The following is a 57671-nucleotide window of genomic DNA, read 5'->3' as shown; positions in this document are numbered from 1 at the left end:
ACTCGCCCATGGTTTTCATGGACGTGGCCCTGGTGTTCGCGGTGGCCGGGATCGGCTACACGTTCCGCGAGCACCGGCAGCGTCAGACTCTGGCCGAAGCCTCTTCACCGGCCGAATCCCCTTCGCCGGTGGGGCAAAACGAGAACGGGGGCCCGGAGAACCGGACCCCCGCTGCTCAGCGGAACCTGACGGACTGAGGGATCAGCCCTCGACCTCGAACACGAAGCCGGTCTCGCCACCGAGGTCGACCCGGCAGCCCGGGGTGATCGCGGTGGGCACACCCGGCTCGATGGCCTGCGGCGACTCACCCGGCAGGGTCAGCGCCGTGCCGTTCATCGCGCCCAGGTCGGTGAGCAGGACGTCCCAGCCCGAGGGCCGGATCTCGGCGTGGGTGCGGGACACCTGGCCGGTCGAGCTCGCCACGGCGTGCAGGATCGGCGCCTCCGGGTCGGCCGAGTTGGACTGGGCCTTCGGGTCGCGGCCGAGAACGACCGGGCGGTCGAGCTCGATCCGGTCACCGTTGTCGAAGACCAGCACACCCAGCGGCGGGCGGGCGACCAGGATCGGAGCCTGCGGCGGCACCGTGAGGCCACAGACCCGGCACTCCGAGCGGTCGGGCGAGGTGACGTGCCCGGCGTCGCACCAGACACCGAGCAGACGCGGGGGCTCGCGGCCCTCGATGTCCTCGGCGCCGTCCTGCTGGTCGTCGGAGACCTCGTCGATCTCGTCGCCGGCGTGCTCGTTGCCCTCGGTGTCGGGACGGAACGCGTCGGGCATGGCCGGAGCTCCGAAGGCCGACGGCTGGGCGTTGAAGCCACCGCTGTCGAAGCCGGAGTCGGTGCCGTTGAAACCCGAGTCAGCCCCGTTGTACCCGTTGTCGGAGCCGTTGTAGCCCGCATCAGAGTTGTCGTAGCCCTGGTCGTCGTTGAACCCACGCTGCTGCGGGGCCCAGGCGTTGTCCGGACCGCTCTGCCAGCCCGAGTCGTCGGACTGGTCGTCCTGCGGGGCCTCGACCTCGTCGTCCGGCTGGTTACGGGAACCGCGGAAGAAGGCCGGGGGCAGGTCGACCCGGGAGACCTCGGAGTCGGACTCCTCGAGCGGGGCGACCGGCGGCTCGAAGATCGAGCCACCGCCCTGACCGGCGCGGTCGGACTGGTCGCCGAGCATGCGCGAGCCGTTGACCGGGGAGTTCGGGGCCGACGGGGGCACCTGGTGCTCGGGGCGCAGCGACCGGCCACGCACCCGCAGCGGCAGGTCACCGAGCGCGGCGGACGACTGCTCGGCCGCCGGCGCGGGCTCCGGGGAGAACGCGCTCGGGGCCGGGTCGGCACCGAAGGCGCTGGGAGCCGGTTCGGCGCCGAACGGGCTGGGCGAGGGGTCGCCGAAGGGGCTCGGCGAGGAGTCGCCACCGAACGGGCTCGACGACAGGTCGGACGCCGGGGCGCCCCACGGGGCCGAGGAATCCGGCGCCGAGGGCTCGGACCGGAACGCGGTGAACGGCTCCGGCTCGTCGGAGACCGGCGGCCAGCCGGCCGGCACACCACCGGGACGCGGCTTGGGCGGAACCCCCGGGCCGTGGCCGTTGAGGCTGGGGACGTCGCTGCTGCCCGGGTCGCGCTGCGGCAGGGCCGGGAGCTCGGGCTCGGCCGGGGCCTGCGCCGAGTCGTCGGTGAGGAGGTCGTCGAAGTCGAACGAGCGGGCCTGCTCGCCGTCGTTCTCGGACGGCGAGTCGTCGGGACGCTCGTCGGACGAGCCGCCGGCGAGGTCGTCGACGTCGTGCAGCTCGCCCGGGTCGTCGGAACCGGAGCGCGAGTCGAAGAACGACGAGGGCGCCGGGACCGGACCGGAGGAGGACGGCTGCGGGGTGCCGGAGGCCGGGGAGTCGAGCACCGACGGCACGTGGCCGTTGACCTCACGCGGGAAGCCACCGGTGCCGCCCGTGCGGGACGGCAGCGCCGACCAGCCCTCGCGGGCCTCGATGCCGGGGGCACCGGAGTACGCGGGGGTGCGCGACTCGCCCTCGGTGAGGTCGACGACCCGCTCGGCGCCGGGAGCACCGGCGAGACTCAGGGGAGCGGACTCCGGCGTGAGCTCCTCGGCGGCCTCGGGTGCGGCCGGCAGGGCCGCGACGGCGGGGGCCTCGGAGACGACGGCCGGGGTCTCGGCGTCGGATGCGACCGGAGTGCAGTTCAGGGCCAGGCCGGAGACCAGCACGACCCCGGTGGAGACGGTGAACGGCAGCTCGGTGCTGCTCTCCACGTCGCCGACGAGCACCCGGCGGGCGCCCGAGATCAGGCCCTCCAGCCAGGTGGTGGCGCCGGTGGCGTCGAGGCGCACCGGTTCGCCGGCGCGCTCGAAGCACACCGGCACGCTGCCCCGGACGAGGGCGCGAACCGCGTCAACCTCGACCCGGACGATCGCGAAGCTGGGGGCGGTACGGATACCGCGCCGGACCAGCACGTCGAGGATCTCGTCGACGGGTGCGTCGTCGAGGGCCAGCTCCCACAACGGACCGGCCAGAGACCAGTCCGTCGGCGCGTCGACGACGAGCACAGTTCTCGGCGCGACGACAGCAAGGAGTTGCCCTGCGGCATATGCGATCCCGCTTTGCACGATGACTCCTCCCCTTACTAGTAACGACTTGGTCGCGCTGCGTTGCAGATTGCCTCGTACAACGGGTTGCGCCTGATCTCGCCTCAAGTGTCCGAGGCTCCGCCACTCTAGAGTCCAGCGGGCCCGGAGACCAACGGTGATGCCGAAGAAAAACGACCAGGCTTACCCCATCAGGCGTACGGCTCACCCTTTGACGCGCCGCGACACGGCTCAATTGTTGCGAATGAACGCCGCTCTCGCGGAAAACCGCCCGGTGACCAAGAGTGACCGCCGGGCAGCCTCAGCGAGGTCGCCACCCGTTCGGCGTCCACATTCCGGACATTCCCCTGAGTTTCTGGTGTCCATGGTCCCCGACGACCGGCTCGCGCGCCGGGTAACCCGAACACTCAGTACCTAACGATTAGGCCGTTTCGGTGGTTTCGCCGCCCGAAGGGGCGGGTCGTAACCCGTCCGGGTCACCGCCGTCACGCTGGTCACCGACACGAACACCGGGCTGGTCAGCCGCCTGATCGCCGGGCTGGTCAGCTGCGTTCTCCTGCGCCCACCAGGCGATCAGTTCCTCGCGCGCCTCGTCGTAGCCGATCTGCCCGCGGTCGAGCCGCAGCTCCTTCAGGAACTTCCAGGCCCGCCCCACGTCACGCCCGGCCGGGATGCCGAGGATCTCCATGATCTGGTTGCCGTCGAGGTCGGGGCGCACCGCGTCCAGCTCCTCGGCCTCGCGCAGCTGCGCGATCCGCAGCTCGAGGTCGTCGTAGGCCGACGCCAGCCGCGCCGCCTTGCGCTTGTTGCGCGTGGTGCAGTCGGACCGGGTGAGCTTGTGCAGCCGGTCGAGCAGCGGACCGGCGTCGGTGACGTAACGGCGCACCGCCGAGTCGGTCCAGGCCCCGTCGCCGTAACCGTGGAACCGCAGGTGCAGCTGCACCAGCCGGGACACCTGCTGGGTCGTCTCCTTGTCGAAGCGCAGCGCCCGCATCCGCCGGGTGGTGAGCTTGGCGCCCTCCATCTCGTGATGGTGGAAGGAGACGCCGCCGCCCGCCTCGAAACGGCGCGTGGCCGGCTTGCCGATGTCGTGCAGGATCGCGGCCAGGCGCAGCACCAGGTCCGGACCGGGCACCGGGCCGTCCGGACCGTCCTCCAGCGCGATCGCCTGCTCCAGCACGATCAGCGAGTGCTCGTAGACGTCCTTGTGCCGGTGGTGCTCGTCGATCTCGAGCTTCAGCGCGGGCAGCTCGGGCAGCACCCGCTCGGCCAGCCCGGTCGAGACCAGCAGCTCCAGACCCGGGCGGGGGTCGGGTGCGAGCAGCAGCTTCTCCAGCTCCACCCGGATCCGCTCGGCCGAGACGATGGAGATCCGGTCGGCCATGTCCTTCATCGCGGCGACCGCCGCGGGGTCGACCGTGAAGCCGAGCTGGGCGGCGAACCGGGCCGCGCGCATCATCCGCAGCGGGTCGTCACCGAACGAGACCTCGGGCGCGCCGGGGGTCCGCAGAACGCGGGCGGCCAGGTCGGCCAGGCCGCCGTAGGGGTCGACGAACGTCAGCGAGGGAAGTTCCAGGGCCATCGCGTTGACCGTGAAGTCGCGGCGCAGCAGGTCGGCCTCGAGCGTGTCCCCGAAGGCGACCTCGGGCTTGCGCGAGTCCTCGCGGTAGACGTCGGCGCGGTACGTGGTGACCTCCACCACGTGCTCGCCCTTCTTCGCCCCGATCGTCCCGAACACCTTGCCGATGTCCCAGTGCGAGTCGCCCCACTGACGCAGCAGCCGGATCGTCTCGTCCGGGCGCGCGTCGGTGGTGAAGTCGAGGTCGGGACTACGCCTGCCCAGCAGGGCGTCCCGCACCGGACCGCCGACCAGGGCAAGCCTGTGACCTGCGGAGGTGAAGACGGATCCGAGCTCGGTGAGCAGGGGCTGCAGCGGGATCAGACGGGCTGCCGCCGCCCGGCGGGCGTCGGTCAGCTGGTCGGCGGGGGTCTGTGGCACGAGCCCCAAGCGTGCCAGATGGGTGGGCCGGGGTAGTTACAGTGACGGCATGCCCCGACCCTCACGGCCCCCGCACGGGCCGCGCCGGTCGCTGCCGACCGTGGAGGAGACCTCGGCCGGCGGCCTGGTCGTCGACGACTCCGGACCGCAGCCGCGCGGAGCCGTGATCGCCCGCCTGAACCGGGCCGGCCGGGTGGAATGGTGCCTGCCCAAGGGCCATCTCGAGCTGGACGAGACGCCCGAGCAGGCGGCCGTCCGGGAGATCGAGGAGGAGACCGGGATCCAGGGCCGGATTCTTCACGGTCTGGGAACGATCGACTACTGGTTCTCGGTCGAGGGCAAAAGGGTGCACAAGCACGTGCATCATTACCTTCTGCTGGCCACCGGAGGTCAGCTCAGCACCGAGGGCGATCCCGACCACGAGGCCATCGACGTGGCTTGGGTCCCTCTACCTGATCTGGACGAGAAACTGGCGTTCCCCAACGAACGCCGGATAGCGCGCGAGGCGAGTGTGCGACTCCTGGATTCCGCGTGAGGTACCTGGCGAACGTGCGCAAGGGACTCGGCGCCGGAATGTTCACCCTGGCCGTCACCCTGGGGGTGCTCGGCCCCTCGGCCGCGCCCCTCGCGGCGGCCGCCGGCAGACCGGCGCTGCCCGCGAGCGCGACTCCCGACCCGACCACCGCGGTCGTCGGGAGTTCCGCGACCACGGGCACCACCACGTCCAAAAGCACCACGGGCACGGCCGCCAGAACCGGACGGGGGCTGCAGCTGAGCCTCACGAACGTCACCCCGGCCTCGCTGACGGCGCAGGACGACCTGGTGATCACCGGGGTGGCGCGTAATCAGGGTGCCCGGGCGGTGAAGAACGTGACGGTGTCGCTGAGGTTCAGCGGCAACGCGCTGAGCGGCCGGGACGCGGTGGTCGAGTGGGTGGACGACGGCGACGTCGCCACCACGAGCGCCACCCTGGCCACGAAGAAGATGGACATCGGCGCGAACAAGTCGGCGTCGTTCCGGTTCACCGTGCCCGCCGGTGGTCTCGGCCTGACCGCCTACGGCAGCTCGTTCGGGCCGCGTCCGTTCGCCCTGGTCGCGACCTCGGTGACCGGTCAGCAGCTGAACGCGCTGCGCTCGACCGTGGTCTGGGCCCCGCAGGAGGCCGAGTCCAAGCTCGGCCTGACCCTGCTCGCGCCGCTGACCTCGGCCGTTCCGTCGACCACGGCGGGTCTGGCCACCCAGGAGGCGGCCGCCGAGCTGCTGCCGGGCGCGCGGCTCTCTCGCATCCTGACGGCCACCCAGGACACCTCGATCAGCTGGGCCGTCGACCCGGCCCTGCTGGCCGCCGCACAGGCGCTCAAGGAGGGCGGGGTCAGCGAGGAGGCGACCGCCGACGACGCGGAGGCCGAGGGTGAGGAGGAGAGCACCCCGTCCGCCTCGGTCAGTACCCCGCCGGTGTCGCCGAGTGCGCCCGCCACCCCGTCGTCCAAGACCGGCAACGAGCTGACGATCACCGACGAGAACGCCCGCACGCTCGGGTCGAGCCTGCTCACCCGGATCTCGCAGGGCCGCGCGGGCCGCACCGTGCTCGGCCTGCCGTATGCCGACACCGACCTGAACTCGCTGCTCAAGGGCGGTAAGAGTGCAGGGCTGCTGCGTCAGTCGGACAAGCTCGGCGAGACGATCGAGAAGGAGACGCTCGGACGTCCGCTCTCGTCGCGGATCGCCTGGCCGGCCGACGGGCTGATCTCCACCCAGGGCATCGACGGGCTGCTCGACACCGGCTACCGGTCGGTGATCCTCTCGGCCGGTCAGCAGGACCCCGACCCGGCGGTGAGCTACACGCCGAACGGCACGAGCACGGTGCGCAGCAAGAGCGGCTCGCTCACCGGACTGCTGTACGACGACGAGTTGTCCGCCCTGTTCGCCGAGGCGGGCCGCGACCCGGGGGCGCAGACGACGCAGACCATGCTGGCCGTGCTGGCGGCGATCAGTGCCGAGTCCGGCGCCGGCACCGGCCGTCAGGTGATGGCCGTCGCGCCCCGTGACTGGGACCCGCAGCCGGCCGGTGTGCAGCGGCTGACGGCTGCTCTGGACCAGGCCTCGTGGGTCACCGGCGGCGGGCTGAAGAAGCTCGGCGAGTCGGCGGCCGTGGACCGGGAGGCGCACCAGTACGGGCGCCGGGCCGCGCGCAGCGAGCTGCCCAAGGGCAACCTGAGCAAGGCCCAGGCGATGGACCGCGACCTCGACAACATCGCTCCCGCGCTGGTGAACGACCAGGACGTGGTGCAGCGCCTGGAGCAGCGCATCGCCTCGCTGCTGTCGTTCGCCTGGCGGTCCGACCTGGAGGGTCAGGCCGCCGCGCGGCTGGCGGTGGGTGACGACGTGGGTGACCTGACCGGTGGGGTGCAGCTGATCATCGGCTCGACCAGCAAGACGTTCACCGCACAGTCGGCGCTGATCCCGGTCACCGTGGACAACCAGACCGACTACGACGTGCGGGTCTCGGTGACCTTCAGCACGCGTTCGGGGCAGCTGAAGATCGAGGAGCAGCCCGCCCCGGTGACGATCGCGGGTCAGCACCGGCAGTCGTTCCGGGTGGAGGCCCGGGCGATCGCCACCGGCGACGTGATCGTCGACGCCAAGCTCCTGACCGGTGAGGGCACCCGGCAGCGGGTTCTCGGCAGCACCCAGACCTTCGAGGTCAAGGTGCGGCCGAAGTGGGAGAGCTGGGGCATGATCGGCATGGCCGTGCTGCTCGTGCTGCTGCTGCTCATGGGTCTGCTGCGCAGCTTCCGCCGCAACCGCAACCGGCCCAAGGTGCCGCTCAACACGATTCCGGACGTCGACGACGAGGCCACCCGGGCGGCCCGGAAGGCGGCCAAGGAGGCTGCCGCGAAGGAAGCGGCGGCCCGGGCGGCGGCACCGGTGCCCCGGACCGGCCCCGCGAACCCGCCGGGTGTGACGGACGGCGCATCTCACAGTCCCTCAGGTGGCGCAACGGATCGAAGTCCACAAGGCTCGAGTCAGGGGGATGACCAACGTCGCGTGCCCGGCACTGGATCTGCTTCCGGGACTCCGGGGCCGCCCCGGGGTATGCATGAAACGAAGTCGAGTTCGGTGCCGACGCTTGCCGTGACGAAGGGAGCGGAGCGCCGGAGTCCGACGAAGCCGAAGGAGAACAGGTGAGCGGGTGGTCGTCGGACGACGCCACACCTGTGCCCGGCGACGATCCGGACCGGCCGTTACGGCCGCGGCGGGCTGACGGTCAGCAGGCACCGGAGCAGTACACGCACGACCAGTACGCCCCGGCCGACCCGCACCCGCACGACGGCGGGTACCCGAAGCAGGACGAGACCCAGTACGTAGACCCGTACGCGGCACAGAGAGAGGCCGAGTACGTGGCCCAGCACGAGACCCGCCCGCGCCGCGCGCGGGCGGCCCGGCAGTCCCCCGGCGCCCCTGCGGCCCCGCAACCACCGGCACCGCAGCAGCCCGCCGACGCGTGGTGGAACCAACCGCCGGCCGAGCAGCCCCGCCGCCGACGTCGCCCGCGGCCACAGCCGTCCCAGTACGCCCAGGAGATCGTTCAAGACCCGGGCTACGCGCAAGCACCCCACGACGCCGACCAGGCACCCCACGACAGCGCCCAGGCGCCTCACGACGCTGCCCAGGCCCCGGCCGAGCCCACCCGCCCGATGGTGCGGGAGGGCCGCCGCGCCCGTCAGCAGCAGCCCGAGCCCCCGGCCGTGGCGCCGAGCGACCCCACCGTGCGGGTCCGGCCGTACCGCCCCGAGCAGGCGCGTCACCAGGAGGGCCCGCTCCAGGGCACCGGCCGCAACGGGCAGGGCGGCTACGAGTACCTGGCCACCGACGACGGCTACGGCGACCGGCAGTACGACGAGCCCTACGACCAGTCCCAGGACGACTACGCCCAGGGCGGCGGTCACGGTGGTTCGAGCGGTGCTTCGAGCGGCCTGGGTGGCCAGCCCGGCGACGACTACGACGACGACCAGTTCGACGACGGCGAGTACGACGAGGACTACGACCCGGACACCGGCGGGCAGCCGTACTTCCACCCGCTCGACCCGGAGACCCCGGTCCCGCAGAACCGGCGGGGCTGGCGCTCGTCGCCGACGCCCACCCCGGACAGTCCGTACGACCTGTCCGGCATCGACCAGAGCGAGCTCACCGGATCGCTGAGCCTGCTCGGCCTCGAGGGCCCGGCGGGCGCCTCGGACATCACCCGGCCGATCGAGCCGATCCGCGCCCCGATCGCCCGGGCCCCACGCCGGCCGCTGCCGCCGGTCGCGCCCCCGGCCCGGCCCTACGACGACCGCGGCTACGCCGAGCCCGAGTACGACGAGGTCGAGGAGTACCCGGAGTACGACGAGCCGGAGACGGCCAAGGAGAAGGCCGCCTCCTCCCGCGCGTCCCTCCTGGGCAGCAGCGCGCTGATGGCGGCCGGAACCATGGCCTCGCGCCTGCTCGGCTTCGTGCGGGCGTCGGTGCTGGTGGCCGCGGTGACGGCGGGTAGTGACGCGGCGGAGGCCTTCTCGGTCGCCAACATCATGCCCAACGCGCTCTACATCCTCCTGGCCGGTGGTGTGCTGAACGCGGTGCTCGTGCCGCAGATCGCCCGCGCCGCCAAGCAGAAAGACGGTGGCGAGGACTACATCAACCGCCTGCTCACGGCCGCGCTCGCGCTGCTGGCCGTGGTCACCGTGGCGGTCATCGTGGCCTCACCGCTGCTGATCAAGGTCTACGGCTCGAACGACTGGCCGCCCGACCTGGTCACCCTGGCCTCGGCCTTCTCGCTGTACTGCCTGCCCCAGGTCTTCTTCTACGGTCTCTACACCCTGCTCGGCCAGGTGCTGAACGCCCGTGGTCACTTCGGCGCCTTCATGTGGTCGCCGGTGGCCAACAACGTGGTGTCGATCATCGGCCTGGTCGCCTTCATCGCGGTCTTCGGCGGCGGTTCCCAGCCGGTCGGCGAGTGGAGCGCGGGCATGATCATGCTGCTCGCGGGCAGCCAGACCCTGGGTGTCGCGGCCCAGGCCATCGTCCTGATCCCGATCCTCAAGCGGGCCGGCATCCGCTTCCGGCCCAAGTTCGGGCTGCGCGGCGTCGGCCTGGCCTCGGCGAGCCGGGTGGCCGGCTGGACCTTCGCCGCCGTGGTGGTGCAGCAGGTCGCCTTCGTCGTCATCTCGAAGGTCACCACCACCGCCCAGAACCTCACCAACGACCGGCCCGAGGCCCTGATCAAGACCGGTAAGTCGGTCTACGACAACGCGCTGCTGCTGTTCATGCTGCCGCACTCGCTGGTGGCCGTCTCGCTCGTCACCGCGCTGTTCACGAGCATGTCCAACGCGGCGGCGGAGAACCGGATCCGCGACGTCCGCGCCGACCTGTCGCTGGGCCTGCGGCTGACCGGCCTGGCCACGGCGGTGTCCACCGCGGCGATCCTGGCCCTCGGCCCGGACATCGCCCGCTCGATGTTCCCCAGCGCCCGGTCGGTCGAGACGAACGGCATCGCCTACGTGGTCATGGCCATGTCCCTCGGCCTCATCCCGTACAGCGCGCAGTACCTGTTCCAGCGGGTCTTCTACGCCTTCGAGGACGCCAAGACGCCGTTCTTCATCCAGGTCGCCACCAGCGGCACCTGGGCCGTCGGCAACATGATCTCGCTGTTCGTGCTGCGCGACACCAGGCCCGAGTACATCGTCATCGGCGTGGGTGTCTCGATGGCCGCGTCGAACTTCGTCAGTGCCTTCCTGGCCTACACCATCCTGCGGCGGCGCTTCGGTGACCTGGACGGTCACCAGGTGATGCGCACGCACGTCGAGCTGATCCTGGTGGCCGCCGTCGGTGGGGTGGTGGCCTGGCTGCTCGGGCAGTGCATCCACATCTTCCTGGGCGACGCCTGGGCCATCAACATCATCGCCACGGTGGTGGGCGGCCTGGTGCTGATCGCGATCTACATCGCCGGGCTGCGGCAGCTCGGGGTCAAGGAGATTGAGGACGTCGCGGGGCCTCTGCTGCGCCGGTTGCCTTCGTCCCCGGCGACCGTCGCGCGGCACTCCACCCACTGATCCCCCGGGCCCGGCGCCGCACTCACGCTGCGTACGCACAGGTTTCGGCGTGTCACTCCCAAGGGGGCGTACGGCACTCATGGGTCTGTGATGTGCACGACATCTCGTTCCCGGCGACCGGGAGAACTACGATGGAATACGGATCCGTACCGACGATCGTGAACAAGCGGCGTCGATCGGCACCCAGTCACCGCGAAACACCCAGAAGCGACCCGTACGGACCGCCGCCATCGGGCTGGAAGGAAGTGCACGGGCTTGTCCAACGCCACCCGGGGCACGGTCCTGGCCGGCCGCTACCGGCTTGAAGACCGCTACCACGCCGGCACCGACTCGTCGGTCTGGCGAGCCGCCGACCTCACCCTCGATCGGCCGGTCACGGTCCGGGTCATGCGACCCGGTCACCCCTACTCGGCCGACGTGGCCGACGCCGCGCGCCGGGCCGCCCTCATCGACGACCCGAGACTCGTGCGCGTGCTCGACGTGGGCACGCACGACGACATCACGTTCGTGGTCAGCGCCGACATCGACGGCGACTCCGTGGCCACCCTGATCGAGCGAGCGCCGCTCGATCCGCCGGTGGTGCGGCGCATCGTCGGCGAGGTGGCCCAGGGCCTGCGCGGCGCGGCCGCCCGCGGGCTGCACCACCTGCGGCTGACCCCGCGCTCGGTGATCGTCACCTACGACAACACGATCAAGATCTCCGGAGTCGCGGTCGAGGCGGCCGCCGCCGGCATCGAGCCGGCCGGGGCGAGCGAGGCCGGTCGCACCGACGCCGTGGCCCTGATCGCCCTGCTCTACGCCGGTCTCACCGGGCGCTGGCCGCTCGCCGACACCGGGTTCGCCCCGGCGCCACGGGCGAACGACGGCGGCCCGATCGCGCCGACCGAGCTGATTCCCGACATCCCGGGCGACCTGAACCGGCTCTGCCTGCTCACGCTCGGCGCGCTCGACAGCGGTCCGCACTCGCCGGCCGAGGTCGTGGGCATGCTCTCGCCGTGGCCCAGCGCCGAGGAGGCGCCGCTGCGTTCGGCCTCCCGGCCGCGCCCGCCCGTCGCTTCTCCGCCCACGCCGAACCCGGCACTGGTCATGCGCAGCCGCTCACAGCGCGGGCAGACCCCGGCCTCCGGCTTCCGGCCGGGCGGCCCGGTCTCGTCCGGCCCGCTCAGCCCGGCCACCGCGCAGAACCAGGGCTCGATCTGGCCGTCCGGCGGGGGCGAGAACCTGTTCGACCCGCGCCGCCACGACCGCGAGGTCGGCATCCCCGATCCGGACGCCACGATGCCGCCCACCGCGGTGCCCCGCGAACTGCTCGCCCCACCCGGCACGAGCGGCTCGCCCTCGGCCCCGGCGTCGCGCCCCGAGGCTCCCCGGTCCGACGCCGCGCGCCAGCAGCCGGTGCGCCGTACCGCGTCGCTGTTCCCCACGCCCAGCGTCGCGATCACCGGCTCGATGCCGCTGCCTCCGCGGGTGCGGGGCAACGAGCGGAAAGACCGCACCGACGCCATGTTCGGCGGTGGTGCCCCGGCCGGTTCCGAGCCGGCGGGTGATTCCGGTGCCGCGCGTCCCGACGCCGCTCCGGCCCGTCCCCGGCAGCCCGTTCCCTGGACGACCGCCTCGGGCCGGTCCACCTCGAACTCGAACCAGGCCGGTTCTCCCTCGTCCGGTGGCGCACCCGGCGTCCGGCCCCCGGAGAAGCGTCAGGCCGCTCCTCGTCTCGCCCAGCCGCCCGAGGCGCCCCTGCGTCCGCAGTCTCCACAACGTCCTTCATCACCCCCGCCCGCCCCCGAAGCCCACCCCGCCCCGCGAGTGCGGCGCACCGCGTCGATCTTCCCGACCCCCAGCGTCGCGATGACCGGCTCGATGCCGCTGCCACCGCGTCCGAAGGGCAGCAGTGCGCGCACCGACGCGCTCTTCGGCGTGCAGACGGCCGCCAACACCGATCTCACCCCGGCCCCGATGCGCGACGCCCGAAACGCGCTCGCACCAGCGCCGGCCGAGCAGCCTCCGGCCGGGCAACCGGCCCGCCCGGCGCAGTTCGCGCAGCCCCCGCGCACCACGCCGTCGCGCCCGAATCCGCTCGACAGCGGCCCGATCCCGACGGCGGCGGCCGCCCGTACCGCTGCCGGCCTGAGGGCCGGACGCCCCACGTCCCGCCCGATCGGAACCCCCGACCAGCCCCTTGGCCAGGGGTCGGGGCAGGGGTCGGGGCAGGCCGTCGCCCCCGGCTCCCCGCCCTCGCTGTTCGCGTCCGCGAGCGCGCCCACCGGCGACGCGCGCGCCGATGAAGTGGCGCCGGACGACGCCCGGGGCCAGCATTCCGGGATGGGTTCCGAGCGAGAAGCCGGTCCAGGACGACACCGTGGTCCCGCCGCGGGCCGCGGGCCCGCCGCCGCTGCCTCCCGGTTGCCCTGGGAGCAGGGCTGGTCGAACAACCCGCACGCCGGTCAGCCGCCCTCACCGCTGGAGTCCAGCGGCCCGTTCCCCATCGTCATCCCGCCCGAGGCCCCGCCGAAGAACCAGTCCCGCAAGGTGCTGTTCGGCATCGTCGGGGTGTTCCTGGTGCTGCTGCTGGTCGCGGCCTGGCAGCTGCGCGGCCTGGTGACGGGGGGCGACGACGAGCCGGTGGCGTTCCGCGAGTCCGGCCCGAGGATCACCACCCGGGCCGCGAACACCTCCGAGCCGGTCGAGTCCGCGTCCGCGGCAGCTTCTGCCACGCCGGGCAAGTCCGTGCAGGCGGAGCCGGTGAAGGTCGACGACGTCCGCGCGATCGACCCGGAGGGCGACGGTGACGAGAACTCAGCCGACGCGCCGCTCGTTGTCGACGGTAAGAAGGGCACCGTCTGGCAGTCCAACTGGTACGGAAATGCCAAATTTGGGGGCCTGAAGAAAGGCCTGGGGCTGGCGATCGAGTTGAGGCGTTCCGCGGCGGTAAGCTCCGCGGAGATCGATGCCGCCGGAAAGGGTGGCCGGGTGCAACTGCGCTCGTCCGACGAACCCGACTACGACGACTCGAAGCTCATCGGCTCCGGGAAGTTCGAAGGTGGCTCGGTCACGGTCGACGTCAAGGACGATGTCGATCCGGCGAAGTACGTCATTTTGTGGTTCACCGAACTGCCCTACGTTGAGGGTGAGTACCGGCTGGATGTCTCTGAGGTGCGATTGACGTGAGTGACGACGGCGAGGTGGACGACCGTCGTCTGATCGCCGCCCACCTCACCGGCGACCCGGACGCCTTTTCGATGATCGTCCGTCGGCACGCCGATCGGCTCTGGGCCGTCGCGCTGCGCACCACGGGCGACCCCGAAGAGGCAGCCGACGCCGTGCAGGACGCGATGGTCTCGGCGCTGCGGTACGCCGACAACTACCGGGGTGACGCCGCGGTCAGCACCTGGTTGCACCGGATCGTGGTGAACGCCTCCCTCGACCGGCTGCGCCGGCGGGCGGCCCGCCCGAGTGTGCCGCTGGGCGAACGCGACGTGGTCGCGAGCTTCGACGAGCACGGCGCCACCGTGGCCCGTCTCGACGTCCGCGCCGCCCTCGGCAAGTTGCCCGAGGCCCAGCGCGTGGCCCTGGTACTGGTCGACCTGGAAGACATCCCGGTCGCCGACGTGGCGCAGATGCTCGGTGTGGCGGAGGGCACGGTGAAGTCCCGCTGCTCACGCGCCCGGGTCGCCCTGGCCCAGCTGCTGCGCGGTGGCAGCGCCCCGGCCGCCCCAGCTCAGAGCCATGATCGGCGCCCGGCCCCGGCGGGGACGGCGAGCCCCGGATTCATCGGTGACGCCCGCCCCAGCCCCTACCGCAACGACCCCTACGACGACGAACAGGGCCGACGGCCGGGAAGTTCCGGGAACCCCAGGGGCACCGGCCGCGTCAGATCCGACGAACCGCCACGAGGACGCAGCCGAGCAGGAGAGGGGTGGTGAGCGTGCCAGCGCACCCGGAGAACGACCTCCTCGCCGATCTCGCCGCCGATGTGCTCCCGATCGACGTCGCCCGCCAGGTCGAGGCCCACGTGATGGGCTGTGCCCGGTGCTCGGAGGTGCTCTCGAGCGCCGAGGGCATCCGTGGGCTCCTGCGGCAGGCGCCGCCCGAGTCGATGCCGCCGCAGGTGATGGCCCGGCTGGAGCAGGCGATGAGCCTGGCCCGGAATGGCCAGGCCCCCCAGCAACCGCAGCAACACACCGGCCCGCAGCGCACGGGTCCGTTGCGACGTGACGCGCGGGGCGGCGGCACCGGCCCGCAGCAACAGCAGTCCCACCAGCAGCAGCCACAGTCGCGCCAGCAACCGCAGCGCCAGCACGGCGCGGGTCAGCAGCACGGCACCGGCCCGCAGCGTCAGCACACCGGACCGCAGCCGACGCGGCACCCACAGGAGCAGCCCCTGCGCCCGGCCGCGACCGGCCAGGGCCCTCAGAACACCCCAGGCACTCAGGGCAACCAACCCGCCCCGAACACGTCCTCGTCGTACACCGTGCGCCCGCTCAAGCGCACCGGCGGCGACGAGCAGTTCCCGGCCGGCGACGCCACCGTGCTGCAACCCGCGGTCCGGGACGACCACGACCCGGAGCTGACCCAGCCCGTGCGCAAGCGCCGCACCGTGCGCTCGGCGGCCCCCGGGCCCAACACCGGCTCGATGACCACCCAGATGCGCCCGGTGCGCGACCGCGCCCCCGGCAAGCTCACCCGCATGGACTCCACCCAGGCCGTGCGCGTGCGCCGCCAGGCCCTGGAGGAGCAGAAGGCCGACGAACCCTCGCGCTGGCCGACGATCTCGCCGAAGATCGCCGCCGCCGTGGTGTTCGTGATGGCCCTGGCCGGAGGCGGCGGGGTCGCCTGGAAGGTGCTCGGCGGCCAGTCCGACGAAGGCTCCGGCGGCGGCGCGTCCACCTCCGCGAGCGCCCCCCTGGTGGCGTCCGTGCAGGAGAGCGGCACCAAGTACCGCCGTCAGGGTCTCGACCAGCAGATCAGCAGCCTGGTCACCACCCCGGCGTCCGCCTCGGCGGACACGAAGGCCGGGGAAGCGGCGGAAGACGAGGAGTCCGGCACCTTCTCGGCCCAGAGCCAGGGCGAGGACGAGGGCAACACGGCCGCCGCCAGTGGCGGAGACCTGCTGAAAGACCCCGAAGCGCTGTCGCAGTGCCTGGAGGCCATCGACCAGAAGGACGCCCAGCCGGTCGCGGTCGACCTCGCCAGCTACAACGGCCAGGAGGCGGCACTGATCGTGCTGCCGGGTACAAGTGGTGGCTACCAGGTGTGGATCGTCGCGAGAACCTGTCAACCTGGTGACGACGGCACCATCGATGTGATCGACGTGAACTCGTGAGGCGCCTCTGACCAGGGGGTTCGGCTGAGCCTGCGGCCGGGGTGCGCCGGGAACACGACGAGCACCCGAACGGTTCTACAGCGAGCAGGCAATTCCGTGGACTTGGAGAAGACGTGAGCGACGTCAGGAACGTCATCATCATCGGTTCGGGACCGGCGGGTTACACCGCGGCTCTCTACGCGGCTCGCGCCAGCCTGAACCCCTTGGTCTTCGAGGGTTCGGTGACTTCCGGTGGCGCGCTGATGAACACCACCGAGGTGGAGAACTTCCCCGGTTTCCCCGAGGGCATCCAGGGGCCGGAGCTGATGGACAAGCTCCGTGGCCAGGCCGAGAAGTTCGGCGCCGAGTTGATTCCCGACGACGTCACGGAACTCCACGCCACGGGCGACATCAAGACGGTCAAGCTGCACGACGGCACCACCTACCAGGCCAAGGCGATCATCCTGGCCACCGGCTCGGCCTATCGCGAGCTCGGCCTGCCGAAGGAGAAGACGCTCTCGGGCCACGGCGTGAGCTGGTGCGCCACCTGTGACGGGTTCTTCTTCCGCGAGCAGGACATCGCCGTCGTCGGTGGTGGCGACTCCGCGCTCGAAGAGGCCACGTTCCTCACCCGCTTCGCGCGCACCGTCACGGTGGTGCACCGCCGCGACTCGCTCCGCGCGTCCAAGATCATGCAGGAGCGCGCGCTCGCCAACCCGAAGATCCGCTGGGCCTGGAACAGCGAGGTCGTGGACATCCACGGCGACGCGAAGGTCTCCGGCGTGCGGTTGCGCGACACCGTCAACGGTAAGGAGCGCGACCTGGAGATCACCGGCCTGTTCGTGGCGATCGGGCACGACCCGCGCACCGACCTGGTCAAGGGCCAGCTGGAGCTCGACGACGCCGGCTACATCTCGGTCGACGGCCGCTCGTCCCGCACCAGCGTCCCCGGCGTGTTCGCCTGTGGTGACGTGGTCGACCACGAGTACCAGCAGGCCATCACCGCCGCCGCCTCCGGCACCACCGCCGCGATCGACGCCGAGCGTTTCCTCGCCGCCGTCGAGGACGTGACCGCCGGCCTCGACGAGGGTGCGGTCGCGAGCGCCGCTGCGGGCCGCGCCGAGACCGTCGCGCACTGGAGCGCGGTCACCCACTGATCCTCGGTCGGGCCCGCGGGAAACTCGCGGGCCCGACGTCCGTGCCGTGCCCCGCCCGGTCCGGCATCATCGTCCGGGTCTTCCCCGCGACCTTGAGAACCATCTGAATTCGCTTTACTGAACGCCACTTTCGAGGAGAGCTCATGGCTGACACCGCTGGCGCCCCCAAGGCCGTCACCGACGCGACCTTCCAGGCCGAGGTGCTGGAGTCCGACAAGCCCGTGCTGGTCGACTTCTGGGCTCCCTGGTGCGGCCCGTGCCTGCAGGTGGCGCCGGTGCTCGCCGAGATCGCGGCCGCGCACCCCGAGATCACCGTGGTGAAGATCAACACCGACGAGAACCCGCAGGTCTCGGCCAAGGTCGGCATCACCTCGATCCCCACGCTGAACGTCTACCAGGGTGGTGAGCTGGTGAAGTCCCTGATCGGGGCCAAGCCGAAGCCGATCCTGCTGCGTGAGCTGGCCGAGTTCCTGAACTGATCCGGCCCGCCCGATCACGATGGTGAGTTCTTCCCCCCGCCATCTGTCCTCGTCCCCCACCCGCAAACACCAGAACGGAGCGCCGGCCGCCGTGGACATGCCCACCAGCCTGCTTGCTGCGGCCGGGCGCCCGCTCCGCGCCGGTGACACCGACGAGCTCGTGCCCGTGCTGCGGGCGCTGCTCATCCGGGCCGGCGCCCTGCCCCCGGAGTCCCCGCCCGCCGACGAGTCCGGTTTCGACACCGGTCTCGACGCGGCCGTGCGTGGCTTCCAGCAGGATCGTGGGCTGGTCGCCGACGGGGTCGTGGGCCCGCAGACGGCCCTGGCTCTCGACGGCGCCCGCTGGCGTCTGGGCGACCGCACGCTGCTGCTGACCGCCGGGCACTGGATGCGCGGAGACGACGTCTCCGCGCTGCAGGAGCGCATGGTGGTGCTCGGGCTGCACGCGGGTCCGGTCGACGGCATCTTCGGCCCGGCCACCGAGACCTCGCTGCGCGAGCTGCAGCGCGGTCTCGGCCTGCCGGCCGACGGCATCTGCGGCCGTCCCACCTTCACGGCTCTGGGTGCCCTGGGGCGCTCGGTGTCGGGTGGAGACGCGTGGGCGCTGCGGTCGCGTGGTTCGGTCGCCATGGCCGGGGTGAGCCTGAGCGGCAAGACCGTGGTGCTCGACCCGGGTTCCGACCGCACCCCGGGGTCCGGCGGGGTCACCGAAGCGGCCGTCGCCTATGACATCGCCCTGCGGCTGGCCGATCGTCTGTCGGCCGTCGGTGCGCGGGTGAAGCTGACCCGCCGGCCCGACGAAGACATCAGCACCGAAGACCGCGTGGCCCTGGCCGAGTCCGAGAAGGCCGATCTGGTGATCTCCCTGGTCACCGAGCGGCACGCGAACCCGGTGGCATCCGGTGTGGCCACGTTCTACTGGGGTGGCGGCCGGGTCGGTCAGCACTCCGAGGTGGGCCAGCGTCTGGCGGTGCTCCTGCAGCGCGAGATCGTCGCGCGCACCGGCCTGCAAGACGACCGCAGCCATCCGTGCTCCTACGACCCGGTCCGGCTCACGCACATGCCCGCGGTCATCCTGGCCCTCGGCTACCTGAGCAACCCGGGTGACGCCGGTCGCCTCGGCGACGCGGACTTCCGTGCCCTGGTGGCGGAGTCGATGCTCTTCGCGGTGCAGCGGCTCTACCTGGCCGAGAACGACGCCGAGACGGGCACCCTGAAGCTCAGCGACGTGCAGGCGTTCGCCCGCCAGCGCTGACTGTTCCGGTTGCACGAAAAGGCCCCCACCGATGTCGGTGGGGGCCTTTTCGTTCATCTCACCGACGCGTCCCCCATTGATGGTGGACGCGGCGGTCTAGTTCGCGATGCTGGTGCCGCTGAGAGCAGGGAGACGGACGGTGCCGAGAATCTGCTCAAGGGCCAGCTCGACGTCTTCGCGCCAGGAGATGGCGGTCTTGAGCTCGAGCCGCAGGCGAGGGAAGCGATGGTGCTGACGGACGGTCTTGAAACCCACGGCGGTGAGCAGATCGGCCGGCACCAGGCAGGACGCCTTCTCCTTGTCCTCGCCCGTGGGATCGGCGGTCATCCCGCCCCCCGCGGTCAGGCCGAACGCCTCCAGTGCCCGCACACCGCGCCGGCTGAGGTCTTTGGCGGTGGCCTGCAGCAGCATGCGGGCCAGACCGGCTCCGGCGAACTGGGGCAGCACCCGGGCCGTCATCAGGAGCACGGCGTCTCCGCTGACCGGCGACGTCGGGAACTCCAGGGCGCGGGGCACGAGAGCGGGCGGTGCGTACGTCACGAAGCCCGCGGGCTGATCGTCGACGTAGGCGACCCGGCCGCAGGAACCCCACTCCAGCAGGGTCCCGGAGATCCAGGCCTCCTTCTCGAACCCCGTGTCCCCCGCAGCGCTGGCCTGCTTGGCGGCCAGAGGGTCGAGTTCCCAGGTGACACAACGCCGGCACGTACTCGGAAGATCCGAGAGATTGTCCAGCGTGAGCGGTGCGAGCCTCCGGCTCATCCAACAGCTCCTGCGACGTTCGGGTCGAGTGATGCGGGCGGTGCGGGCTTGGTGCGACACTCCTGGTGAGGACAGATCCCATCGCACTGATCCTCGGCAGTCAGCAGGGTACTGACGAGGATGTCAGACGAAAAAGATCGTAGGCCTGTCACGCGGCTTACGTGAATACGTCAGGCAGTTACTTCTCAGTTACCGAACGTTATCCCCTGGACATCGTCGGTAACTCCTGATGGTCTGCTCCCAATTCTGGCATCGCGAGCGGCGGAGGTGGTTCGGCACCATGCAGACCGGTGATGGCGTACGAGGCGACAAGGGTTCCCGGCTGGATCACTGGCTGGGGTCCTACGCAGCACGCACCCAGGGCATGACGGCATCCGAGATCCGAGCTCTCTTCGCCGTGGCCTCCCGCCCCGAGGTGGTGTCGCTCGCCGGCGGCATGCCGAACCTGTCCGCACTGCCGATGGACGTCGTCAGCCGCTCACTGGCCGGCCTCGTCGACACCAAGGGGTCCGTCGCCCTCCAGTACGGCTCCGGCCAGGGCGACCCCGAACTGCGCCGCCGCATCCTCGACGTGATGGCCCCCAACCAGGTCACCGCGCACCCCGACGACATCGTCGTCACCACCGGCTCGCAGCAGGCCCTCGACCTGGTCACCCGCATCTTCGTCGACCCGGGTGACGTGGTGCTCGCCGAGGCCCCCAGCTACGTGGGCGCCCTGGGAGTCTTCCGCTCGTACCAGGCCGACGTCGTGCACGTCGCAATGGACGCGGAAGGCCTGATCCCCGAGGCCCTTTCGGACACGCTGATCGAACTGAAGCGCGCCGGGCGCCGGGTCAAGCTGCTCTACACGGTTCCCAACTACCACAACCCGGCGGGTGTCACCCTGGCCGCCCACCGGCGTCCTCAGATCCTCGAAATCGCCCGCCGCTTCGGCGTTCTCGTGCTCGAAGACGACCCCTACGGGCTGCTCGGCTTCGACGGCGACCCGCTGCCGGCGCTGCGGTCGTTCGACGAGGAGGGCGTGATCTACCTCGGCTCGTTCTCCAAGACCTTCGCCCCCGGCTTCCGCGTCGGCTGGGCCGTGGCCCCGCACGCGGTGCGCGAAAAGCTGGTCCTGGCCAGCGAATCCGCCATCCTGTGCCCGAGCTCGTTCAGTCAGATGGCCGTGTCCACGTACCTCGCCGAGCACGACTGGAAGCACCAGATCGGCTTGTTCCGCGAGCTGTACCGCGAGCGCCGCGACGCGATGCTGCAGGCGCTGCACGACATGCTCCCGACCTCGAGCTGGAACAACCCGCAGGGCGGTTTCTACGTCTGGGTGCACCTGCCCGACGGTCTCGACTCCAAAGCCATGCTGCCGCGCGCGGTCACGGCCCGGGTGGCGTACGCGCCGGGTACCGGGTTCTACACCGACGGTCAGGGTCGCGACTACATGCGGTTGTCGTACTGCTACCCCACGCCCGAGCGTATCCGCGAGGGTATACGGCGGCTGGCCGGGGTCATCGACGAAGAGCTCGAGGTGCAGACCACCTTCGGGCCGGGGCCGCGGTCGCGCCGCGACGGACCCGTGGTCGAGTCTCCGGGCCCGGAAGTGAACTGACGCTTCCTCTTTCCTTTTTCGCTGGCTTTCGGAGGTACGCAAGTCATGTTGTCGCCGCGGGTTCTGATCCTGGCGGGTGGCCTCTCGCACGAACGTGAGGTCTCGCTGCGGTCGGGCCGACGGGTCGCGGAAGTGCTGCGCGAGGCGGGGTGCGAGGTCACGATCACGGACGTCGACGACCGTCTCCTCGAGACGTTGCGGTCGGGGCAGGTGGACGTGGTGTGGCCGTTGCTGCACGGCGTCAGTGGGGAAGACGGTGCGGTTCGGGACGTCCTCGAGCTGGTCGGGGTGCCCTACGTGGGTTCCGACCCGGCGGCGTGCCGGTTGTCGTGGGACAAGTCCGTGGCCAAGAGCGTCGCCACCGAGGCGGGCCTGTCCGCACCCCGCTTCGTCGCGCTGCCCCACGGCATCTTCCGGGAGCTGGGCGCGAACCGCGTGCTGGCGTCCATCGTGGAACGGCTCGGCCTGCCACTGGTGGTGAAGCCGGCCCGGGGCGGATCAGCCCTGGGTGCCTCGGCCGTGCGTCAGGAGGAGTCACTCCCCCGCGCCATGGTCGACTGTTTCGCCTACGGTGACGTCGCCCTGGTCGAGCAGCGCATCAGCGGCACCGAGGTGGCCGTCACCGTCCTCGACACCGGCGACGGGCCGATCGCGCTGCCGCCGGTGGAGATCGTCCCCGACTCCGGGTTCTACGACTTCGACGCCCGCTACATCGCCGGGGCGACCGAGTTCTTCTGCCCGGCGCGGCTGACGCCCGAGGTCTCCGAGGCGGTGAAGGCGGCGGCGCTCGCGGCCCACCGGGCCTTCGGCCTGCGGCACGTGTCCCGTACCGACCTGATCGTCGACCCGTCCGGCCAGCCCTGGTTCCTCGAGGTCAACGTGGCCCCGGGCATGACCGAGACGTCATTGCTCCCGATGTCGATCGAGGCCGCCGGCTTGGCCCCGGCCGAGGTGTACCGGCGACTGGTCGAAAAGGCCCTGTAAACCAATGGTGGACGCCCCGGTCGAGTCGACCGGGGCGTCCACCATTGGTTTGCTGGTTCTACTCGCCGCTCTGGAACGCCTTACGCAGGTCAGGGGCCAGGACGTCGAGAATGCGGTTGAGGTCTTCGACGCTCGCGAACTCGACGCTCAGCTTGCCCTTGGCCTTGCCCAGCGCGATGTTGACGCGGGTGTCGAGCCGGTCGCCGAGGCGGTTGGCCAGCTCGTCGAGCTCCACGTTGCGGCCACCGGCCTTGGGCTTGTTGCGAGCCCGGGGCTTGGACGCGTCGCTGGGCTCGGAGAGCTGGACGACCTCTTCGGTGGCGCGCACCGACAGGCCCTCCTTGACGATGCGCGACGCCAGCTCGTCCATCGCCTCGGCGTTCTCCAGACCGAGCAGAGCCCGGGCGTGGCCGGCCGACAGCACACCCGCGGCAACCCGGCGCTGCACCTGCGGCGGTAGACGCAGGAGGCGGATGGTGTTGCTGATCTGGGGGCGGGAGCGGCCGATGCGCGTGGCCAGCACCTCGTGGGTGCAGCCGAAGTCGTCGAGCAGCTGCTGGTAGGCCGCGGCCTCTTCGAGCGGGTTCAGCTCGCTGCGGTGCAGGTTCTCGAGAAGCGCGTCGCGCAGCAGGTCGTCGTCGTTGGTGTCCCGGACGATCGCCGGGATGGTGGCGAGGCCGGCCTCGGTGGTCGCGCGCCAGCGCCGCTCGCCCATGATGAGCTGGTACGACGCGTCACCGCCGGAGCCCGAGCCGGGCACCGAGCGCACCACGATCGGCTGGAGGACGCCGATCTCCTTGACCGAGTGCACCAGCTCGGCCATCGCCTCCTCGTCGAACACCGACCGCGGCTGGCGGGGATTCGGCACGATGGCGGTGACCGGGAGCTCGGTGAAGTAGGCACCGGGCACCGGAACCAGCTCCGGAGTGCTGGCCTTGGGAGCCGGCGTCTCCTGGCCCTTCTCCGGCTGGTCGGCGGCGGTCTCTTCGACCTTGCCCTCGTCGCTGGCCGAGGCCTCGCCCTCCGGACGCTCGTTGAAGAGAACATCGACCGGTCGGTCACCAGCGGGCCGCGCCGCCGGCGGCGGCGGGATCAGCGCTCCGAGGCCTCGCCCCAAGCCTCTACGCTTGTCGCTCACGCCTGCTCCTCGTCGTTACGCATGGGTTTTCCGCTCTGTGGTCTGGTCCCCGTGGATGGCTGTGGTGCGCTCGCCGAAATGGATCACCCGTGTGACCCGGTCACCCATCTGGCGTAGCTACTCCCCGCCGATCGGCGGGATGGCTCCGAGGCTGAACCTCTCGGCCGGAGCTACTGGCCGTTCTCGTACGAACGTGCCAGTCGCCCTTTCCCCCTTGTCACGACCGGTCGGTCGCGGCGTTGCTCTGTTCGCGTTCGCTCTCGTCGAGTACCTGCTCGGCCAGCTCACGCGCGGCCTCCAGGTAGGACAGCGCCCCACTGGACGCCGGATCATAGGTCATGACCGTCTGCCCGTGGCTGGGCGCCTCGGAGATGCGGACCGACCGCGGCACGGTGGTCTTCAGCACCTCGGTGGTGAAGTGTGCCCGAACCTCGTCCGCGACCTGCGACGACAGGCGGGTACGCCCGTCGTACATGGTCAGCAGGATCGTGCTGACGTGCAGGCGGGGGTTGAGATGCCCCTTGATCAGGTCCACGTTGCGCAGCAGCTGCGACAGCCCTTCCAGCGCGTAGTACTCGCACTGGATCGGGATCAGCACCTCCTGCGCCGCGACGAACGCGTTGACCGTGAGCAGGCCCAGGCTGGGCGGGCAGTCGATCAGGATGTAGTCGAGACGGCCGTCTCCGGCCTCCTGCTCCTCGAGGTACTTGGTCACCGCCTTCTGCAGCCGCGACTCGCGGGCCACCAGCGAGACCAGCTCGATCTCGGCGCCGGCCAGGTCGATCGTGGCCGGGGCGCACCACAGGTTGTCGACGTCGGGGCACTTCTGCACGACGTTCTTCAGCGGCATGCTGTCGACCAGCACGTCGTAGATGCTGTCCACCTCGGCATGGTGATCGATACCCAGCGCCGTGGACGCGTTGCCCTGCGGGTCGATGTCGAGCACCAGAACGCGCAGACCGGCCTGGGCCAGGGCCGCGGCCATGTTCACCGTGGTCGTGGTCTTGCCGACGCCGCCCTTCTGGTTCGACACCGTCAGCACCCGCGTCTGCTTGGGACGCGGGAATCGGCGGCCGGCCAGCGCGATGCGGCGGCGCGTGTCTTCAGCGACCTCGAGCGCGAGCGGAGTCGAGTCGTCGAGCAGCGAGATCGATTCGACCAGCGGCTGACTTCCTGTCGCCGGTGCGGTCGTCGCTCCAGCCTCCCGTGCCTCGGCGGGACGCGGAGCCGGCTGCCGGAACGTCGGCGTCGGCTCCACCCCCAGCCAGGGACGGGTGACGGACATCGAGTATCCGGCCTCGGTGTCCGGGGTGCTGGGCTCGTTGCTCGATGACATCCGAACCTCTGCAGATGGTGGGTGACGCAGGGCTTGTGCCCCCGTCTTGCTGCCGCCGTTGTCGGCGCTGGCGTACTGGCTGGCCGGAGCGCTTCCGTGTCGCTGCTCGGCCGGGTCCGTATCGATCAGAGAGCCATTCTCACTATGGGCCCGCTTCATGTACGCCGCGACGATCTGGTCGATGTCGGGGGCAACGATCGGCTGGCCCGGACTTCCAATGGGACTACCGCCCTGATCGTATCCCTCCGGCGCAAATACTCCGCCCCCGGTACTGAAGCGATCGACCGGCGCGGGCGGAAGATCGTTCTCACGCAGGTCGACTACTTGGGTCGGGCGCTGGCGGGGGGCGGGATTTTGTGGGGCGTCGGGCTTGAGCTGGCCGGGGTGCGACCGGGCCGGGCGCTCCTGTGCGGGATGGGACTGGGCCGGGCGCCCCTGTGTGGGGTGTGTCTGGACCTGGTGAGCCTGCGTGGAGTGCGACTGCGTGGGGTGCGACTGGGTCGGGTTCGACGGGGCCGTGTGCGGCGGGGTCAGCGGCGACGGGGTCAGCGGCGACGGGGTCGGGCCTGGACTTGGCTGAGCTCGAAACGACTGCGGCGGCGTGGATTGAGCCGGCGTAGTTGCCGGCGTGTGGCGGGGCACAGCCCGGCCTTCCTGGACCTGTGTGTAGTCGGTCGCCTGGCCGTCCAGGTTGGTCCGCTCGTGCTGACGCTGTTGCACGGACGGGCCCGACTGACGCCGCGCCTCCGCAGCGGCCGAGACCTGACTCCGCAGAGCAGGCTCCTCGACCTGGCGGAGATCTATCTGGCGGACCGGCGGCGTCTGCGTTTGTGACGGTGCCGCGTGGCGGCCGCCGGAAGAAACGCTGGAACGACGGAAGCCAGAAAGGCCGCCGCCGCCGTCAGGGCCGCGCCCCGACTCCATGCTCGGCGACCCGCCAATCCCGGCGTTGGTGTCAGTTCCAAAGCGCGCACCAGATTCGCCCGCTCCTGAAGCAGAGTCTGTAGCTACTACTGCGTCATGCCCAGCGACCGAGGCACTCCCGAACGGCTCGCCGCCAGGGGCTCGACGTCGCGCCTCAATTTGGCCCTGCCCCGCTGCCTCGCCGCCGGAGACAGAGTCTTGCGCAGAGACGGCAGGCGTTTTTGGCGCCGGGTTGCTGGACGATGTTTCACGGGAAACAGGCTTGCGATCGCTCTTTGGCCACCCAAGTCCGTTGGCCATTCGCTTCAGTGCTGCCGAGGGCCAGCCCAAGTCGCTCACCAACGTCCCTTCCGTCGTCCCGCCCCGAACCATCATCTCTCGCAACGGCCGGCATCGGTGTGTCTATCCACAGCTTTTACTCGCTGTGGATAAGTGTGGATAACTTTCTTCAACGCAGCCGGATCTCAAATGAGCTCCATCGAGGCAGGTCAAGGCCTCGAACACAACGTTCCACCGCCGCCGTCCACACCTGGGGATGATCAGCTTTATCCACAGGCCGAGGGCGTTCGATGTGCGTTTCTACTGGCATCAATCCCCTGGCCATCGACTACTCGAATCGCACGGGGAGACCACTACCAGTGACCACTCAAGTCAATCACGAGGACTTCAGATTACCGGCGTCGGCAGGCCGGATGTACTACGAGTCACTACTCAGGTGAGCACCGTGACTGCCAGCAAGACGATCAACACCGTCGGACAGCACTCTCCGTTCCACGTGAAACACGCTCCGCGCGGCGTCCGGCTCCCGGCGTACGTCGCCGAGACGGTGCCGCTTCGGGTTGTCTCCACAGTCATTAGTCACATGTGGATACTTGTCTAACGGCCCGCAGTGACAGCTCCATCGCTTGTCCACAACACGCCGCTCGGGCGTATGAGGCCGTGTATGGCGGGCACCGTTTCGTTGGAGCCAGGCGCTACGCATTTGGCCGATCAAGCGGCCGCTGGCTGCCAAGCGCCACTGATCCGTCGGCTACCCGGCGCGCCCAAGTGGGAAAAGTCCCCTCGGCACCCGCCTCGGTCAGCCAAAGAGCTCTCTCTATGACCGGAGCCTCATGGGCCACTGGACCTCATTGGGGCCAGATGGCAACGAGCAGGCGGCCTCGGCGTTGGCACCGGGGCTGCCTAAAAGGAGCCACGCAGCAACTAGCTAGAGAGCCTGCCGACGCAGGAGAAGAGTGACGCCCTGCCATTGCCAACCCGCGGCCCGGGACTATGAAAACCCGCCGACCGAACGGCTCGCCGGCTCTGCGTCGCCTGGGTCGCCTGCGTCGCCTGCGTCGCCTGCGTCGCCTGCGTCGCCTGCGTCGCCTGCGTCGCCTGCGTCGAGAAAGCTAGGCCATGGACTCTCTTCCTCACCCGGTTCCTAGGAACGTGGCCGGCGAGCTCCCCTGCTTCGCCAGACCCCGTGTCCAGCTCATCCGTGAGTTCTCAGGCCCTCGGCTGCGGACCATCTCTATCTTGCCCCACGCCGCAGGGATGGCCCGTGGTCCCGGACCGGTGAAGCTCGTCAACAGACCGTCCGTGATACGCGTGCAGATCCTCAGGGATCCCCGCGAAGAGGGTTGCCAGTTGGCCCCGGCGCGGCAAAGTCCGAAGCCCTTGACGGCTGGCGGCATTGGCCTGAACCCCACACGCCCTCGGCCATGGAGTTACCCACAGCCTTTCCCCACACCTGTTTGAAGTCCACGCCTTTGCGGCTGAGGGCGAGCTCGGCCTGGTGCAGGCAACGACTAGCCCCCCTCACGTAATTTTCAGGGAGGCTGGTGCGATCTCGAATCGCTTCGCGCCCCGCGGCCCGCCCTCGCCGACTGCGTCCCTGCCGGATTGTTTTACGTGAAACATCGGCCATGGGGCTTCTCGTAGGTCGGGCAACCTAGCTCGGACTGACCGACTGTACTGAGCAAGGCTGCGGCTCCCACGCTCCCACGCCTGGTGCGAACTTCGGTCGGTCTGCTGACGATCGACCGGGCCCCAGCATCAGCCAGCACCACGGACGCTCGTAGGGGCGGCCAACTCATTCGCTCTCGAACTTCGGGCAGGCTGGATCCGGAGGGGCATTCGCAGTGCCACTTCGCTATTGCTCGAACTAGGGCCAAGGGTCGCAGCGCGTCAGAAAGACATGCGACGCCTCGGTCGAACGAGCGCTATGCCCCCCGCTCGGCGCTCTTGCGCTGATCCTCCGGACCATGAGCTGGCCGATAGCGACGGCGACGAAGATGCGCAACGAGTACGCGCCAGTCCGAAACCGCTGCTCTCGCAACGACAGAAGTCTCTAAAGGCGTCCTTCGAAGGCTGGCTTCATGGCCCTGCGGCAGTCCCAACACCGGTGCCTCGAGACGCCAGAACTTCTACCGGTACCCGTCGTGTGCCGACGGCTGGCGAGGGTGCGGCATCCTTCGGCGCAGACGGGGAGCGGCGTCGCCCACGAGCTCAGTCGATGGAACGGATTCTTCAAGGGGCTTGCCGAACCCCTGTCCGGGCCGTTCCGGAGGCCCAACGATCTCGCGCTCCTCGACACAACGCCAGCGTCATGCTCGGACCTGGTTAAGGGAGTGGCGGGTATCGAGACGACGTTAGGGTGGCACGGCTTTCTCAAGACACCGCGCCGCACCCCAATCGCGAGGCCTTCGTGTCGAGGGCGGGTGCGCTCCCCCGCGGCCAAAAGGGCATCGCCATCAGGCCGGCTCAAGGATGGGACTTCGCCTGTGGGGAAACCGGTCTGCAGCGACGACGCGACTCCACAAGGCCCGCACCCCATCAAGATCCGACATCAGATCCTCCCGAACAGAACCAGCGCGACCACGTCTCGTCTCACGGAGACCATCTGCAGGGCACCGGTCGAGTGTTATGCGATGTCGCGAGTGGGGCTGAGCATGGGGTACGGAACATGGTTGACGCGTCGCCCGCATTGGGCGCCACCGTCAGGGCACGCAGCGTCGACACTCTGGACCGGCAGCAGCGCGGTACACATCGGGGATCCGCTGCTCAAGAGGAAGCGCCCTGGCGTTGAGGCGACCGCCAACATTACGGCCCAGCCACGATCCGCCGCGGACGAATGGATCTTGCATCGCCAATGAGCACCGGGCCCGACAACGCAGCCAGTCCTCGTGTCCGGGCCTGCTTGCCAGCCGCTGTCGTCCGCAGACGCCAGAAGCGCCAAGCGTCAACCAGACCGCGTGCAACCTCTCATCGCGAGACGACTCAACTCAGCCATCCCCGGATCAGCCAGATCTTCGCTGACTCCGGTAACGCCTGCTGAGTCGGAATCAGCCGTCATCCTCTTGGACGGCCCAGCTCCCTGAACCTCGTGTGTCGGGCCAGCTCGTATCTGTCTTCGCGAGTTCTTCCGTTTCACGGTTCAGAGGCACAGGTTCCCCGCGTTCCCCTCCCCCAACTCATACTGGACGGGGCTCTGGAACTCAGGTTGCGTGCTCTCCCATACCAGCGCCCCGGCTCCCGTTCGACAAGCCGGACTTCTCCGCGCCCGGGGTCTCACACCGAGATCTAGCCCGAAGCTGTACGACTCCCCCGTATCCGTTGCCGGCGTATGGCGGTCCTCGCGGCCGTCACACCGACTACCTTCCCCTACACGCGGAGCCCCTCTCGCCACCATGGCTCTCGCCATAGCGCCTCCCCATCGCTTCTCTCGCCACTGCGCCTGGCGGATGCGCTGCACTGCTATGCGGGCCTACCTGGCAGGCAGTCTTCCGCCGCGCCGTTCTCATCGCCTCCCGCCAATTGGACCCCTTCCACCATCCTTCGCCTCCTCGTACCTCGCCCGGTGATGGCGATGCCCTGCGGAGTTCGGTTGATCGGTACCCGACCTGTCATGCGCCGCAGCTCCGGTGTCCTGCCACGGCACCGGCGAGTTGGAGATCGAGATCAATTGAGTCTGTGCGGTATCGCGGCGCCTTGAGTCAGAAGCCCACGCAGTTATGGATGCCGGCCTTCAGTAGGAGGCCTGGTCTGCGAGCGGTTCTAGGTTCAGGGCGGGTGACGCCCGCACCCCCTCTCGGCACGGCACCCATGCCGTCGGGGCCGACCGGATGCTCGACCTGGTCACCGGCATCGCCCTCGCCACCCAGTTCCGACCGGGCCAGGAGGCTCTCCCCCGCCCCTCACTACGCGGGCATCCTCTCCACGCGCCCTCGTATCGCAGCCCGTCCCTCCGTGCTCTTCTTCCTCCGCACCCCGAGATGCCTTGCCCTCTCGTTCCTATGACAGCCCTAGGAAAGCGCGAACTCCTCCCACCCGATCGCGTCGCTCTCGGCAGCGGGAATTGCCGTAGCTGGGCGTACCGCGCAGAGGTGCGGTGGAGAGGAGAAGACATGACGCCGGCGGTAGGAGTAGCGGCTGACGGCCTGCTTCGGCAGCACTTCGATACCACCGCGTTCACGAACGACGGCCCGTTCTGACAACCCGAGACCGCGCGTTGAGCCGCGACTCCGACCTCGGGTGCTCGCCCCGCCCGCACCAGCCGTCCACCTGAACTGCAGTATTCAGAAGGCTGGTCCGGCATCAATGGGAGGTACCAGATCTCGCTATCGGTCCATGGGCGGCTGGGCGCGGTGCTGTCGAGACTCATTGATGACACCTCCGTTCGGCAGGGGCCGTCGTCTCAAACCGTCGAGTGCTGTCAGTTCTCGCCTGCAAATCCAAGGTACGGCGAAGCGACACATGGGAGCGTGATGCAGTGGAGAGGATGATCTGTGGGCGAAGAGACGGCGGCGTGGGACACGGTGGCGGGGCGCAGAGCGAAGATGTGGTGAACGGAGTGGGCGCGGGCAGCAGCGGATCGCACAGCCCGAACGCCAAGACTCACGCAGCGGCCCACGCCTAGCCTTGTCTATCTGGCCTGCACCTCAGGCCCGAGCACTCCGTCAGCAATGCCCAGGCCAGGCCTCTCACTGGATTCACCTAGGCGGCCGGACCATTTTCGGGCCGGTGATCAGCATGAGTCTGGCTGCTCGGTCGGCAATGCTTGTGACCCGGATCCAACCTCGGGCACGGCCAACAACCTCACACCACGGAGGCAGGTTCATCTCCTAGCTGGACCACCGTTGCGATCCGCTCCATCCTCAGCCAACACCGCCACGGTCGGCTCCAACGTTCACTGAGCTATGCACCGCTAACGGCCATCTGCAGTGCTCGAGGCTCAAGGAGTCGTACCACCAGCCTGCGAGGTCAGCATTCCCATGGGCAGCCCGACGCCCGGTCGGTCGACGGCAATCTTCCCTGCCTGGCGCTTACCTGCGGGCCCCATACTTGGGCGCGCGCGAGCCCGCTGCCCGTCCCCCTGCCATTTGACGACCAAGGCTCGGACCGGAGCTATAACGACCCCATCGCATGGTCACTGATCACTAGGAATCGCAAGGCAAGCCAGGCATCCATCCATGCCCTAACCGGCGCGCCGGAATCGTTCGGAAGCGACGCGGCTCGCTTCCTTGCCGAGGATGGTTTCCCGTGAAACCAAGCTGCCGGCCGACGCATGCTAACGGCGCCTCGATCCCAGGTCAGAACACCGAAGCTGCTGCATAGACAAGAAGAGAGCGCCACCTAGATCGGCGACGTGCGGCCCAGCAGCTCGTGCCCCGGTCCCCTCAACCGATGCAGAATCATCACCTTGATTGCCGGTCATGCCTGTCGCTGTCTCGCGTCTAGGACGCCCTAACGGACGACGTGGCGGCCGGAATCCCGTCGAGGGTGCCGCGCAATCCCCACCTGTGTCTTGGTTGGTGATGACACAGATCTGGCAGGCGAAGCTTGAACACCCGATCATCCACAAGGCGCGAATCGGTCATGAGGTGTCGCCGAAGCCCGACCACTGGGCTTCGATGCCGCAACCTGAGGCGGAAGCACCACGAACTTGCCTCGCGCAAGCTCATGCGGGCTTCGAGACGTAGCAATGCTCAGGAATTCAGGTGGCGTCCATATCGACTCCGCTGGAAACGGACACGCGAGGCGCCGATTGCCGCGTCGCGGCTAGACGCGTGGCGGCCAGCTACCACTACTGCCGCAAAACGATCAGCGGTACATGCTCAGGTGCTCGACCGCCTTCGGCCTGGGCGCGTGCTCATACCTTCAGTCAACAAGAGCCGACTCAGGCTCTCGCCTCGACTCCTGCTCTCCTGCGATAGCGATATTCCGCGGTGGATTGGTGCCGGCGAGTATTACTGCTCCGCCATCGGGTTCCCGACAGGCTGGCTTCTGGCCTGCCCCGCAGGCAGGTATCCCCGACGCTAGCCAACATTGATGCTTCCGCTGACCCACGGAACTCGACCGGTAGATACCTCGGTATACGTCCGACAGCATCACAGATGATCAAGCGATCGACGCGCGGTGGGAGACTCGATCTCTTGCGCGAGTAGCTTCAATGGATCAGCGCCGACACTTCCGTCGACTGCAATCAGGAATAGTTGATCATCGCTGATGATGTCGACCACCTAGTGGTTCTGCTACCCAAGCGTGCTGAGAGCCTGGCAATAGCAAGCTGGACGCCGCGACGTTGGATGCAGTTGCGCAGGAAGGTCGTGCCAGCGCAGGTTGGCGACGCAGTACTCCTCCGAGCACATCCACAACTCCCCGCGGCCGCAGCAGCGCCCGGAGCGTCCATGTCAAGCTCCTGCGCCTTGGATCGCTTTGTCCACGGGACGCGCACCTCACCGATGTCGTTATCGGCCGGCGTCCGACCAACCTCGCGGCGCGTGATGTCTGCCAGGCTGCGGATGTTCACCGCTTCAACCCGGGAACATGCTCCCCTCTTTCCGCTTCATTCAGCGACGCTTGCAACGGGGCACGCCTACCGGAGCCAAGCGGTCTAGAGGGATCCTGGATTCACACCCCGCCAGGTGAGTCAGACGCTGCCTATGGACAAATGGGCGGGACGACGTGCAGGGCTTACAGTCCGGTGCATCGCGATGCACCACCGCACGTACACGCCACGTTGAGCCCCGGTGGCATCAGCTCAGCCGGGCACAGGCTGTCGTTTCCGTGAGAAGAAAGCCACCCCTCCTCGGACTGGCTATGTCGGGGTGGAAGTGGATCACTCACCTCCATATGTCGCGAGTCTGGGATGCTCGACCTTGCCGGAGTTGCCGACACCGTGTTGTTGATCAACTCACTGGCCGGCCGACTGCTTATGAGCATCTTTCAGTCCGCTGGTTTCCTCGCGTCCCCCACCCAAGAGGTCCAAGATCTGCGGCGTAGCCACGAGGGCCTTCAACCGTGCCTCTCGGCTAGCCATCGCCGGAGCAATCGAAAATGAGGTGTTGGCCAGTCGATTCTGGTCCTCGTTGGCTGTCGCGGGCCATTAGCCTGCCGTTCTGGTTCATCCAGGCTGGGCGACGGGGTTGAACATTCGCCAAGACGGTCTAGCAAGCGGCTACGCCTCCCCCTCACGGGATCTCTGCCGCTCTAGCGGGTTCGTAGCGCAATCGGTTTAGGGCAAGTTCCGGCCATCAGCCATGCGATCGCAAGGGGCGTAGCTCCGAAAGACCAAGGGTGGATTCGTGGGGACGCTGACCGTTCTCATGTCATGACCCCTCGGACGTCACCTCCGGGGTGTTGCATGACTCTCGATCGAACGGCAGTACTCGGCCCGGGCATGCCGGTTGACCTCACCCGACGAGCACCTGGTCCGACGCGTCTTGTTTCACGTGGAACCCTGACCCATGACCCCTGCCGGTCCGTGCGGCGCATGCATATGCCTCCGCCGGTTCCGTTCAGTTTCACGTGAAACGACCCCCAGACCGACTGGTCAAGCTGGTAGCCCTGACATCGAGTCTTCTCCCGAACTTGCCGATCATCGTTCACACCCTCCATCAACTACCGTTCGCGCAGTCGATGCCCGAGGCTGCGAGGCGTCGTCTCCTGAGCGTGTGTCGGCGCGTCGTTGCGTGTTACCGACGGAGTTGAGTCCGTCCTGCGTTCAGCCGCGACCTTCTCGACAGAGCCGGCCGACACCGTGCATCGAGATCCCGGCACCGCATTTGAATCAGCTCGCAGTGGCACCGGCGATCATGATCCTTGCTAGTCCACACCGCTGAACAAGGCCTGTGGGAAAGCGCCAGCACGTCCGCTCCGACGAAACAAGTTCGGCTTGGAGGATTTGGGGAGAGGTTCCACCAACCGTTCCGCACGTTAGAACGGAGTGCTCGGAGGTCCCCCGTGATCACCTATCTATCGCCTCGGCACACCGCCAAGAGGGCTACTGCTCTAGCCGGCACATCAATGTCTCGGCCGGGCAATGCCGTACCCGATTGGGCAGTCCAACCAGCGAGGTCAGCCTAGGCTGATGCAATACTTCTGCCGGACCGACGATCCTTATCGGCGCATGACTCCTCAGCTCACCCGAGGCCATGCGTCAGCACGTTGGTCGTTCGCCCGAAGCTCTTGACGCTGGCCCGGCCCCATAGATCAACCAAGCGCGACCTGATTCATGCTTTGCGCTCGGCGCGCGACATGGACTCGACGACTCTCACCGTCCTGAGGTCCAGGACCTCGTCACAACCGAGGGATGAGGCCAAATCCCCAGCCTTACCCCCAATGTGCACAGCCAAGATCGGCCAGATCGAACCCTGTGGATAGCGCTGTGCAGTTTCACCGTCACAGTCGTTTGACCTGCGCATTGGGGAAAACTGTTCTGTGGAGAACTTGGGGACAAGACCAGGCCGGCCATTAGCGGAGAACCTCTGGAGAGCTGGCTTGTGGACGGCGTTGTTGATGAATGACGAGCCCGGCATGAGAGGTCCTGCTTCGGTCTTGTGCCAGCTCCGAAAGCAGTCTGACCGTGGCCCACTGTGGCGAACAGGCGGGTTGTGTCGGTCAGGCTAGCCCGGTGACCGCCGAAGCTAGCGGACTGCTCATACGCGCCGAGGCTGAGATAGCCGACGCGGAAGCGGTGTCGGCGGAGGTTGTCCTCACCTTCGACGACTCAAAGATCGCCGGGGCCGTGGTGGTCTGGTCGGCCAAGAGACCGCGTTGAGCAATGCGGTCTTGATGCTGGCAGGGAGAACGACTCGCCCACGGCGCTATCCCAGCACTGACCTTTGCGGCCACGTCATGAACGAACACTAAGTTAAGTTGCTGCGCGGACGAATTGGTGTGAGGCGTATTGACGGCCTCGGTCGGATAGAGATCACCCCGGCCGGGGAGCCGCCGGGCGATGGCGTGGCGCGGGGCGTCCTCGACCAGGTCCGTGCGCTGGTGATCGGCGACGGCCCAGCCCACCACCCGGCGGAGGCTCTGTTGATGACGGTCGCCAGGAACAACCAGCCGGCCCAGATCCGGACGTAGGCGATGTCGCCGCACTGGCGCGTGCTGATCGCGCCGGCATCGACGCTGATGTCCTGCCCACTCAGATCCGCCCGCGCGGCAGCATGCGAGTCAACGGTCATTGTGCGGCGAGACCGGCGACGGTGCTTGCCAATGACTCCCGGGCGGCGCATCGGGCGGGCAGCTTCGCCAGGTGAGCCGTGCGCTGGCGTCTTAACCTGCTCGCGGCCGCGACCTCGTCCGCCGTGGTCTTGGCCTTCCTGATCCCGCTCCCCCTGCTGCTGCCCTCACTGGCCGAGGAACGCACGCTGGCCACGATCACAGCCGACGCGACGAACACAGCCTGGGTAGGCGTGAATGCGCGAGGATCCGTAGTGCCCCTTCGCGGCGGCCTGACTGACCTTGATCTGCTCCGCCAAGACCGAAGCGTCACCGTCGCGGGGGGACTTCACCCGCAGCCTGGTCCGTTGCGTCGGCGCGGTGGCTCCTGGACGATCTTCATCACGCATGTCATGGCAAGAAGAAGGCACGGGAAAAGAAGCCACAGGAATGCAGGTCTTTCACACAGGAGTTCAAGGCCCCAGGATCATGGCCCTTGTGCCAGCAGGCGACAGGACCACGGGCCAAGTCGCTGAGAACTTCGATCTCACCGAGACCCCAGGGCGGCTGTGGTTCAGGCGGGTCGAGCTTGATGACAGCCACCGCCCTACGGCCTGAGTTCGGATGGGGAAGGCCGAGCTGGTGCCGTCGCACGGGAGAGCCGGCGTCTGGCGGAAACGTCGAAGTGCTGAAATGAACAACGGCCTTCTTGGCGCCGGGGCCTTGGTGAACGTGTATCCGCTCATCAAGGCGGGGAGCAGAGCAGCTGTCAGGGTGGGCCGGGAACCGCGGCCTGCGTGTGTGAGCTACCGAAGGTCTCCGCTCCGCCCGGCAGCTCCTGATCTTCAGGTCTGTCAAGGCGGGAAGCCTCAATCGCGGTCTGAGCAACCTCTCTCACCGTCTGTCTCAGGGCGTGCACAACCCATCCGACAGGAAGGTGGGTCCACTTAGCTGGGGCGACGATCGGCCGCTCGCTCGAGGCCGGAGAGTTTGCACAGGCCGTGGACGAATCTGTGGATGGCTCGGTTCATTGGTCGACAACAACTTGGACAGCTCGCCATCTCCACGATCGACTCGTAGTCGGGTGTTTCAGCGCGGCGTACCCCGTCCACCCAGGCTGGTCCTCGCTCTCCTGGATATGCGGCTGGAGAGCGAGCAGCACGTCTGACGATTCAAGCCCGTGAGATGGGGCGCGCGAACACTCCATGCAAAGAGCCCCAGGGGTGATCCGTGAACGTTTCTCGTACAGGCTCTTCGGCTAGCGTGCTTGGTCGCGTCCGCAGCCAATAGGTTCACGGCCCTGTCTTCCGAGCGGGGAGCAGGGCGTCGGCCGGTGAAGGCCACCTCGTCATCGAGCAGGCCAGCCACCGGAACCGAGCACCTGGCAGAGGCGGCCTCGCATGCCGGCGACTCCTTGGACCCAGCTGGCGGCCGGGATCGACGTGCAGGACCCAACGTCCAACCAGGTGGGCTCATCCTCCGTTCCACGTGAAACCTCATGAGTCATCCTCACTGCTGGCAGCCAGACAGGCGGATCCATGCGTCGCGTGAAGACGCGTTGATACAGCTGAGATCATTGCCTGCGCATCTCGCTCGCTGCTCGGATGGCCTGACACATGAAGCAGGGGACAGTAGCGAAGAGGGCTGAACTTGGCCATTGCCATTGATGCTCCGTTCAAGCCTTCCTCGAGGAGCGCCACATCCTGCATCCACGACGCCGCCCACCCAATTGAATTCGCCTTGGCAGAGGCTATTAAGGCGTGCTCTACGCGGCCGCATGATGCGGTAGGCCCTGACCGTCGGCGCCCCTCTTAAGTACGGCGGTTCGAACGACACTCGTCTCTGCTTCTGAGACGTCCTAGAGGCGGATGCGTTGCGCCGCGTACCCCCTACCGACGACCTTCTAGTTCGAAAGGAGGCTCGTGAACTGGTAGGCCGGCGCTCACCACGAGGGTCGCACTGCTCCGAGAGCCCGGTTCTCACAACCATGGGGCCAAACGCGTTCCCCCTGTCGATAGCCGTAGATCCCCGCGGGATGGCGTCCGGTCATTGCTCGGCAGTTTCAGCAGGAAGCGAGCTGGCACTGGCAAGCTAGCGATAACGTCCACCCGCCGCACCTGATGGTCTCGCGGCGCGAGGAGTTGAAGCTCTTCGCCGTGGTCAACGACCCGGCTGAGCATGAGGGGTGTCCAGGCCAAGGCGAGGATTCGGGCCATCGAACACGCTCGGCGCTGCCCGGCCTTCTGCGGCTTCGGTCTGACGGTTCGCGATGGCTCCCCGTTGATAGCTACTTGGCTAGATCGACGGCTTACTCGCAGGGCCTGGAAGCACCCGCCAGCCCACCCGGCGCTATGGGACGGGTCCTCGTGCTAGCTCTTCTATCCCCGAGTCAATCCAGCAAGTGCGTTTCACGTGAAACGCCGGTCGGCCACCTGCCCGCTGCTCGGCTGACCGCCGACACTCTCACCACACGCCCAGACTGCGCGTCCCCTCAGTCATGCAACAGCCTTCGTCCTATCCGGGCGCCCGTAGCGATATCGAAACCAATGACCAGACAAGCGGACAGGCCACAGCCTCCGCGTCTGTCGGCGGTTCCTCAGCGTCGATTCATGAGAGATCGGCGCCGGTCACCGCGTCCACGGTCGCGTCGCCGTTCGAGGTCACGAACCTCGGGCCCCAACGTTGGACGGCGGCGTCCTCCACAAATCTCTTCATATATCCAGAACCCGGCTTGGCAATTCGACTACCCATGTATGGCGTACCGCTGTGCCTCACGGCCACCAGCGCCTAGGCATTATGGAATTGCAGGTCCAGCCAAGACCTGAAACGCCGGCCGAGATACCTGCGCAACAGCTCAAGCCGACTGGGTGATCGAACCGACCCTTGTCGTCCGAGGCGAGCGAGCAACGGCTCTAGCTAGGTAGCGAGCATGTTGGCCTATTCACTCATCGTCTCAGCGAGCACATACAAGGCCCGCAAGATCCTCGGCGGCTTCGTATCCACGAGCGGACCATAGTCTCGGATTGACAGGCCGAGGCAAGACGCTCGCTGAGTCCTGAGCGCCACCTACCTGCGGCGCTGGTGCAGCCCGGCGCAATGCGGGAGCAACTCATCTGCGGATGATCAGTCGGCCTTGCCCATCCCCCTCGCCGCTGGCGTTCGAGACGCACACCCGGCGGCGACCATCGATGACTTCTGGCCCGCTCGGCGCGGCTAGTCATTGCGTCCGGCTGTTCGGACGCGCACACCACGCGGATAACTCTTCGGGCCTGGCCGCATCTCACCCACCTTCGTAGGTAGCTCCAGGCCACCTCTTGAGGTCGCCCTGTGTCGCCGCTGAGGGCCCCTTGGCCTCGCCCACGTCCTGGGCCAGATTGAGTCATTCTTGCTACCGCTTGTCAGCGTCCGTGCATTCTCTACAAGTCGTTCCAAGCTCAGCGGCTGTAGAGAGTTGCACCCTGCAGCTAATTCGTCAGGCCAGCTTGCGGGCGTGCTCCCGTACCGCTTCCCGCGTACTGATCACGTCCTGCGCTGAACGTGAGTGAGCTCCTTGTCCACCGAATCGAAGCCCGATCGGCAGCACTCATTCAGGTACACGGGTGGCAGTCGATTCACGTGAAACGCACTTGCCGTCTAGCAGGCAGAGCATGGGTAGGGCCGCCTCCACCGACGAGAGTTACCGGGCTGGAGCGCAGACCAACATCTAAGTCATCCAACCGATCTGCCCCTCGCTGTCGATGCGCAGACCGATCAGTGAGGTTTCACCGGCCATGCGCTTAGGTGCTTGGAGCTGGGATGCTCGCGTCGGAACCGGTCCTCTGTGGAGAGAGCTTTCATTTCCTGGTTCTCCGCCCTGAGTCGATTGACGTTGCCGGACCTTGTTGAACAAGCGTTCAGGGATCCCGCCGTCGCCTTAGTAGACGCACGACCATGCGTATCCAACAGACTCTCGACCTACAGCACAGAGGTTCGATAGGCCTACGTACAGGTGTAAAGGCAGTTGGCGCTGCTCAGTCTTGACCGGGCCAGTTGCGGCACAGACTAATGCCGCCAGCCGATCATCGGGGCCAGTGCTAATTCTTCAAGGCAGCTCCTTCTGGCATGCACGCATCAGAGGCCAGGTGCCTCTGACTGGGCGTCGGGATCCAGCACAACCTCGAACCGGGGCATCGCGTGGACGTGGCGGTCCCGATCAGCGTGAAGCGAATGCTCGTCGCCGGCGTCTTGGCGGATCGGATGCATGTTCTGCCGCGCTCGTGCGGCGCTACTTCTCATGCTCACCCGGCCGCTGCCGGACCGGTTGCCCGGCGTGAGCTCAGGGTTGTCATCCCTTAGGAGTGGAGAGCCGCGTGCCCTATCCCCCATGTCATCTGTCGCTCCTAAGCCAGGTTGGGATCTTCGATGGGACGGCATCCTCGTTGAACCAGAGCTGCCCGTGAGAAGCAGGACGCGGCGGGTTAACCGACGGGAGCAAGTGGCAACACCGCTCGATGCTCGTAAGCCGTTGCGTGGAAAGCCTTGCGCCGGCAGCTTGCCCTCCCGCGCCGCTGCTCTTCTCCTCCTTGAAGCTGACGCGCGTCGCCGAGATCTGGATTCACGTGAAACCGGCTCGAAGGAGGTAACGCTTCGAAAGCGGTTTGGGGGCGCCAATTTCCGTGACTGGACGACGTCGGCGTTGATCGAGCCTGCGCTAGGAATCATTCGTTCCGCACCTCTTGGCCGACGCCTCCACGGCAGAGTGTCGAGCGACCGGCGCCGGTCTAAGAACGCTTGCTCGCTGGCTTGTTGTCTTGGTCCAGCCTGCGAAGTCTGGCCACGAGAGGCCAAGGACTCGGCACAGCGGCACAGCGGCACAGCGGCACAGCGGCACAGCGGCACAGCGGCACAGCGGCACAGCGGCACAGCGGCACAGCGGCACAGCGGCACAGCGGCACAGCGGCACAGCGGCACAGCGGCACAGCGGCACAGCGGCACAGCGGCACAGCGGCACAGCGGCACAGCGGCACAGCGGCACAGCGGCACGGCGGCACGGCGGCACGGCGGCACGGCGGCACGGCGGCACGGCGGCACGGCGGCACGGCGGCACGGCGGCACGGCGGCACGGCGGCACGGCGGCACGGCGGCACGGCGGCACGGCGGCACGGCGGCACGGCGGCACGGCGGCACGGCGGCACGGCGGCACGGCGGCACGGCGGCACGGCGGCACGGCGGCACGGCGGCACGGCGGCACGGCGGCACGGCGGCACGGCGGCACGGCGGCACGGCGGCACGGCGGCACGGCGGCACGGCGGCACGGCGGCACGGCGGCACGGCGGCACGGCGGCACGGCGGCACGGCGGCACGGCGGCACGGCGGCACGGCGGCACGGCGGCACGGCGGCACGGCGGCACGGCGGCACGGCGGCACGGCGGCACGGCGGCACGGCGGCACGGCGGCACGGCGGCACGGCGGCACGGACTGATGCGACCGCTCCACTGCCAGATGCGCAATGCAATGGCCGATCTATTTCGGACCACGTCCAACATTGGCCGAGCCAATGCGTCGGGCGGAGATGGGTCTCGCTCGACGCTGCTGCGTCGGTTGCCTGAGAGCCTTGAACCTCCAGGGGCCGGGGACGCCCCAAAGCGGGCCCGCCTGTCCCTACGAGACTGCCCTGCCGCCCAAGGCTTTGTGCCGATGATGCCGGGGCGCACCGAGGTGACCGGAGATGATTCACGTGAAACTGCAGGCGAGCCTTGCGCCCCCGCAGGGTTAAGCGCAGCTCTCGGGGCATGTGCCTGCCTAGTGTCCGGCACGGCTGAAGGCATGCTGCGTCAGCGTTTCGCCTTGTGTCCATGCTGAGGCCTTGCAGGAAGTGCCCCCAAAGCTCTGGACGCCTCCACGAGGGCTGGAATTACCGTCAAAGCCCAGACCCTTTGACACTCCGTTTTCCGGCCTTGAAGACCCCTTCAAAGGCCGCTCACAAAGGACGTGAGCCTCCACCCGGTCGCTCTGGCCAGAAACTGTCTGGTGCCGGGCCAAGCAGTGTCTCTCTGCCAAGCCAAGCACTGGGGTGCTGACTTGCCGGCAGGAGGGGGTATGGAGGGAGCGAAGGTGGTGTGTCCTCTGGTGGACGACGCATCTCGCGGTGGCCACCACCTCAAGACTTAGTGACGTCACATGCGACCGACTGGCTTGCTTCAGACAAGTTGGTCGCAGCCTGTCCGACCGCCGGCGGGAGAGGATGCGAGCCGATGTTTATGGCCCTAAGAACCGCCCCCGCGCCTGCCAAATCTTTGAGCGAAGCCCCTGCCGGGCAAACAGGCTGAGCCCACTTGCCCACGAGGCGCACACGGGCGGCTGCCTTCTCAGCCCGCGAGCGGGCCGGCCCAGGACGCCCCCCGGGCCGAGAACGGCCGACTGCCAGACGCGGCGGTCGGCAGCGAGGGAAGCGAGAGACGCGGGACACCGCGTTGGAAGCAAAGAACGCGGGGCACCGAACTGGCAGCAAGGAACGCGGAACACCGAACCGGCAGCGAGGAACACAGGACACCGAGCTGGCACCGAAGAACGCGTGGCTCCGGACCGGCGGCAAGGAACGCGGGGCACCGAACCGGCAGCGAGGAACACAGGACACCGAGCTGGCACCGAAGAACGCGTGGCACCGAAGCGGCGGCGAAGAACGCAGGACACCGCGGCAGCGCACACGGGACAGCTAGCCCGGGGCAGCCTGGTGACTCAGACGGCCAGCACCTAGGGACGCGGCGCCCTACAGACCGGGGTATGAGCGATCCGCCCTCGTCATGACGATAACAACCAACAAGAAGGGGCCCGAGACCGGGCGCCAAGGGCACCAGGCGGCCGACGGGCTCAACCGAGTTCGACCCATGCAAATCACACCGCATGGGTTACGCCACAGCTTCGCCTCCCCCGCCACAGGATCAAGCGCCTGAAGCCGCGCGCATGATCGGCGCCCGCTGAGAGGCATCCCCCGCCGAGATGACGCGCAGGTGGCAGCCAGGTGGCCCATACGGGAACCGCAGCCACCAACTCGCTGACGCAGCTGGTCAGGCCGGGCAAGGAGTCAGGCACCTGTGCTTTCGCACCGTAACCAGAGTTGCCACTTCCCACCGCTGTGCAAAACCCTGTTTGAAACCGCCCGCAGGCCCGGCTGACGGCAGGCTTTTCCACAGAGGAGCGGGCTTGTGGAAGGTCGCGGCATCAACAGCCGACGTGGATGGTTGCCGATCCGGTAGCAGTCATGAAGCCGCAGGTCAAAACCACGAGCGTGGCATGCAAACCTTTCACGACACGGCACTCGGAGGCAGGTTCGGACTCGGGATGTGCACAACCCACAGCACTTATCCACAGGGCTATACACAGGGCGTCGGTTGGGCTGTGCACAAAGGTGGCTGACGCCCCTACGAGTCACGAGACGTGACTGGGTGCGGCCGTTCCAAAGACGCAGCGTGATCGCCGAAGCGAGCGATGGGACGCCGCAGGTCAGGCTGTCCACAGCCGGCGGATCGACTTCGGCCAGGCAGATGGGGAGCCGCCGATCCGGAGCGGGATGCGATGCACGGCAGATACCGGATCAGGCACCAGATGTTGGGGCGGACTTCCTGGTCCGCCCCAACAGAGGCGAGTGAAGAGCGCGACTAGCCGCGTCGTCCTGCATTGGGACGTCCGCCACCGCGGGAGGCGGGCTTCTTCTTGGCCGAGGCCTTGGGCCCTGCGGCTGCCGGCGCAGCGGCTTTCTTCTTCTTCTTGGGCAGCTGGCCCTCACGGCCGGCCACCACGCGGATGGCCGTGGTGGGCGTGGACAGCACCGACTCGCCACAACGGACGACCTCGTGCGAAGCGGCCCCCAGCGAGGCGAGCAGCTCGGACGCGGCCGCGAGCTCTTCTTCGGCGGAGTCACCCTTGATGGCCAGGAGCTGGCCGTCTTTGCGGACGAGGGGCATCGACCACTCGGCGAGGGCGGGCAGCGCAGCGACGGCGCGTGAGGTGACGACGTCGAAGTGCTGCTTGGACTCGGCGACGATGTGTGCCTTGGCCCGGATGATCTCGACGTTGGTCAGGCCCAGCTCGGCGACGATCTCGCGGAGCCAGGTGACCCGCCGCAGCATCGGCTCGATCAGGTAGACGGTGAGGTCGGGCCGGGCGATGGCGACCGGGATACCGGGCAGGCCGGCGCCGCTGCCGACGTCCCCGAGCTCGACGCCCTCGGGTACGAGCTCCTGGAGCACCGCACAGTTGAGAAGGTGCCGCTCCCAGATCCGGTCGGCCTCGCGAGGGCCGATCAGCCCTCGCTCGACACCGGCCGTGGCCAGGGCGTTGGCGTATGCGTGCGCGAGGTCGATGCGCGGCCCGAACACCGTCCGGGCCGCGGTCGCCTCTTGCTCAGTAGGTTCGACGGGCACGAAGGCTCAGGACTCCGCGGGGAGCACGACCACGTGCCGGTTGGGGTCGACGCCTTCGGACTCACTGCTCAGCCCGGCCTCGGCGACGACGTCGTGGACGATCTTGCGCTCGAACGCGCTCATCGGCTCCATGGCGACAGACTTACCGCTGGTCTTGACCTGCTGGCAGACCTTGGTGGCCTTCTCGGTGAGCTGGGCCCGCCGCTGCGCGCGGTAGCCCGCCACGTCGAGCATCAGGCGGCTGCGCTCGCCCGTGTTGGCCTGCACCGCGAGCCGCGTGAGTTCCTGCAGGGCCTCGAGCACCTCGCCGTTGGAACCCACGAAACGGCGCAGAGCGCGGTCGTTGGCGCCGTCTCCGACGATGGCGACGGACGCGCGTCCGTTCTCCACGTCGATGTCGATGTCACCGTCGAGGTCGACGATGTCGAGGAACTCCTCGAGGTAGTCGGCGGCGACGTCGCCCTCTTCCTCGAGGTCCTTGATGGACGCCCGCGAGCGGGATGCCCTCTTCGAGCCACCCGCGGCGTCCGCGGTCTCGGAGGACTCCCCCGTGGCAGTCTCATCGGCAGCTGTGGTGGGCTCCACGTCGTCCGCGGGACGCTCCTGCACCGACACTGCTTCGGCCTGTTCGCCGCTCTCCATGAACCGTCTCCTCACATCGCAGCCGGCCCGCCGCCTGGCAGGCCTGGCACCGGTCGTCCCCCGACGACCGGCCACATGAATTTCATGCTGTCTGACGAACGATTCGCGACCGGAACCCACCCGGAGATGCCGAGTGGGTTCCGGTCGCGGCGCCGAGCACGCACGGCGCTAGATGCCCGAGACGCCCCCGGCCGTAGAGCCGAGCGCTGCCCCCATTTTACGTTTCGGTCACTTTCCCACTTGTACTGCCCTGCGGCTTGGATGCCTTCTGGCTGCCGTTCTTCTCGGCGGCGGCTTCCGGCGAACCCGGTTCGGGAGCGGGCTTCGGGGCTCCGCCCTTGGCCCGCTGGGCCTTGGTCTGCTTCTTCGGCTGCACGCGCTGGTTCGGCTGGGGCGCAGTCTCTTCCGGCTCGGGCTCTTCGTCCTTCGCGGCTCCGAGGCCCAGCAGCGGCTTGCCGCGCTTGGCCCGGCGCTCGTTGAGAGCCTTCTCGGCGGGCGAACCCGGAGCCGGCATCCGACGGATCACGTAGAACTGCTGCCCCATCGACCACACGTTGGTGGTGAGCCAGTAGAGCAGCACACCGATGGGGAAGTTGACGCCCGACACCGCGAACACCAGCGGCAGCACGTAGAGCAGGATCTTCTGCTGCTGCGCGAAGGGGTTGTCCAGGGCCGAGGCCGGCATGTTCTTCATCATCAGCTGGCGCTGGGTGGTGAAGGTCGAGGCCGACATCAGCACGATCAGGACGACCGTGAGGATCTTGGTGCCCATCTGGTCGGACTTGAGGAACGTGTCCGACAGGGGCGAGCCGAAGAGCGTGGAGGAGTTCAGCTGGGCGCGGAGCTCCATGCTCAGCGGGCCGATGGCGAAGTCGCCGTTCAGAACGCGGAACAGGGCGAAGAAGATCGGGGCCTGGAGCAGGATCGGCAGGCACGAGGAGAACGGGTTGGTGCCCGAGTCCTTGTAAAGGGCCATCGTTTCCTGCGTCATCTTCTGACGGGAGTCAGGATCCGTCTTGCCCTTGTACTTGGCCTGGATCTTGCGCAGCTCGGGCTGGATCAGCTGGAGCCCGCGGGAAGCCTTGATCTGCTTCACGAACAGCGGGATCAGGATGATCCGGATGACGACCACCAGGCCGACGATCGAGAGCGCCCAGGTCCAGCCGGATGCCTCGGGCAGGCCGATCGCGGTCCAGATGGAGTGCCACCCGACCATGAGCCAGGCGACGACGTACTCAAGGGGTCTCAGGATCTGGGTCATCGGCTCCTCGCCGGATCAGGCGGCACGTCGCGGAGCGGACGGCGCGCAGTTCGGGTCAGTGGGAGCCACCCGGTGCTCTACCCGGGGTGCGGGCTCGGTGACGAGCCCGGTGTTCACCCCGTGCTCACAGCCGGCCTTGCTCACGACCGGTGGAACGTGGTCGACGCCACCCGGGTTCCAGGGGTTGCAGCGCAGCAGACGCCTGCCGGCCAGCCAGGAACCGCGGAGGGCACCGTGCTGCTGTACGGCGGTGAGCGCGTACTGCGAGCACGACGGGTAGAAGCGGCAGGTCTGCCCGTAGAGAGGGGAGACCAGCAGGCGGTACAGGGTCAGGAAACCGATGATCAGGAGCTTGGGGACGCTTACGAGCATCCGTGCCGCTGTGGTCATGAGTTCCACGGCCCGGCGCCGGAACGTGCGCGGCGCCGGTGAGGGCGCAGCTCCGTCCGGCGTCTCAGCCACGAGGGCTCCCGGACGTGCGACGACGCTCGGAGCCGGCATCCGGTGATGACCGGAGAGCCGAGGCCAGAGCGCTGTCGAAATCTGCGGCGAGAGTTGACGATCCGGCGGCCGCTGGGTTCGCCCGCACCACGACGAGAGCGCCCGACGGCAACGCCGCTAGGCGATCTCTCGTGATGTGACGCAGTTGCCGCTTCACGCGATTCCTCACCACCGCCGGGCCGACCGCCTTGGACACGACGAAACCAATTCGTGCCGGCGAGGCCGGATCCGAACCGGTGCGGTTCAGATGGATGACCAGGGTCTGCCGACCGGCGCGACGACCTTTGCGCACAGCAGTGGAGAATTCACTGCCGTGACGCATCCGGTGAGCGCTGGGAAGCACCCCTGGGACCGGGACGGTCGAATCAGGCGGAGAGTTCCGCGCGACCCTTCCGGCGGCGGGCGGCCAGGATGGCGCGGCCGGCGCGGGTGCTCATACGCAGGCGGAAACCGTGCGTCTTGGAACGGCGCCGGTTGTTCGGCTGAAACGTCCGCTTGCTCACTTGAGGACTCCCAGGTAGTCAGTGCTGTGCGATCGGTGCGGCCGGTGACGGGACTGCCACGACGACCGCTGACACCGACCTCCATCGGACGCCCGCGCAAGGTCTGCGTGGACATGCGAAGAGAGGTCGCCGTCAAGCCCTCTCACGGTACGGGCGCACACGCCCTCGGTCAAACTCACTCCACCGGGCGGGCCTCGATACGGCGCTGCTACTGATCAAAGCACTGTTCAAAGCCGGGGGCAACGCCGTCCGGCCCTCCCTCTCAGCCGCTCCCCGAGGTGACCGGGAAGCGGCACCGTGCCGCGCGTCCTCAAGCACTGACCGCGTGAGAAACAACCGCCAGAGCCGACGGCCGGGAGAGACTGGCCGGGAACCCGAACCGCACCCGAACCGCACCCCGGCGACCATCGGTGACATCCGCGGACGCACCGCAACATCGCCCTGATCAAGCCGGCGGACGGATGTGGATCATCGATGCAAACCTGGATCCGGAGTGATCTGCGTCGCTGTAGTTATCCACAACCGGCCAGGTCGGAATGGGCGGATGCGGATTTGTCGGAGCCCCGTTCGCCGCCTGCGGCACCAAGGTCAAACCCAACCGGCGACCTGACGAGCTATGGTCCTCTCTTGCGCTTCTTCGTCTTCAAGGACACGCCGAACCGGCAGGTCATTGACACTTGAGCAGGATTCGCAAACCGGATCCACCGCTGATCGCAGCGGGGGTCCTGGAGGATTCGACCGGGCTCGAGTGCACACTGGACCTGGTCCGGCCTCTCGTTCATACACAGGGTGTGGACAACGCTGTGGATGAACGACCGGATACGGACAGGCAACGGAGGTGAGCGGCGTGGCATCGCCGAACGAGGACTTCCCCTCAGTCTGGCGCCGGGCCCTCGATTCACTCGACTCAGTGGGTGTGACCCCGCAGCAGCGCGCATTCGTGCGCCTCGCGCGTCCGGTCGGCCTGCTGGACGGCACGGCGATCCTGGCGGTCCCCAACGACCTGACCAAGGAGATCCTGGAACAGCGCGTCCGGGACACGATCACCGGGTTGCTCTCCGAGCACCTGGGGATCCCGATCCGCCTGGCCGTGACGGTCGACTCGTCGCTGGCCGGTGGAGAGCCGGTGCACGTGCGTACCCCGGCCGGTGGCATCCGGATGTTCGACTCCGAGGAGAACGCCACCTACGAGGTGCGCCCGAAGTCCCGGTCCGGAGAGGCCGGCTTCGGCAATCCGCGCGCCGACTTCCGCGCCGACTCCGAAGGTTCCTGGCCGCCCGGCGCGAACGCGCGTGCGGTGCCGGACATGCGTGACCTCCGGCCCGACGGCACCGACCGCGCCGAGCGCAACCACTTCGACCGTTACCAGGGCGAGTACCAGCAGCAGGACTACCAGCCGCCGCAGCCCGACTACCGGCAGGACTACCCCGGTCAGTTCGGTGGATACCCGGGCGCGAGGCCGGAGCCCGACCGGTACGACAACGATCGCTACGACAGCGAGCGGTCCGACCGTGACCGGTACGACAACGAGCGCCCGCGCTTCGAGTCGCGACGTGAGCTCCGGCAGAGCAGTCGTTACGACAACGAGGTTCGCTACGACCCCGACCAGGGCCGGTTCGACCTCGAGCAGCCGAACCCGTCCGGTCCGGACGGCGACCAGGCCCCGTCGGCCTTCGATCGCGCTCCGGCCGAGCAGAGCGATGACGACCGCTTCGACGGCGGCAGTCGCTACGAGATGGGTCGTCCGGAGAGCCGTTTCGACCACGGCCAGGGTGACTCCGCGGACCAGCCGCCGATGCGCAACGGTCGTTCGCCCTTCGGGCACGACCAGGAGCCTTCCGGGGAGTCGGCCGACGCCGATGCACCGGTCGCCCACGACGAGGAGAGCGACACCTTCGGCGAAGGGCGCCGCGGGTTCCGGTCCGATGCGCCGTTCAAGCCGTCGGGTCGTAACCAGCAGGGCGACAACGGCTTCCGTGACGACTCCCGCAGCTCGGACTCGGTCATCGACATCCGTAACCTCGACCGGGCGAAGCCGCTTGAAGGTTCGCAGCCGAGCATCATCCAGCCGAGCGCGAGCCCTCTCGGGGTGCACAACCCGGGCCTGGCCACCGGTCTTCCGGCCAGCTCGGCTCCGGAGCCGCATCCCGAAGACCGCCCGGCCCGCCACCGAGCGGTGAAGCCCCAGGTCGAGCCGGCCCGCCTCAACGCGAAGTACACCTTCGAGACGTTCGTCATCGGTGCCAGCAACCGGTTCGCCCACGCTGCGGCGGTTGCCGTGGCCGAGGCGCCGGCGAAGGCGTACAACCCGCTGTTCGTCTACGGCGAGTCCGGGCTGGGCAAGACCCACCTGATGCACGCCATCGGGCACTACGCGATGAACCTCTACAACGGGGTGCGCGTGCGCTACGTGAACTCGGAGGAGTTCACCAACGAGTTCATCAACAGCATCCGCGACGACAAGGCCAGCACGTTCCAGCGCCGGTACCGGGACGTCGACGTGCTGCTGATCGACGACATCCAGTTCCTGCAGAACAAGGTGCAGACGCAGGAGGAGTTCTTCCACACCTTCAACACGCTGCACAACGCGAACAAGCAGGTCGTGATCACGTCCGACCTGCCGCCGAAGCAGCTGTCGGGGTTCGAGGAGCGCATGCGGTCGCGCTTCGAGTGGGGCCTCATCACCGACGTGCAGCCGCCCGACCTCGAGACGCGGATCGCGATCCTGCGGAAGAAGGCCATCGGCGAGCGCCTTGAGGTGCGTGACGACGTGATGGAGTACATCGCCTCGCGCATCTCGACCAACATCCGTGAGCTCGAGGGCGCGCTGATCCGGGTGACGGCGTTCGCCAGCCTGAACCGGCAGCAGGTCGACCTGTCGCTGGCCGAGATCGTGCTGAAAGACCTGATCCCGGCGGACGATGCCCCGGAGATCACGTCGGCCACGATCATGGCTCAGACGGCGGCCTATTTCAGCGTCTCGCTCGACGACCTCTGCGGTCCGTCGCGCTCGCGGGCGCTGAGCAATGCCCGTCAGATCGCCATGTACCTGTGCCGTGAGCTGACGGACCTGTCGCTGCCCAAGATCGGGCAGCTCTTCGGCGGTCGCGACCACACCACGGTCATCCACGCCGACCGTAAAATTCGCACGCAAATGGCCGAACGCCGTTCGACTTACAACCAGGTAACCGAGCTGACGAACCGCATCAAGCAGACCTCACGCATGTCCTGACCTGCGGTAACGCAGTTATCCACAGGGTTGCCCACAGTTGTTTGTTTAATGGTGGACGTTGCGGTCGCCTGCTCCTGCCGGCTCACCTTCCCATCAGGAATCTGGGGCGGCAGGACGGTTCTTCCCTGGCTGCTGTGCTGCCCCGTTCTGGCCAGCACAGCACGTCGGCGAGTAGCCCTTAGTTCTCTCGGACCTTCGTAGGCGGGTTCGTAGCTCTGGCAGCTTTTTCTGGGGACGGCGGTATCTCCGCAGGCGCCAGCACCGGCAGGTAGAGCTGCCTGTGGATCTGGCACGACGGCTGACCGCCCGGGCGGGCGGCTGACCATCCGGCCTCGGATCCGATCTCCTGTGCCGACCCCGGAGTCATCCGGCTGCTGTCTGACCTGGTCATCACCTGGCCCGGCCGATATTTGCTTCGTGCACGGTCCTGGCCCAGGCACGGTCCCAGGCATCGTCTGATCCTGGAACCGTCTGGATCAGCCACGCTTCCCTCGGGCGCTGTCTCCCCTCGGGCGCTGTCTCCCCCCCGGGCGCTGTCTCCCCTCGGGCGCCGTCTTCCCCCAGGCGCCGTCCTCCCCCGGGCGCCGTCTCCCCCCGGGCGCCGTCTCCCCCCGGGCGCCGTCCTCCCCCGGGCGCCGTCCTCCCCCAGGCGCCGTCTCCCCCCAGCACCGCCTCCCCCAGCACCGCCTCCGCCCGGGCACCATCCGCCCCACACCGCATCTGTATCTGCCCTGTCACCAGGGGCACTCGCCAGAAGGTGCCCTCGCCACCAGCTGGCTTGTCCGACGAGCGCTTCACCCGGGAGCTCGAGCGGTCGGTGGGTGGGACTGGTCGCCACGGATCTGCAGGTGCTGAGGCGGCCATCGATCGTCTTAAGGTCCGCCGCCAGCTGGTTCGCGGGCTCGGGTTCAGCCAGCTCGCCGTCTGTTCCGCTGCCGATGCGCAGCGCCGTGCACAGCACCGTCGTGGCCGGCTTCAAGACCAGGTGGTGCAGGTAGAGCTGGGCCAACTCGGGCACCTACCAGTGGTGAGGTAGCTCGGCACCGCCTTCCCGCGAGGCTCATCAACGCGGGCGGAGGCCGTGGGGGTTTGGGCCTGTGGAATTTCTGCGGGTGCCCGCAGGGGCAGTCACATGAGCAATTTGCGGCCCTTGGGTCCCTCCATAGGAGCGCGGGCTGATTTTGCAGAGACGTTCTGCAAAACCACGCCGACGGCATTTTGGAGCGGATTCCCCGGCGTTTTTGGAGCTCTCAGCGACGCAGGCCCGGTCTTTTGCTGGGGCGAGATCCGGCTCTCCACATGTTCTCCACAGAGGACCGCAAATTCCGCCGCCCGGGCTCGGCCGAAACGCGTTCTTGAATTTTGCTGTCTTTGCAGGTCACGGAGCAAAAGCCGATGGCGGACGCGCGACAGCTGAACTGGTTACGGGGGTTGAGTTTCCACACTGTGCACAGAGTGGGGATGAATTCTGTGGATAAGTAGGCCAACAGAGGGGGTGACACGCGACTGTGTCAGCGAAAGCCGTTTGCTGGTCTCGAGTTGGCTGTTATCCACAGGCTCACAGCGTTATCCCCAGCGGTGGACAAACTTTGGGGCTCTCCCCACAACTGGGGACAACTTTGTGGAAGGACTGCTCGGCGGCAGGTTGTCCACAGTCGTTTCTCACAGGCCTGCGCTTTTGGTCCCAAGCCTCCGACCGGCCAAAACGCCTAGAGATCGGAGCGACGCTCGGCTCGCGAAGCGGTTGTTGACAGGGCGTGGACAACCTGTTTGCAACCCCGTGGATAACCCCAATTCATGCGCCGTGAATATTTCCGTGGATGAAGGCCTGTTTTCTGGGGATGGACTGTGGATATCTGGGGGTCATCGGTGGAAAACTTTGGACAACCCTGTTGGTGGTCCCCCGTCTGTCCACCGGTCGCCCACCGATTTCCCAAATTCATCCACTTTCCATTGACAGGCTCTTAGGCCCGCCACCTGCAAAAACGCGAGTTACCCACAGAATCCACAACCCCTACTACAAACCCCAAACTGTTCTCTCGAGGAAAATTGTTGATCCGCCAACATTTGGCTTGGACGAACGAGCGGGGCCGGGCCGGCCTGTGGGCTGGGGAAAGTTGGAGCACTCGAACAGGTGTTCGACGAACAAGTGTTCGAACTTTTTCTTGATCCTGCAAGAGCCCATCGGCAGGCGGCTGCTTCGGCCTGAGGGGTCGGGGGCTCATTGCCTTCTTCCGGCGGTGAAGAACTCTGGGGATGGTGGCGCTGCGAGTAGCGGGCTCGGCGGTGGGGAGCTCGGCGGGTGGGGGCGCTGCAGGTGGGGAGCTCGGTGGCCAGGGCCCTGTGCTCGGGAGCTCGGCGGGTAGGGAGCCCGGCGCGAGAACCGACAGGAGCCTGTGGCGGGACGAAGAAGTGCGAGGTGGCGGGGTAGCGGGGTGGCGGGGTAGCGGGGTGGCACAGGGGTGGCGAGGAGGGACCGGTGGCGAGGAGGCGGGCCGGTGGCGAGGAGGCGGGCCGGTGGCGAGGAGGCGGGCCGGTGGCGAGCAGGCGGGCCGGTGGCGAGCAGGCGGGCCGGTGGCGAGCAGGCGGGCCGGTGGCCCGGAGGTGGGGCGGTGGCGGGGTGGCACAGCGAGGGCGAATCGAACGGGTGCCACCGGAGACCCGGTCGCCCGGGGCCGGGTCGCAGCGGGTGCTCGTGAGGCCCACGCTGGAACGGAGGTTCGAGCCTCGTCTTCTCGCTGCAGCGCCCTGCGGAGACAGAAGCCCGCGGAGATCCCAGCCCGCGGAGACCCAGCTCGCAGAAACCCCGGCCGTGGCCCCAAGCCCCTGGAACGGCTGATGGCCGAAACTGCCACCCTCGACGTCCGGATGCCGGCAGGAGCTCGCATTGAAGGCGCGGCGTTGAACCCGAAGTGCAGCCGCCCACAACCCGACCGCCGACGTAGGCGGACCGGCGAGACCGCGTGTGCACGTCGTCCGCAAGCAGTGAACCCCCGCCGCCGCCCGACCCAGATGCCCCCAGGAAGCCCTCACCCACGCACTGGCGCCCTCACGGCCCCGAGCTGCCCGGGAAGGTCACCACCCACCCACGCAACGCCCGCAGCCCCCCTCAGACGCCGCGCACCAACCCGCACCGCCCCCACACCACCCCGCACTACCCCCGCACGACCCGCCGATCGAGTTCCCTCCGCCTCGCCGACTCGCGTAGTGTCGGCGGGCACGAACTACACATCGCCCAGCCCGGCGTCTTCCGCCGGGCTCGCGCGTGTGCGTCGTCCATCGATTCATCGGCCGGTTGTGGAGGGGTTACCCGTGAAATTCCGGGTTGAGCGCGACGCGCTGGCGGACGCAGTTGCCTGGGCGGCCCGTGCGCTGCCCAGCCGGCCTCCGGTCCCGGTCCTCGCCGGTCTCCTGCTCGAGGCGGACGCGGTCGGCGTGCTGCGGCTCTCGAGCTTCGACTACGAGGTCTCGGCCCGCGTCGAGGTGCCCGCCGACGTGCTGGACGCCGGCACCGCGCTGGTCTCCGGCAAGCTGCTGGCCGACATCTCCCGGTCGCTGCCGTCGAAGCCGGTCGACGTCACCACCGACGGCTCCAAGGTCTCGGTCACGTGCGGCTCCGGCCGCTTCACTCTGCTGACCATGCCGGTCGAGGAGTACCCCACCCTTCCGGTCATGCCGGACGCATCAGGTACGGTCGCGGGCGACATCTTCACCCAGGCGGTGGGGCAGGTCAGCATCGCAGCCAGCCGGGACGAGACGCTCCCGATCCTCACCGGCATCCGGTGCGAGATCGAGGGTGACCAGATCACCCTGCTCGCCACGGACCGGTACCGGCTCGCGATGCGCACCCTGCCCTGGCATCCTGGCGACCCGTCTCAGAGCAGCGTCGCCCTGGTCCGGGCACGCACCCTTTCCGACGTCGCGAAGGCCCTCGGCAGCAGCGCTGACGTCACCCTGGCTCTCACGACCGGCGGAGCGACCGAGATGATCGGTTTCGAAGCCGGTGGCCGCCGCACCACCTCACTGCTGGTGGAAGGCGACTACCCGAAGGTTCGCGCGTTGTTCCCCGACTCGGTGGCGACATATGCGCTGGTGGGCACGCAGGCTCTGACGGATGCGGTGAAACGCGTCGCGTTGGTGGCGGAGCGGAACACTCCGGTCCGACTCACCTTCACGGAGGGCCTCCTCACGCTGGAAGCGGGGCAAGGAGAAGATGCTCAAGCATCGGAGGCAGTTGAGTCGACCCTTGTTGGTGACGATCTCTCCATCGCCTTCAACCCGCAGTTCCTGCTCGACGGCCTCGGGGCGCTGAACTCGCCCCTGGTCCGCCTGTCATTCACACAGCCCACCAAGCCCGCGGTGCTCACACCGCAGACCGACCCGGAAGGGTCGGACGACACCAGCTATCGGTACCTGTTGATGCCGGTGCGAATCGCGGGCTGAGCCCGAAGGGAAACACCCCGTGCACATCGGAATGATCGGCCTCGGCCGCATGGGCGGCAACATGTACAAGCGCCTGTCCGAGGCCGGCATCAAGGTGACCGGTTACGACCGCGACCCTGCCGTCAGCGACGTCGCTTCGGTCGCCGAGCTCGTCGAGGCCCTGCCTGCGCCGCGCATCGTCTGGGTCATGGTGCCCTCGGGCGACATCACCCGTGGCACCGTCGAGGAGCTGGGCAACCTGCTCTCCGAGGGTGACCTGGTCATCGAGGGCGGCAACTCGCGCTTCAGCGACGACTTCGAGCACGCCAAGGTTCTGTCCGCCAAGGGCATCGAATACGTCGACTGTGGCGTCTCCGGTGGTGTCTGGGGCCTGAAGAACGGCTACGGCCTGATGGTCGGCGGTGACGCGAAGAACGTCGAGCGCGCCCTGCCGGTCTTCGACGCCCTGCGCCCGGAGGGCCCCCGCGAGGAGGGCTTCGTCCACGTCGGTGAGATCGGCGCCGGTCACTACGCCAAGATGGTGCACAACGGCATCGAGTACGGCCTGATGCAGGCCTACGCCGAGGGCTACGAGCTCCTCGCCGCCAAGGACATCGTCAAGGACGTCACGGGCAGCTTCAAGGCCTGGACCCGGGGCACCGTCGTCCGCTCCTGGCTGCTCGACCTCCTGGTCAAGGGCCTCGAGGAAGACCCGGGCTTCTCGCAGATCACCGGTTACGTCAACGACTCCGGTGAGGGTCGCTGGACGATCGAGGAGTGCATCGCCAACGCCGTGCCCGCCCCGGTCATGACGGCGGCGCTCTACGCCCGGTTCACCAGCCGCCAGGACGACTCGCCGGCCATGAAGGCCGTCGCCGCCCTGCGCAACCAGTTCGGTGGCCACGCGGTCACCTCCGCCGGCCCGACCTCGGGCGCCGGCGCGGTCAAGTAACGCGAACACCAGCCTGATCGAACGAACCGCCGGCTACCCGACCAGGGTGACCGGCGGTTCGTCCGTTCACGGGCTGCCGATGAAGGACGACGTGGGCACCGGAGTTTTCCTGCCGGCCTGAGCACGTGGTCGGGAGCAAGATCGGCTGGACTCGGACGGCCCATCGGGACGACCATGGGCGGTCGGCCACAAAGAGAACACCGAGCCTGGAGACCGATCCGCCCCGATGCACGTCACCCACGTCTCGCTGGCCGACTTCCGTTCCTACGAGACCGCCGAGCTCCCGCTGGAGCCGGGCGTGACCGCGCTGGTCGGGCCGAACGGGCAGGGCAAGACCAATCTGGTCGAGGCGATCGGGTACGTGGCGTCGCACTCCAGCCACCGTGTCAGTTCGGACGCGCCGCTCGTGCGGGCGGGCGCGCAACGGGCGGTGGTGCGCACCGCGATCCAGCGCGACGAGCGAAAAGCACTGGTGGAGCTGGAGATCGTGCCCGGCGGCAGCAACCGCGCGCGCATCAACCGCTCACCCGTGACCCGGGCCCGGGAAGCGCTCGGCCTGCTGCGCACCGTGCTCTTCGCCCCCGAGGACCTGGCCATCGTGAAGGGCGACCCGGACGGCCGGCGCCGCTTCATGGACGACCTGCTGGTGCTGCGCGCACCGCGGTTCGCCGGGGTGCGCTCGGACTACGAGAAGGTGCTCAAGCAGCGCAACGCCCTGCTGAAGACCGCTGCCCGCAACCGGCGCTTCCGCAACGAGAAGACCGACCTGCACACGCTCGAGGTCTGGAACACCCACCTCGCCACGGCCGGCGCCGAGCTGCTCTTCGGCCGTCTCTACCTGGTACGGGCCCTGACTCCGCTGGTCGCAGCCGCCTATGAGTCGGTCAGCCAGGGCCAGGGCAACGCCACTCTCACCTACCGCAGCTCGCTGGGCGAGGACATCGGCGGCCCGCCCACCGACACCCCTGTGCAGATCGAGGTGCCCGGTCGGGACGTGCTGCGTGACCGGATGCTCAAGGCGATGGAGGAGCAGCGCACCGCCGAGATCGAGCGCGGCACCAGCCTGGTCGGCCCGCACCGCGACGACCTGCTGCTCAGCCTCGGGGGTCTGCCCGCCAAGGGGTACGCGAGCCACGGGGAGTCGTGGTCGTTCGCGCTCGCCCTGCGCCTGAGTTCCTACGACCTGCTGCGCGGTGACGGTGACGAGTCGGCCGAGCCGGTGCTGATTCTCGACGACGTGTTCGCCGAGCTCGACGCCGGCCGACGCGAGCGCCTGGCCGAGATGGTCGCGGGTGCCGAGCAGGTTCTGGTCACGGCGGCGGTGGCCGACGACGTCCCGAAGGCGCTGTCGGGTGGACGCGTGGACGTGGTGAAGGGGTCGGTGACACGTGTCCAGTAGGAGCGCAAGAGGCTTCGGCAACGACTCGGCCACGAACAAAGAACAGCCTTTATCCACAACTTCCCCACACCTTGTGGGAAACGCCGAGTCTTCTGGGGAAGAAGGGGCGCGACACGCCGTCCCCATTGTGGATAACCGTGTGGATACCGAGCCTCGTTCAGGTGTGGAACACAGTCGCGGAGTACCCCTCCCGCCCCCCGGTTCCGCAGGCGTTGTCGCAGGTCAAAGCGCCAAAAACAATCCACAGGGGGCTGTGGACAATGGAGCCGACGCGGTGCGCGCAGCGCTGGGCCGAGCTCGTGCGGCGGCGCAGGCCCGTGGGGAAAAACCCGGTGTCCCGGGCCGGATCGGGGCGGCCGCGCTCGCCCGTGAACGCCGGGCCGGAGCCAATACTCGCTCCGGTGCGCACCCGGACGCGCGTGATCCACAGGGGGTGAACTCGGTGATGGCGCGCCTGATCGCTGAGCGCGGCTGGACCGAGACGGTGGCCGTCGGTGGGGTGCTCGGCCGCTGGGACCAGATCGTCGGGGCGGACATCGCCGGCCACTGCCAGCCCATCAGTTTCGTCGAGGGCGTGCTCACGGTGGGCGCCGACTCCTCGGCCTGGGCCACCCAGGTGCGCCTGCTCTCTGCGAACCTCCTCGGCCTGCTCGCCCGCGAGGTGGGCGAGGGCACGGTCACCCGAATCGTGGTGCGTGGCCCCTCCGCCCCGTCGTGGAAGCACGGCCCGCGGGTCGCGCCCGGCTCGAAAGGCCCCGGCGACACCTACGGGTGATCATGAAACGTCACGGATCGTGCATATCGGTCATCGCGACGGAGTCGCGCAGCGTCGCAGTGCAACGCGCCTGAGTGGCGCTGAGGCCGTACAAGCCTGCCTGAGACGTATCGGGAGTCACGAAGGGGCGGGCTGTGGCCCCAGAGATGTGCTCCGAGCCCTTAGGGAAGTAGATACATGCCTGGTTTGGCCCCGCTGATGAGCGAATCTCGGGGTGGACCGGATATGATGGGCTAGTTCGGCGGCGCCGGGGGAACCGCACTCAGCGGGTCACCCTCGGGCCCGTACCGTCGGCCGCGCTGGCGACAGTCACCGGCCCTTGAAGCTTCAGGAGTCCCCCCACTCGTGGCCGAACAGACGATACCGACCGTTCCCGAGACCCCGGTTGTCGACGGCGACGGCGTCGCCTACGACGCCAGCGCCATCACGGTGCTGGAAGGTCTGGAGGCGGTGCGCAAGCGCCCCGGCATGTACATCGGCTCCACCGGTGAGCGCGGTCTGCATCACCTGGTCTACGAGGTCGTGGACAACGC

At 68.4% G+C, this 57671-nt stretch carries 30 protein-coding genes (2 of these 30 cut by a window edge); 19 read left to right on the top strand and 11 right to left on the bottom strand.

Going from position 1 to position 57671, the window contains the following annotated elements:
• Positions 1-197 carry the end of an MFS transporter gene (locus J2S57_RS10775; RefSeq protein WP_307241142.1) on the top strand. Its footprint begins 1213 nt before the window's first position, so only the last 197 of its 1410 coding nucleotides appear in the window; its start codon lies off the left edge, out of view; the stop codon is at positions 195-197.
• 4 nt (positions 198-201) lie between these two features.
• Here J2S57_RS10775 and J2S57_RS10770 read toward each other — a convergent pair whose 3' ends face one another.
• Both J2S57_RS10770 and J2S57_RS10765 read right to left on the bottom strand, forming a co-directional pair.
• Positions 202-2613 carry an FHA domain-containing protein gene (locus J2S57_RS10770; protein ID WP_307241139.1) on the bottom strand — a complete coding sequence of 804 codons (2412 nt, stop codon included), beginning with the start codon at positions 2611-2613 and terminating at the stop codon, positions 202-204.
• A 400-nt stretch (positions 2614-3013) separates the two neighbouring features.
• Positions 3014-4591: a CCA tRNA nucleotidyltransferase gene (locus tag J2S57_RS10765; RefSeq protein WP_307241137.1), complete on the bottom strand. Its 1578-nt coding sequence runs from the start codon at positions 4589-4591 to the stop codon at positions 3014-3016.
• 49 nt (positions 4592-4640) lie between these two features.
• On the opposite strand from J2S57_RS10765, the gene J2S57_RS10760 reads away from it, so the two are divergent.
• The 9 genes from J2S57_RS10760 (at position 4641) to J2S57_RS10720 (ending at position 18876) form a co-directional block, all read left to right on the top strand.
• A complete protein-coding gene (locus J2S57_RS10760; protein ID WP_307241136.1) occupies positions 4641-5126 on the top strand; it encodes an NUDIX hydrolase in 486 nt (161 codons plus the stop codon).
• On the top strand, positions 5123-7780 hold the full coding sequence (locus J2S57_RS10755) for a DUF6049 family protein (protein ID WP_307241134.1): 2658 nt from the start codon (positions 5123-5125) through the stop codon (positions 7778-7780). The genes J2S57_RS10760 and J2S57_RS10755 overlap by 4 nt, the downstream gene beginning before the upstream one ends.
• Complete coding sequence (gene murJ, locus J2S57_RS10750; protein WP_307241132.1) at positions 7777-10683, top strand: murein biosynthesis integral membrane protein MurJ; 2907 nt, start codon at positions 7777-7779, stop codon at positions 10681-10683. Before J2S57_RS10755 ends, murJ begins: the two co-directional genes overlap by 4 nt.
• Before the next feature lie 255 nt (positions 10684-10938).
• Positions 10939-13851 carry a hypothetical protein gene (locus tag J2S57_RS10745; protein ID WP_307241130.1) on the top strand — a complete coding sequence of 971 codons (2913 nt, stop codon included), beginning with the start codon at positions 10939-10941 and terminating at the stop codon, positions 13849-13851.
• On the top strand, positions 13848-14606 hold the full coding sequence (sigM, locus tag J2S57_RS10740) for an RNA polymerase sigma factor SigM (protein WP_307241128.1): 759 nt from the start codon (positions 13848-13850) through the stop codon (positions 14604-14606). The genes J2S57_RS10745 and sigM overlap by 4 nt, the downstream gene beginning before the upstream one ends.
• A complete protein-coding gene (locus J2S57_RS10735) occupies positions 14603-16006 on the top strand; it encodes an RsmA family anti-sigma factor (protein WP_307241126.1) in 1404 nt (467 codons plus the stop codon). Before sigM ends, J2S57_RS10735 begins: the two co-directional genes overlap by 4 nt.
• Before the next feature lie 113 nt (positions 16007-16119).
• Positions 16120-17142: a thioredoxin-disulfide reductase gene (gene trxB / locus J2S57_RS10730; RefSeq protein WP_307241124.1), complete on the top strand. Its 1023-nt coding sequence runs from the start codon at positions 16120-16122 to the stop codon at positions 17140-17142.
• 143 nt (positions 17143-17285) lie between these two features.
• Positions 17286-17621: a thioredoxin gene (gene trxA, locus J2S57_RS10725; protein ID WP_307241122.1), complete on the top strand. Its 336-nt coding sequence runs from the start codon at positions 17286-17288 to the stop codon at positions 17619-17621.
• Positions 17622-17718: 97 nt separating this feature from the next.
• Entirely contained in the window at positions 17719-18876 is a 1158-nt protein-coding gene (locus J2S57_RS10720; RefSeq protein WP_307251026.1) for an N-acetylmuramoyl-L-alanine amidase, read from the top strand.
• 96 nt (positions 18877-18972) lie between these two features.
• Here the strand turns inward: J2S57_RS10720 and J2S57_RS10715 are convergent, their stop codons facing one another.
• On the bottom strand, positions 18973-19635 hold the full coding sequence (locus J2S57_RS10715; RefSeq protein WP_307241120.1) for a GNAT family N-acetyltransferase: 663 nt from the start codon (positions 19633-19635) through the stop codon (positions 18973-18975).
• A gap of 280 nt (positions 19636-19915) precedes the next feature.
• Between J2S57_RS10715 and J2S57_RS10710 the strand changes: the two genes are divergently transcribed.
• Together J2S57_RS10710 and J2S57_RS10705 are read left to right on the top strand one after the other, a co-directional pair.
• On the top strand, positions 19916-21235 hold the full coding sequence (locus J2S57_RS10710) for an aminotransferase-like domain-containing protein (protein WP_307241118.1): 1320 nt from the start codon (positions 19916-19918) through the stop codon (positions 21233-21235).
• Between the two features lie 45 nt (positions 21236-21280).
• Positions 21281-22219, top strand: a complete 939-nt coding sequence (locus J2S57_RS10705) for a D-alanine--D-alanine ligase family protein (protein WP_307241116.1) — start codon at positions 21281-21283, stop codon at positions 22217-22219.
• Positions 22220-22277: 58 nt separating this feature from the next.
• Here the strand turns inward: J2S57_RS10705 and J2S57_RS10700 are convergent, their stop codons facing one another.
• On the bottom strand, positions 22278-23357 hold the full coding sequence (locus J2S57_RS10700) for a ParB/RepB/Spo0J family partition protein (RefSeq protein WP_307241114.1): 1080 nt from the start codon (positions 23355-23357) through the stop codon (positions 22278-22280).
• A 217-nt stretch (positions 23358-23574) separates the two neighbouring features.
• Positions 23575-24693 (bottom strand): ParA family protein, encoded by a 1119-nt coding sequence (locus J2S57_RS10695; RefSeq protein WP_370882458.1) that lies wholly within the window; start codon positions 24691-24693, stop codon positions 23575-23577.
• A 9820-nt stretch (positions 24694-34513) separates the two neighbouring features.
• Between J2S57_RS10695 and J2S57_RS10690 the strand changes: the two genes are divergently transcribed.
• The gene (locus J2S57_RS10690; protein WP_307241112.1) at positions 34514-34660 is read left to right on the top strand and encodes a hypothetical protein; all 147 of its coding nucleotides are present in this window, start codon (positions 34514-34516) and stop codon (positions 34658-34660) included.
• An 8026-nt stretch (positions 34661-42686) separates the two neighbouring features.
• On the opposite strand, the gene rsmG is transcribed toward J2S57_RS10690, so the two are convergent.
• The 6 genes from rsmG to rpmH all read right to left on the bottom strand — a co-directional run bounded on the left by rsmG (position 42687) and on the right by rpmH (position 46358).
• Positions 42687-43451 carry a 16S rRNA (guanine(527)-N(7))-methyltransferase RsmG gene (gene rsmG / locus J2S57_RS10685; protein ID WP_307241110.1) on the bottom strand — a complete coding sequence of 255 codons (765 nt, stop codon included), beginning with the start codon at positions 43449-43451 and terminating at the stop codon, positions 42687-42689.
• Positions 43452-43457: 6 nt separating this feature from the next.
• Positions 43458-44093, bottom strand: coding sequence for a Jag family protein (locus J2S57_RS10680; RefSeq protein WP_307241108.1), 636 nt, complete (start codon positions 44091-44093; stop codon positions 43458-43460).
• Between the two features lie 217 nt (positions 44094-44310).
• Positions 44311-45354, bottom strand: a complete 1044-nt coding sequence (gene yidC, locus J2S57_RS10675) for a membrane protein insertase YidC (protein ID WP_307241106.1) — start codon at positions 45352-45354, stop codon at positions 44311-44313.
• 15 nt (positions 45355-45369) lie between these two features.
• Positions 45370-45726, bottom strand: coding sequence for a membrane protein insertion efficiency factor YidD (yidD, locus tag J2S57_RS10670; protein WP_370882619.1), 357 nt, complete (start codon positions 45724-45726; stop codon positions 45370-45372).
• 82 nt (positions 45727-45808) lie between these two features.
• On the bottom strand, positions 45809-46198 hold the full coding sequence (rnpA, locus tag J2S57_RS10665; RefSeq protein WP_307241102.1) for a ribonuclease P protein component: 390 nt from the start codon (positions 46196-46198) through the stop codon (positions 45809-45811).
• A gap of 22 nt (positions 46199-46220) precedes the next feature.
• Positions 46221-46358: a 50S ribosomal protein L34 gene (rpmH, locus tag J2S57_RS10660; protein WP_052528269.1), complete on the bottom strand. Its 138-nt coding sequence runs from the start codon at positions 46356-46358 to the stop codon at positions 46221-46223.
• Between the two features lie 847 nt (positions 46359-47205).
• Between rpmH and dnaA the strand changes: the two genes are divergently transcribed.
• From dnaA to gyrB, 6 genes are all read left to right on the top strand, one after another.
• The gene (dnaA, locus tag J2S57_RS10655) at positions 47206-49590 is read left to right on the top strand and encodes a chromosomal replication initiator protein DnaA (protein WP_307241098.1); all 2385 of its coding nucleotides are present in this window, start codon (positions 47206-47208) and stop codon (positions 49588-49590) included.
• 3312 nt (positions 49591-52902) lie between these two features.
• On the top strand, positions 52903-54033 hold the full coding sequence (gene dnaN / locus J2S57_RS10650) for a DNA polymerase III subunit beta (RefSeq protein WP_370882618.1): 1131 nt from the start codon (positions 52903-52905) through the stop codon (positions 54031-54033).
• Between the two features lie 19 nt (positions 54034-54052).
• Positions 54053-54964 (top strand): phosphogluconate dehydrogenase (NAD(+)-dependent, decarboxylating), encoded by a 912-nt coding sequence (gene gnd, locus J2S57_RS10645; RefSeq protein WP_307241094.1) that lies wholly within the window; start codon positions 54053-54055, stop codon positions 54962-54964.
• Between the two features lie 226 nt (positions 54965-55190).
• A complete protein-coding gene (gene recF / locus J2S57_RS10640; protein WP_307241092.1) occupies positions 55191-56363 on the top strand; it encodes a DNA replication/repair protein RecF in 1173 nt (390 codons plus the stop codon).
• 274 nt (positions 56364-56637) lie between these two features.
• Positions 56638-57138 (top strand): DciA family protein, encoded by a 501-nt coding sequence (locus tag J2S57_RS10635; protein WP_307241090.1) that lies wholly within the window; start codon positions 56638-56640, stop codon positions 57136-57138.
• Between the two features lie 345 nt (positions 57139-57483).
• Positions 57484-57671 carry the start of a DNA topoisomerase (ATP-hydrolyzing) subunit B gene (gyrB, locus tag J2S57_RS10630; protein WP_370882457.1) on the top strand. It continues 1828 nt past the right edge of the window, so the window shows 188 of its 2016 coding nt (coding positions 1-188); the start codon lies at positions 57484-57486; the stop codon falls past the right edge of the window.

It is taken from the genome of Kineosporia succinea (genome assembly GCF_030811555.1).
Classification (GTDB): Bacteria; Actinomycetota; Actinomycetes; order Actinomycetales; family Kineosporiaceae; genus Kineosporia; species Kineosporia succinea.
This window is presented reverse-complemented; position numbering and strand designations above follow the sequence as displayed.

What these genes read in the sequence shown, in the direction of transcription:
- recF (WP_307241092.1), top strand. Translation starts at nt 55,191, where the DNA reads ATGCACGTCACCCACGTCTCGCTGGCCGACTTCCGTTCCTACGAGACC.
- J2S57_RS10710 (WP_307241118.1), top strand. Translation starts at nt 19,916, where the DNA reads ATGCAGACCGGTGATGGCGTACGAGGCGACAAGGGTTCCCGGCTGGAT.
- J2S57_RS10705 (WP_307241116.1), top strand. Translation starts at nt 21,281, where the DNA reads ATGTTGTCGCCGCGGGTTCTGATCCTGGCGGGTGGCCTCTCGCACGAA.
- yidD (WP_370882619.1), bottom strand. Translation starts at nt 45,726, where the DNA reads ATGCTCGTAAGCGTCCCCAAGCTCCTGATCATCGGTTTCCTGACCCTG.
- J2S57_RS10720 (WP_307251026.1), top strand. Translation starts at nt 17,719, where the DNA reads ATGCCCACCAGCCTGCTTGCTGCGGCCGGGCGCCCGCTCCGCGCCGGT.
- J2S57_RS10680 (WP_307241108.1), bottom strand. Translation starts at nt 44,093, where the DNA reads ATGGAGAGCGGCGAACAGGCCGAAGCAGTGTCGGTGCAGGAGCGTCCC.
- J2S57_RS10760 (WP_307241136.1), top strand. Translation starts at nt 4,641, where the DNA reads ATGCCCCGACCCTCACGGCCCCCGCACGGGCCGCGCCGGTCGCTGCCG.
- yidC (WP_307241106.1), bottom strand. Translation starts at nt 45,354, where the DNA reads ATGACCCAGATCCTGAGACCCCTTGAGTACGTCGTCGCCTGGCTCATG.
- J2S57_RS10715 (WP_307241120.1), bottom strand. Translation starts at nt 19,635, where the DNA reads ATGAGCCGGAGGCTCGCACCGCTCACGCTGGACAATCTCTCGGATCTT.
- trxA (WP_307241122.1), top strand. Translation starts at nt 17,286, where the DNA reads ATGGCTGACACCGCTGGCGCCCCCAAGGCCGTCACCGACGCGACCTTC.
- J2S57_RS10695 (WP_370882458.1), bottom strand. Translation starts at nt 24,693, where the DNA reads ATGTCATCGAGCAACGAGCCCAGCACCCCGGACACCGAGGCCGGATAC.